The organism is Rossellomorea sp. NRS-1567 (genome assembly GCF_050467885.1).
Taxonomy (GTDB): domain Bacteria; phylum Bacillota; class Bacilli; order Bacillales; family Bacillaceae_B; genus Rossellomorea; species Rossellomorea aquimaris_C.
In genome coordinates, this window is sequence record NZ_JBITPL010000015.1 from 115,344 (window position 1) to 173,014 (window position 57,671).

59 protein-coding genes (2 of these 59 cut by a window edge) are annotated in these 57,671 nt (G+C 40.9%); all 59 read left to right on the forward strand.

Going from position 1 to position 57,671, the window contains the following annotated elements:
* Nucleotides 1-435, forward strand: partial view of a flagellar export protein FliJ gene (gene fliJ / locus ACIFOD_RS10010; protein ID WP_397551706.1) — the 3' portion only. It extends 12 nt beyond the left edge of the window; 435 of the gene's 447 nt are visible here — the last part of the coding sequence; its start codon lies beyond the left edge, outside the window; its stop codon occupies nucleotides 433-435.
* 4 nt (nucleotides 436-439) lie between these two features.
* Nucleotides 440-1,033 (forward strand): MotE family protein, encoded by a 594-nt coding sequence (locus tag ACIFOD_RS10015; RefSeq protein ID WP_430314481.1) that lies wholly within the window; start codon nucleotides 440-442, stop codon nucleotides 1,031-1,033.
* Between the two features lie 26 nt (nucleotides 1,034-1,059).
* On the forward strand, nucleotides 1,060-2,304 hold the full coding sequence (locus tag ACIFOD_RS10020) for a flagellar hook-length control protein FliK (RefSeq protein WP_430314482.1): 1,245 nt from the start codon (nucleotides 1,060-1,062) through the stop codon (nucleotides 2,302-2,304).
* An 8-nt stretch (nucleotides 2,305-2,312) separates the two neighbouring features.
* Complete coding sequence (gene flgD / locus ACIFOD_RS10025) at nucleotides 2,313-2,945, forward strand: flagellar hook assembly protein FlgD (RefSeq protein ID WP_430314483.1); 633 nt, start codon at nucleotides 2,313-2,315, stop codon at nucleotides 2,943-2,945.
* 12 nt (nucleotides 2,946-2,957) lie between these two features.
* Nucleotides 2,958-3,341, forward strand: coding sequence for a TIGR02530 family flagellar biosynthesis protein (locus ACIFOD_RS10030; protein WP_324748095.1), 384 nt, complete (start codon nucleotides 2,958-2,960; stop codon nucleotides 3,339-3,341).
* A gap of 69 nt (nucleotides 3,342-3,410) precedes the next feature.
* Nucleotides 3,411-4,640, forward strand: coding sequence for a flagellar basal-body rod protein FlgF (gene flgF, locus ACIFOD_RS10035; RefSeq protein ID WP_430314484.1), 1,230 nt, complete (start codon nucleotides 3,411-3,413; stop codon nucleotides 4,638-4,640).
* Between the two features lie 84 nt (nucleotides 4,641-4,724).
* The gene (locus tag ACIFOD_RS10040; RefSeq protein WP_430314485.1) at nucleotides 4,725-4,940 is read left to right on the forward strand and encodes a flagellar FlbD family protein; all 216 of its coding nucleotides are present in this window, start codon (nucleotides 4,725-4,727) and stop codon (nucleotides 4,938-4,940) included.
* Nucleotides 4,937-5,362, forward strand: a complete 426-nt coding sequence (fliL, locus tag ACIFOD_RS10045; RefSeq protein ID WP_428973880.1) for a flagellar basal body-associated protein FliL — start codon at nucleotides 4,937-4,939, stop codon at nucleotides 5,360-5,362. The genes ACIFOD_RS10040 and fliL overlap by 4 nt, the downstream gene beginning before the upstream one ends.
* 32 nt (nucleotides 5,363-5,394) lie before the next feature.
* Nucleotides 5,395-6,393: a flagellar motor switch protein FliM gene (fliM, locus tag ACIFOD_RS10050; protein ID WP_113968215.1), complete on the forward strand. Its 999-nt coding sequence runs from the start codon at nucleotides 5,395-5,397 to the stop codon at nucleotides 6,391-6,393.
* Nucleotides 6,383-7,552, forward strand: coding sequence for a flagellar motor switch phosphatase FliY (gene fliY / locus ACIFOD_RS10055; RefSeq protein ID WP_430314486.1), 1,170 nt, complete (start codon nucleotides 6,383-6,385; stop codon nucleotides 7,550-7,552). The genes fliM and fliY overlap by 11 nt, the downstream gene beginning before the upstream one ends.
* Before the next feature lie 27 nt (nucleotides 7,553-7,579).
* Entirely contained in the window at nucleotides 7,580-7,942 is a 363-nt protein-coding gene (locus ACIFOD_RS10060) for a response regulator (RefSeq protein ID WP_113968213.1), read from the forward strand.
* A 24-nt stretch (nucleotides 7,943-7,966) separates the two neighbouring features.
* Nucleotides 7,967-8,599 carry a flagellar biosynthetic protein FliO gene (locus ACIFOD_RS10065; RefSeq protein WP_430314487.1) on the forward strand — a complete coding sequence of 211 codons (633 nt, stop codon included), beginning with the start codon at nucleotides 7,967-7,969 and terminating at the stop codon, nucleotides 8,597-8,599.
* On the forward strand, nucleotides 8,592-9,257 hold the full coding sequence (fliP, locus tag ACIFOD_RS10070) for a flagellar type III secretion system pore protein FliP (protein ID WP_044337390.1): 666 nt from the start codon (nucleotides 8,592-8,594) through the stop codon (nucleotides 9,255-9,257). Before ACIFOD_RS10065 ends, fliP begins: the two co-directional genes overlap by 8 nt.
* A gap of 14 nt (nucleotides 9,258-9,271) precedes the next feature.
* Entirely contained in the window at nucleotides 9,272-9,541 is a 270-nt protein-coding gene (gene fliQ, locus ACIFOD_RS10075) for a flagellar biosynthesis protein FliQ (RefSeq protein ID WP_113968210.1), read from the forward strand.
* A gap of 4 nt (nucleotides 9,542-9,545) precedes the next feature.
* Nucleotides 9,546-10,322, forward strand: a complete 777-nt coding sequence (fliR, locus tag ACIFOD_RS10080) for a flagellar biosynthetic protein FliR (protein WP_324748101.1) — start codon at nucleotides 9,546-9,548, stop codon at nucleotides 10,320-10,322.
* 1 nt (nucleotide 10,323) lies between these two features.
* Nucleotides 10,324-11,406: a flagellar biosynthesis protein FlhB gene (gene flhB, locus ACIFOD_RS10085; protein WP_397551697.1), complete on the forward strand. Its 1,083-nt coding sequence runs from the start codon at nucleotides 10,324-10,326 to the stop codon at nucleotides 11,404-11,406.
* 18 nt (nucleotides 11,407-11,424) lie between these two features.
* Entirely contained in the window at nucleotides 11,425-13,461 is a 2,037-nt protein-coding gene (gene flhA, locus ACIFOD_RS10090) for a flagellar biosynthesis protein FlhA (RefSeq protein WP_430314488.1), read from the forward strand.
* Nucleotides 13,458-14,615: a flagellar biosynthesis protein FlhF gene (gene flhF, locus ACIFOD_RS10095; RefSeq protein WP_430314489.1), complete on the forward strand. Its 1,158-nt coding sequence runs from the start codon at nucleotides 13,458-13,460 to the stop codon at nucleotides 14,613-14,615. The genes flhA and flhF overlap by 4 nt, the downstream gene beginning before the upstream one ends.
* Nucleotides 14,596-15,456 carry a MinD/ParA family protein gene (locus tag ACIFOD_RS10100; protein ID WP_430314490.1) on the forward strand — a complete coding sequence of 287 codons (861 nt, stop codon included), beginning with the start codon at nucleotides 14,596-14,598 and terminating at the stop codon, nucleotides 15,454-15,456. The genes flhF and ACIFOD_RS10100 overlap by 20 nt, the downstream gene beginning before the upstream one ends.
* Before the next feature lie 9 nt (nucleotides 15,457-15,465).
* Nucleotides 15,466-16,548 carry a protein-glutamate methylesterase/protein-glutamine glutaminase gene (locus tag ACIFOD_RS10105; protein ID WP_430314491.1) on the forward strand — a complete coding sequence of 361 codons (1,083 nt, stop codon included), beginning with the start codon at nucleotides 15,466-15,468 and terminating at the stop codon, nucleotides 16,546-16,548.
* A 15-nt stretch (nucleotides 16,549-16,563) separates the two neighbouring features.
* Nucleotides 16,564-18,588, forward strand: a complete 2,025-nt coding sequence (locus ACIFOD_RS10110; protein ID WP_430314492.1) for a chemotaxis protein CheW — start codon at nucleotides 16,564-16,566, stop codon at nucleotides 18,586-18,588.
* A gap of 33 nt (nucleotides 18,589-18,621) precedes the next feature.
* On the forward strand, nucleotides 18,622-19,047 hold the full coding sequence (locus ACIFOD_RS10115) for a chemotaxis protein CheW (RefSeq protein ID WP_430314697.1): 426 nt from the start codon (nucleotides 18,622-18,624) through the stop codon (nucleotides 19,045-19,047).
* A 15-nt stretch (nucleotides 19,048-19,062) separates the two neighbouring features.
* Entirely contained in the window at nucleotides 19,063-19,698 is a 636-nt protein-coding gene (locus ACIFOD_RS10120) for a chemotaxis protein CheC (protein WP_430314493.1), read from the forward strand.
* Nucleotides 19,695-20,192 carry a chemotaxis protein CheD gene (locus ACIFOD_RS10125; RefSeq protein ID WP_430314494.1) on the forward strand — a complete coding sequence of 166 codons (498 nt, stop codon included), beginning with the start codon at nucleotides 19,695-19,697 and terminating at the stop codon, nucleotides 20,190-20,192. Before ACIFOD_RS10120 ends, ACIFOD_RS10125 begins: the two co-directional genes overlap by 4 nt.
* Nucleotides 20,193-20,313: 121 nt before the next feature.
* Nucleotides 20,314-21,072: a FliA/WhiG family RNA polymerase sigma factor gene (locus ACIFOD_RS10130; protein WP_430314495.1), complete on the forward strand. Its 759-nt coding sequence runs from the start codon at nucleotides 20,314-20,316 to the stop codon at nucleotides 21,070-21,072.
* Nucleotides 21,073-21,308: 236 nt separating this feature from the next.
* Nucleotides 21,309-21,737: a hypothetical protein gene (locus tag ACIFOD_RS10135; protein ID WP_430314496.1), complete on the forward strand. Its 429-nt coding sequence runs from the start codon at nucleotides 21,309-21,311 to the stop codon at nucleotides 21,735-21,737.
* 158 nt (nucleotides 21,738-21,895) lie between these two features.
* Nucleotides 21,896-22,603, forward strand: a complete 708-nt coding sequence (gene rpsB, locus ACIFOD_RS10140) for a 30S ribosomal protein S2 (RefSeq protein ID WP_034760179.1) — start codon at nucleotides 21,896-21,898, stop codon at nucleotides 22,601-22,603.
* Nucleotides 22,604-22,754: 151 nt separating this feature from the next.
* Nucleotides 22,755-23,636: a translation elongation factor Ts gene (gene tsf, locus ACIFOD_RS10145; RefSeq protein ID WP_430314497.1), complete on the forward strand. Its 882-nt coding sequence runs from the start codon at nucleotides 22,755-22,757 to the stop codon at nucleotides 23,634-23,636.
* A gap of 82 nt (nucleotides 23,637-23,718) precedes the next feature.
* Nucleotides 23,719-24,444 carry a UMP kinase gene (gene pyrH / locus ACIFOD_RS10150; RefSeq protein WP_113968196.1) on the forward strand — a complete coding sequence of 242 codons (726 nt, stop codon included), beginning with the start codon at nucleotides 23,719-23,721 and terminating at the stop codon, nucleotides 24,442-24,444.
* Entirely contained in the window at nucleotides 24,444-25,001 is a 558-nt protein-coding gene (frr, locus tag ACIFOD_RS10155; RefSeq protein ID WP_430314498.1) for a ribosome recycling factor, read from the forward strand. The genes pyrH and frr overlap by 1 nt, the downstream gene beginning before the upstream one ends.
* 274 nt (nucleotides 25,002-25,275) lie before the next feature.
* Complete coding sequence (locus tag ACIFOD_RS10160) at nucleotides 25,276-26,067, forward strand: isoprenyl transferase (protein WP_430314499.1); 792 nt, start codon at nucleotides 25,276-25,278, stop codon at nucleotides 26,065-26,067.
* Nucleotides 26,067-26,852, forward strand: coding sequence for a phosphatidate cytidylyltransferase (locus ACIFOD_RS10165; RefSeq protein WP_397551685.1), 786 nt, complete (start codon nucleotides 26,067-26,069; stop codon nucleotides 26,850-26,852). The genes ACIFOD_RS10160 and ACIFOD_RS10165 overlap by 1 nt, the downstream gene beginning before the upstream one ends.
* A gap of 34 nt (nucleotides 26,853-26,886) precedes the next feature.
* The gene (dxr, locus tag ACIFOD_RS10170; RefSeq protein ID WP_430314500.1) at nucleotides 26,887-28,026 is read left to right on the forward strand and encodes a 1-deoxy-D-xylulose-5-phosphate reductoisomerase; all 1,140 of its coding nucleotides are present in this window, start codon (nucleotides 26,887-26,889) and stop codon (nucleotides 28,024-28,026) included.
* A gap of 117 nt (nucleotides 28,027-28,143) precedes the next feature.
* Entirely contained in the window at nucleotides 28,144-29,400 is a 1,257-nt protein-coding gene (gene rseP, locus ACIFOD_RS10175) for an RIP metalloprotease RseP (protein WP_397551684.1), read from the forward strand.
* A gap of 147 nt (nucleotides 29,401-29,547) precedes the next feature.
* On the forward strand, nucleotides 29,548-31,257 hold the full coding sequence (locus tag ACIFOD_RS10180; protein WP_430314501.1) for a proline--tRNA ligase: 1,710 nt from the start codon (nucleotides 29,548-29,550) through the stop codon (nucleotides 31,255-31,257).
* Between the two features lie 93 nt (nucleotides 31,258-31,350).
* Nucleotides 31,351-35,670, forward strand: a complete 4,320-nt coding sequence (locus tag ACIFOD_RS10185) for a PolC-type DNA polymerase III (RefSeq protein ID WP_430314502.1) — start codon at nucleotides 31,351-31,353, stop codon at nucleotides 35,668-35,670.
* 186 nt (nucleotides 35,671-35,856) lie between these two features.
* Entirely contained in the window at nucleotides 35,857-36,327 is a 471-nt protein-coding gene (rimP, locus tag ACIFOD_RS10190) for a ribosome maturation factor RimP (protein ID WP_428973896.1), read from the forward strand.
* A gap of 35 nt (nucleotides 36,328-36,362) precedes the next feature.
* Nucleotides 36,363-37,496 (forward strand): transcription termination factor NusA, encoded by a 1,134-nt coding sequence (gene nusA, locus ACIFOD_RS10195; RefSeq protein WP_113968188.1) that lies wholly within the window; start codon nucleotides 36,363-36,365, stop codon nucleotides 37,494-37,496.
* 12 nt (nucleotides 37,497-37,508) lie between these two features.
* Nucleotides 37,509-37,778 carry an RNase P modulator RnpM gene (gene rnpM, locus ACIFOD_RS10200; RefSeq protein ID WP_113968187.1) on the forward strand — a complete coding sequence of 90 codons (270 nt, stop codon included), beginning with the start codon at nucleotides 37,509-37,511 and terminating at the stop codon, nucleotides 37,776-37,778.
* A gap of 10 nt (nucleotides 37,779-37,788) precedes the next feature.
* Nucleotides 37,789-38,106, forward strand: a complete 318-nt coding sequence (locus ACIFOD_RS10205; RefSeq protein WP_113968186.1) for a YlxQ family RNA-binding protein — start codon at nucleotides 37,789-37,791, stop codon at nucleotides 38,104-38,106.
* A 4-nt stretch (nucleotides 38,107-38,110) separates the two neighbouring features.
* Nucleotides 38,111-40,282, forward strand: coding sequence for a translation initiation factor IF-2 (gene infB / locus ACIFOD_RS10210; RefSeq protein WP_397551680.1), 2,172 nt, complete (start codon nucleotides 38,111-38,113; stop codon nucleotides 40,280-40,282).
* On the forward strand, nucleotides 40,279-40,557 hold the full coding sequence (locus ACIFOD_RS10215; protein ID WP_149155542.1) for a DUF503 domain-containing protein: 279 nt from the start codon (nucleotides 40,279-40,281) through the stop codon (nucleotides 40,555-40,557). Before infB ends, ACIFOD_RS10215 begins: the two co-directional genes overlap by 4 nt.
* Before the next feature lie 55 nt (nucleotides 40,558-40,612).
* On the forward strand, nucleotides 40,613-40,981 hold the full coding sequence (gene rbfA, locus ACIFOD_RS10220) for a 30S ribosome-binding factor RbfA (RefSeq protein ID WP_113968183.1): 369 nt from the start codon (nucleotides 40,613-40,615) through the stop codon (nucleotides 40,979-40,981).
* A gap of 100 nt (nucleotides 40,982-41,081) precedes the next feature.
* Nucleotides 41,082-41,990, forward strand: a complete 909-nt coding sequence (truB, locus tag ACIFOD_RS10225) for a tRNA pseudouridine(55) synthase TruB (protein ID WP_430314503.1) — start codon at nucleotides 41,082-41,084, stop codon at nucleotides 41,988-41,990.
* A 19-nt stretch (nucleotides 41,991-42,009) separates the two neighbouring features.
* Complete coding sequence (gene ribF / locus ACIFOD_RS10230; RefSeq protein WP_397551678.1) at nucleotides 42,010-42,954, forward strand: bifunctional riboflavin kinase/FAD synthetase; 945 nt, start codon at nucleotides 42,010-42,012, stop codon at nucleotides 42,952-42,954.
* A gap of 135 nt (nucleotides 42,955-43,089) precedes the next feature.
* Nucleotides 43,090-43,359, forward strand: coding sequence for a 30S ribosomal protein S15 (gene rpsO / locus ACIFOD_RS10235; protein ID WP_034760125.1), 270 nt, complete (start codon nucleotides 43,090-43,092; stop codon nucleotides 43,357-43,359).
* Nucleotides 43,360-43,712: 353 nt separating this feature from the next.
* Nucleotides 43,713-45,836 carry a polyribonucleotide nucleotidyltransferase gene (pnp, locus tag ACIFOD_RS10240; protein ID WP_430314504.1) on the forward strand — a complete coding sequence of 708 codons (2,124 nt, stop codon included), beginning with the start codon at nucleotides 43,713-43,715 and terminating at the stop codon, nucleotides 45,834-45,836.
* 288 nt (nucleotides 45,837-46,124) lie between these two features.
* A complete protein-coding gene (locus ACIFOD_RS10245; RefSeq protein ID WP_430314505.1) occupies nucleotides 46,125-47,129 on the forward strand; it encodes a polysaccharide deacetylase family protein in 1,005 nt (334 codons plus the stop codon).
* Between the two features lie 28 nt (nucleotides 47,130-47,157).
* Nucleotides 47,158-48,399 (forward strand): M16 family metallopeptidase, encoded by a 1,242-nt coding sequence (locus ACIFOD_RS10250; protein WP_324748126.1) that lies wholly within the window; start codon nucleotides 47,158-47,160, stop codon nucleotides 48,397-48,399.
* 138 nt (nucleotides 48,400-48,537) lie between these two features.
* Nucleotides 48,538-48,771, forward strand: a complete 234-nt coding sequence (locus tag ACIFOD_RS10255; protein WP_430314506.1) for a YlmC/YmxH family sporulation protein — start codon at nucleotides 48,538-48,540, stop codon at nucleotides 48,769-48,771.
* Between the two features lie 315 nt (nucleotides 48,772-49,086).
* Complete coding sequence (dpaA, locus tag ACIFOD_RS10260) at nucleotides 49,087-49,989, forward strand: dipicolinic acid synthetase subunit A (protein ID WP_113968176.1); 903 nt, start codon at nucleotides 49,087-49,089, stop codon at nucleotides 49,987-49,989.
* On the forward strand, nucleotides 49,986-50,579 hold the full coding sequence (locus ACIFOD_RS10265) for a dipicolinate synthase subunit B (RefSeq protein WP_113968175.1): 594 nt from the start codon (nucleotides 49,986-49,988) through the stop codon (nucleotides 50,577-50,579). Before dpaA ends, ACIFOD_RS10265 begins: the two co-directional genes overlap by 4 nt.
* Before the next feature lie 214 nt (nucleotides 50,580-50,793).
* Nucleotides 50,794-51,831, forward strand: coding sequence for an aspartate-semialdehyde dehydrogenase (gene asd / locus ACIFOD_RS10270; protein ID WP_430314698.1), 1,038 nt, complete (start codon nucleotides 50,794-50,796; stop codon nucleotides 51,829-51,831).
* A gap of 88 nt (nucleotides 51,832-51,919) precedes the next feature.
* Nucleotides 51,920-53,158: an aspartate kinase gene (gene dapG, locus ACIFOD_RS10275; protein WP_430314507.1), complete on the forward strand. Its 1,239-nt coding sequence runs from the start codon at nucleotides 51,920-51,922 to the stop codon at nucleotides 53,156-53,158.
* Nucleotides 53,159-53,180: 22 nt separating this feature from the next.
* Nucleotides 53,181-54,053: a 4-hydroxy-tetrahydrodipicolinate synthase gene (gene dapA, locus ACIFOD_RS10280; protein ID WP_430314700.1), complete on the forward strand. Its 873-nt coding sequence runs from the start codon at nucleotides 53,181-53,183 to the stop codon at nucleotides 54,051-54,053.
* Between the two features lie 265 nt (nucleotides 54,054-54,318).
* A complete protein-coding gene (locus ACIFOD_RS10285; RefSeq protein WP_430314508.1) occupies nucleotides 54,319-55,986 on the forward strand; it encodes a ribonuclease J in 1,668 nt (555 codons plus the stop codon).
* 145 nt (nucleotides 55,987-56,131) lie between these two features.
* On the forward strand, nucleotides 56,132-56,866 hold the full coding sequence (locus ACIFOD_RS10290) for a ClpP family protease (protein ID WP_430314701.1): 735 nt from the start codon (nucleotides 56,132-56,134) through the stop codon (nucleotides 56,864-56,866).
* On the forward strand, nucleotides 56,863-57,069 hold the full coding sequence (locus ACIFOD_RS10295; protein WP_113968171.1) for a YlzJ-like family protein: 207 nt from the start codon (nucleotides 56,863-56,865) through the stop codon (nucleotides 57,067-57,069). The genes ACIFOD_RS10290 and ACIFOD_RS10295 overlap by 4 nt, the downstream gene beginning before the upstream one ends.
* Before the next feature lie 190 nt (nucleotides 57,070-57,259).
* Nucleotides 57,260-57,671, forward strand: the 5' end (the start) of a protein-coding gene (locus tag ACIFOD_RS10300; protein WP_430314509.1) for a DNA translocase FtsK. 1,952 nt of this gene lie beyond the right edge of the window; 412 of the gene's 2,364 nt are visible here — the first part of the coding sequence; the start codon lies at nucleotides 57,260-57,262; its stop codon lies beyond the right edge, outside the window.

Sequence of the window (57,671 nt, forward strand, 5' to 3'; positions counted from 1 at the left end):
TACAGGTTTCAACGTATTTTAACGTTAAAGGAAAAAGAAAAAGATGAAGTGCAGGAAATGTACAGGGGTTCCATTGAAAAGTTTGAAAAAGTTGCCGAGAAGCTTTATGAGTTTCTGAAAAAGAAAGAAAATCTCGAACAGCATCAAGAAACCAAGTTGCAAAATGGTTTATCTGTACAACATATTCGTCATCATCAACAGTTCATCACCAATCTTGAAAGAACCATTTCTTATTACCAGGACCTGGTGATACAAGCAAGGAACCGCATGAACTGGTGTGAAGAAAAGCTTGTAGATATGAACGTAGAAGTAAAGAAATACGAAAAGATGAAGGAGAACGATCTCCATCGCTTTTTGCAAACGAATCAACAAGTGGAAAATAAACAATTAGATGAAGTATCAGTCGTTCAATATATGAAACGGGGAGTTAGGTGATTTCATGGCAAAGGTGATCGAAGAGGAAAACAAAGAGCAGTCCAGTCGTTTCCAAAGAGTTGTGTTTATCATCTTCATTCCTCTCTTGTTTACTATAACCTTCGCTCTCGTAATCATGACAGTTGCAGGAATCAATGTATTTGAAAAAGCGCAATCATTCAGCTCGGATATCCCTTTTCTGGCTAACATCCTTCCTTCAAACGAAGCCCGGGAAGCAGACGATTTACATGAGAGAATGGTCTCTCTTCAAGCTTCAATCGAAGATCAAGAGGCGAAAATTGCTCAGCTTCAAAATGAAGTAGATAAAAAAGATAGTGATAATGAACAACTGCAAGCAACCATACAGCAGCAAAAAGAAGAGCTTGAAGAGTTACGGCAGATTGGTGAAGAAAACAAACGGGCCTTTAAAGAGGTAGTCAATACATTTGAATCCATGTCAGCAAAGAGTGCTGCCCCTGTTCTGATGAAAATGGATGATGATGAGGCAATGAAGATTCTATCAAATATCAAACCTGATATTCTAGCAGATATTTTAGAAAAAATGCCCCCGGAAGATGCCGCCAGATACACGGAGCTGCTCTCGACGGTGGAAAGATAGGCTAGGTCATGAGAGGAGGTGAAAAAGTGGAAATCGGAATAGGTACCCAAGCTCCCAACTCTCCCATGGGGATGAGAAAGGAATCAACGCTTTCTAAGAAAGAAATGGATGGATTTTCAAAACTTTTAGGATTTGTATCGAATCATGTGGTTGAAAGGGAAGAAGTAAAACAGCCCGAGACACTATCTCTTCTGGTTAGCCTGCAAGGCATCTTTCTTGCAACAGAGCTTGATGAAGTTGGACTATCAAGCGCACAATTAGAAGACTTATCCCGATTAAAGGAATTTGACTTTGACCAAATCGCTGAAATAGTTGGTGTGGATAAAGAAACGGTCAATACACTTTTCTCTGAGCTTCAATCCGCTCTAATTGAGACTGAGCAATCTTCGTCTTCATCAGGTGATAATGTAGAGGATCTTCATGAAATCCTGTTGGGAACGATGCAGTTGCTGCAATCCGCATTAAAAAATGAGGTGGGGAGCATAAGCGGAAAAGGGCCAATAGAAGAAGTGACCAGACTTGTAAAGGTCATTGAACTTTTGGCAGCTAACCGTGACTTACTTGTGGTGGAAGCATCAAAAGCGTCCGAGCTGAAAGAGATGATGAAGATGGTTCAAGCGGGTGTAGATCAATCCCTGCCCAGAGAGTTTAATCAGGCGAAGGATTGGTCCCGGCTATTAAAAGATGCTTTTCAACGCCAAGCCCCTGTGCAACCAATGGAAAAGCAGTCCTCAACAGAAGGGGTCACCGTGGAGAAGAAAAGTATTCAACCGATACAGGCAAGCCACATACACTTTGTTCTTCCGAAAACAGAATCCGTTTCCATGAGTCTCTCATCAGGAAATCGCTCCCTTCAATATGAACAATTTGTGAAAGAATTTCAGAATATCCTAAGTAAATCTCAAATGCTGTCACAGCCGAACATGAGTAAGCTACTAATCAAGCTGTATCCAGAGCAACTGGGCTCACTAAGGATTGAACTTCTACAACAAAACGGAGTGATGACCGCAAAAATATTAGCTTCAACGGCAACTGCGAAAGAAATGCTTGATTCTCAAATTCAAGGATTAAAACATGCATTTACATCACAGAACCTCCAGGTAGAGAAGATTGAAATCTCACAGGCGTTAACAGATGCTGAGCGGCAATCCAAAGGGCAGTCACAGCAACAGTCCTCACAACAGCAAAAGCAGAATCAGCCACATGGAGGAAGCCAGGAAGAAGAAAGAACTCAATCCTTTAAGGATTATCTCGTAAATACCGAAATATAGGTGATAATATGACGAAAATCGATCCGAGCTTACTATATTCCACCATCCAAACAAAACAGCGTGAAGGTGGAAAGGATATTATGGGAAAAGATGACTTCCTGAAAATCCTGATGACACAATTACAGAATCAAGACCCGTTGAATCCGATGCAGGACAAAGACTTCATCGCACAAATGGCTACCTTTTCATCACTAGAGCAGATGACGAACCTGACGAAAACAATGGAGAAATTTGTGGATAACCAAAGTCAATCACAATTGATCTCTTACAATCAATTTGTTGGTAAACAAGTGACATGGCATAAAATCATAGAATCAGAAGCGGGCGATGCACCCGAAATACAAGAAGGACAGGGATTCGTAAAAGGAGTCCGCTTTAAAGGAGACTCTGTTGAATTCATCATGGAGGACGGAACAATCCTGACTCCCGGGAATATTTCACAAGTGAATACGACGGATACCCCGGAAGCTTCTCTCGTTAATGCATCTTTATTAATAGGAAAGAACGTAACATGGCACGGCGAAGATGGAGAGATGAGCGGAATTGTTCAATCCGTTTCAAAGAAAGATTCACTTATTTGGTTTCATACAGAAGCAGGTGACAAAATTTCCAGTGATAAATTAATTAAAATCGAATCTTAGGGAGTGGATTGTATGGAAAAGACATTCTTTCATCGTTCACCACAACCTATTGCACCAAATAAGACGAAAGCTATTACTAAACCTTCAAGTGCTTCATCATTTGCTGCCCAATTAGACAAGGCAATTCAACATGTACCCCACATACAGATTAGCAAACATGCAATGGTAAGGATGGAGCAACGGGGAATTTCTATTTCTCCACATACATGGGAGAAGATAGGGGCGAAAATAAACGAGGCAAAATCGAAGGGTGTCGGGGATTCGCTGGTGATTCTGAAAGATGCCGCGTTAATCGTAAGCGCTAAAAACAAAACGGTGATCACAGCTTTGGACCGTGACGAAGCACATTCTCAGATTTTCACCAACATTAATGGAACGATATTAATAGATTCATAGGCTGGACCTTTTATGGAGGCCTGTAGCTGTGGACTGATTGAAGCAGCTAATAAGAAAGGGGAAAAATTCATGCTACGTTCAATGTATTCGGGTATCAGTGGAATGAAAAACTTTCAAACAAAACTGGATGTAATCGGAAATAATATTGCAAATGTAAATACGTACGGGTACAAAAAAGGGCGTGTCACATTCCAGGACTTAATGAACCAAACCGTTTCTGGTGCGAGTAGAGCAACTGAAAACCGTGGAGGTCAAAATGCAAAGCAAGTAGGTCTTGGGGCATCTCTGTCGTCCATTGATACGATTCAAACTCAAGGAAGTCTGCAGACAACAGGCAGATCCTTGGATGTAGCCATCTCGGGTGACGGATTTTTTGTTGTAAGACAAGGAAATAACGAAATGTTCACCCGTGCCGGGAACTTTTATTTAGATTCAAACGGTAATCTTGTGACTGGTCAGGGGAATTTGGTGCAAGGATATCCTGTTGATGCAAGTGGTGTTGTCAATAAGAGTGGTACGGCTGATATTAAGATTGATACGAATACGACTATGGCACCTCAAGCAACAAGTGTGGCTACTTATAATGGTAATTTGAAGTCCAGTGCACCGAATAATACCCAAGTAGAATTAGAGACAAAAGTGAAAGATTCATTGGGGAAGGACATCAGTTTGAAAATTGTGATGGAGAAGACAGGCTTAAATCAATGGAAGGCTACTGTATCTAGTTTGACTCCAGGTGTAACCGTTAATGCAAATACAACAATTACTTTTGACAATGCCGGGAAGGTGCAGTCACCAGCTACAGGATATGTTCCTTTCGCTATCACATTAAACAATTCAACTGGAGCAAGTCCAAGTCAAGATATAGATCTGGATTTCTCCAAGATCACTCAGTTCGATAGCTCATCCTCCGCTAATGTAGATACTGTTGACGGAAACTCAGAAGGGTACCTTGAAAGCTTCAACATAGGTTCTTCCGGTGAAGTGAATGGAGTATTTTCCAATGGTGAAGTGAGAGTTTTAAGTCAACTGGCATTAGCTACTTTTTCCAATCCGGGTGGGTTGACGAAAGCCGGCAATAATCTGTTCCAGGCTTCAAACAACTCAGGCCTTCCGAACCAGGGGCTAGCTGGAGAGGGAAGAGGGGCACTTCAGTCTGGTGCCCTTGAAATGTCCAACGTGGACCTATCCGAAGAATTCACTGAAATGATCACGGCTCAGCGTGGTTTCCAGGCAAATACACGTATCATCACAACGTCGGATGAAATCCTGCAAGAGCTTATAAACTTGAAACGTTAATTCGTTAAAAAGGGAGGAAGGGACTGACATCTAACAGGTTTTACCTTAGGTTGAATCGGGGGATGGATGTCAGTTCTGAAATTTATGATCACGTTAACCAGACTGAATGGAAAGTCATTTACGTTGAATGCTTTATACATAGAAACAGTAGAAGCGTTTCCGGACACTACGATTCTATTAACAAATGGCAGACGATATGTTGTGAAAGAAACAGTGGATGAGGTTGACTCCCTTACACTTTCTTTCTTTCAAAAAGCAAATTTACTCAGCGTGCCCCATGAGGGAGGGAGTATCAGTTGAAGAGTAAAGCCCTGACAATCATGATGATCCTGTTGGTTACGATTACACTTGTCGGTGTGATTGCGTTAGTTGTTATTCTGAAGTTTTCAGGTGATGAAGAAGCGAAAGAGCCTTCCATAGAAGAAGTGATTGAAAACTCGGTGGACATACCTGAGACGACAACCAATTTAATGAGTAATGATTTCATTCGTATTTCCTTTAAGATTCAAACGGATAGTAAAAAAGCAAAAAGTGAGTTGGAAAAGAGAGATTTTCAAGTGAATAACATCATCATAGAAGAGCTTTCAGAATTGAAAGCAGAAGAACTGCAAGGGAAAAAAGGGAAAGAAATGATCGAAACGAAGGTTAAAGACAAGGTAAACTCCCTTATGCAAGAAGGAATGGTAGAAAAAGTCTATATCACCTCTATGATGATTCAATAAGAAAGCTATTATGAGTGTTTGGAGGTGAAGTGGTGGCGAGTGAAATTTTATCTCAAAGTGAAATCGATGCTCTCTTGTCAGCTCTCAATACAGGAGAGATGAGTGCAGATGATTTCAAAAAAGAAGAAGAAGAGAAAAAAGTGAAAGTGTATGATTTTAAGAGAGCTTTACGGTTTTCTAAAGATCAAATCCGAAGTTTAACGAGAATACATGAAAACTTCGCCCGGATCTTGACTACATATTTCTCTGCTCAATTAAGAACTTATGTTCAAATAAATGTTGCTTCTGCTGACCAGATCCCATACGAAGAATTTATCCGTTCCGTTCCGAAAATGACCATCTTAAACGTATATGAATTACCACCATTGGATGGAAGGATCCTTATGGAAATCAACCCCAATATTGCTTATTCGATGATGGATCGGGTGATGGGTGGAAGGGGAGTCAGCGTTAATAAAGTAGAGAATTTAACCGAAATTGAAACGAGAATTATGAGTCAGCTCTTTGAAAAGGCTTTTGAGAATTTAAGGGAAGCCTGGAGCACTGTGGCTGATGTAGATCCGCTTTTTGCGGAATTTGAAGTGAATCCGCAATTTCTTCAGATGGTATCACCAAATGAAACGGTTGTGGTTATTTCATTAAACACAACGATTGGTGAAACAAGTGGAATGATTAACATCTGCATTCCACACGTTGTACTCGAGCCGATCCTTCCGAAATTATCAGGAAGCTATTGGATGGAAAGCAAACGTAAAGAGAGCAAGCCGGAAGAAACGGCACATCTAGAAAGAAGAATCAAGAAAGCCCAAGTGCCGATAGTAGCTGAATTAGGACGTTCTGATATTTCAATTGAAGAGTTCCTTATGCTGGATATTGGTGATGTAATCGAAATGAACACCCGAATCGATGATCCATTAACGATCAGAGTGGGTGAAATTCCTAAATTTACAGCTCAGCCAGGAAAGTCAAATAAGAAACTGGCCGTACAAATTTTAGATTCGTTGAAGGGGGGAGACGACGATGATGAGTGATGATATGTTATCACAAGATGAAATTGATGCGTTGCTTCGTGGGTCTGCAGAGCCTGAAGAGGAAACAGAAGAACGCAAAGAGATAAATAGCAATGATTACATTAGTTCTATGGAAGAGGATGCTTTAGGTGAAATCGGGAACATCTCCTTTGGGAGTTCTGCAACGGCTTTATCCACGTTGCTCAATCAGAAGGTTGAGATAACGACCCCTAAAGTAACGATCATTGATAAAAATTATTTAGAAGAGGAATTTCCTCATCCGTATGTCGCCATTCAAGTTCAATATACTGAAGGATTTTCAGGAGTGAACCTGCTGGTGATCAAACAATCAGATGCATCCATCATCGCTGACTTGATGCTTGGTGGAGATGGAAGGAACCCATCCGGTGATTTGGGGGAAATCCAGCTTAGTGCCGTTCAAGAGGCAATGAATCAAATGATGGGTTCTGCTGCAACTTCCATGTCTACGGTTTTTAGTAAGAAAGTGGATATTTCACCACCTTCCATCGATTTGATGTACATACCTCAAGGAGAGGGAGAAGAAAACCTTCCTAATCAAGATCTATTAGTAAAAGTATCTTTTTCATTGAAAATCGGAGATCTCATTGATTCGAGCATCATGCAGCTCTTGCCCTTAAGTTTTGCCAAGAGTCTGGTGGATGAATTAATGAATGGTGGAGCTACTGACGAAGTTGCAGCAGCGGTTACACCGACCGTGGAACCTCCTGCTGCTCCACAAGCAGAGCCATATAGCGGTATGTATGAGGAACCTGTCCATGTTTCAAATCCGCAAGCGTCTCCTCAGCATTTGGGGGGGCAAGGGGTGCATGGAGAAACCGTAAATGTACAACCGGCTACATTTAGTCATTTTGAACCGACAACATTGGGACAACAGGAAACAAAAAATTTGAATATGCTACTAGACATTCCCTTGCAGGTTACGGTAGAGCTCGGAAGGACGAACCGATCTGTCAGGGACATACTCGAGTTATCGTCTGGTTCCATAATAGAGCTTGATAAATTAGCGGGAGAACCGGTTGATATCCTTGTAAACAGTCAGTTGATGGCTAAAGGGGAAGTAGTAGTGATAGATGAGAACTTTGGTGTCAGAATTACGGACATTGTAAGTCAAAGTGATCGTATAAAAAAACTTAAATAACTTAGACGATGATGGAGGATGACAATAATGGCTAATAAAATTCTAATTGTAGATGATGCGGCTTTTATGAGAATGATGATTAAAGATATTTTGACGAAAAATGGGTTTGATGTAGTAGGAGAGGCAGCCGATGGAAGTCAAGCTGTTGATAAATACAAGGAACTGAAACCTGACCTTGTCACCATGGATATTACTATGCCGGAAAAAGATGGTATTGCAGCTCTGAAGGAAATCAAAGCAGTCGACGCCGGTGCGAAAATCATCATGTGCTCTGCAATGGGTCAACAAGCAATGGTGATTGATGCCATACAAGCGGGTGCAAAGGATTTTATCGTTAAACCATTCCAGGCCGATCGTGTAATCGAAGCCATTCAGAAAGCTCTAAGCTAACAGATTAGTAAGAAGGTGCATGTATTGAAGAAGATTCAAATTCTAGTGAGTCTTATTGTTTTTATCATTACTGCAAATGCTGTGGATGTAACAGCATTTGCAGAAGTGAATAATGTCAAGGACTGCATAGAACATCCAGAGAAATGCAATGAGCAGCAAAATAATGAGGCTGACACCTCAGCCGCAGCTACCTCGGTTACTTTTTTGGATTATCTTAAAATGATCGTTGCTCTTATCTTTGTAGTTGCTCTCATATATTTTTTATTGAAATTTATCAATCAAAAAGGAAGATCCTTTCAACAAACGAAATTAATCAATCATTTAGGTGGAACGCCCCTCGGGGGAAATCGTTCTGTCCAAATTGTTAAGGTAGGCAAACAAGTACTCGTACTCGGTGTAGGAGAAGATATTCAGCTATTGAAAGAGATTCAGGATGAAAAAGAAAAAGAAGAGATACTATCCTTTTATCAGGACGCTCAATATCCTGATGCCAAAACAGCCGTTTCCAGTTGGTTAACAAAGGTAAAAGGTCCTTCTCAATCCTCTGACACAAGCTCATTTCAATCACATTTGAAATCACAACTGGAGGAAATGAAAAAGGGAAGAAAAAAGATGTTCAAGGATTTAAAGAAAGAGGAGAATCATTCCGATGAATGAATTCATGGAGTTTTTTAATAGTAGTTCTGCAGATAATGTATCGACAAGTGTTAAGCTGCTATTACTATTTACCGTCCTTTCACTGGCACCCAGTATTCTGATTTTAATGACATCTTTTACCCGGATCATGATTGTCCTATCTTTTGTCAGGACATCTCTTGCCACACAACAAATGCCGCCGAATCAGGTATTGATTGGAATTTCTTTATTTCTTACATTTTTTATCATGGCTCCAACTTTCCAAGAGGTAAACGATGAAGCATTGACCCCTCTTTTTAATGAAGAGATTAATCTTGAAGAAGCTTACGACAAGGCTTCGATCCCGTTTAAAGAATTTATGAGTAAGCACACAAGACAAAAGGATTTAGAGTTGTTCTTACAATATTCCGGGGCTGAACGACCCGAATCTGTGGAAGACATTCCTCTTACATCCTTGGTACCGGCATTCGCGTTAAGTGAAATTAAGACGGCTTTTCAAATAGGATTTATGATATTTATTCCTTTCTTAGTCATCGACATGGTGGTAGCGAGTGTCTTGATGTCCATGGGGATGATGATGCTCCCTCCTGTTATGATTTCATTGCCTTTCAAGATTTTACTGTTTGTGTTAGTGGATGGCTGGTATTTAGTAATAAAATCTCTTTTACAAAGTTTTTAAGTAGGTGAGTTTCAATGAATGCTGAATCTGTTATCGCGATCGCGGAGCGTGGAATATATGTAACCCTCATCGTTTCCGCTCCATTACTGCTGTTAGCCCTTATAGTAGGGTTGATCGTCAGTATATTTCAAGCAACAACACAAATACAGGAACAAACTCTTGCGTTTATTCCTAAAATCGTGGCGGTCTTGGTCGGGATTGTTTTCTTTGGACCTTGGATGTTAACGAAGCTTGTGACGTATACCTCACAAATCTTCTCAGATTTAACAAGGTTCGTAGGGTAAGAGAATGGAAGAGCTTGTACCCATTCTATCGGTTTACTTACTAGTGTTTGTTAGGGTTTCGGCTTTTTTTGTTACGATGCCCCTGTTTTCATACCGTAACATACCTGCACAACATCGGATCGCTTTTTCGGTGGTACTCTCCTGGGTCATGTATTATACGATTGAATCTACGGCATTTGAAATCAACGGTCACTATTTTTTGTTGATCATGAAAGAAGCCATGATCGGACTTCTCATCGGTTTTGTTGCCTATATGATTGTTACGGCCATCCAGATAGCCGGAGGGTTTATAGACTTTCAAATGGGGTTTGCCATTGCCAATGTAATCGATCCCCAGACAGGAGCACAAAGCCCCTTGATGGGTCAATATTTATATACATTTGCGCTTCTATTATTGCTTGCTCTTGATGGTCATCACCTGCTCCTGGATGGAATTTTTTATAGTTATCAGCTGATCCCGATTGATAGCCCGTGGATACCTTTTGGAGATGAGAGACTAATTGACTATGTTATGACATCTTTTAACTCAATGTTCATCATTGCTTTTCAAATGTCGATTCCTGTTGTTGCAACGCTGTTCCTTGTAGATGTGGCCTTGGGGATTGTGGCTCGTACTGTACCGCAGTTAAACGTCTTCGTCGTAGGGTTTCCTATCAAGATTGCCGTTGCATTTATCGTGCTGTTCATTGTAATGGGAGTGATGTTTGCTGTCATGCAGCAGCTTTTTGAAATGATGTTCGTGACCATGAGAGATTTAATGAAAATTATTGGAGGCACATAATTTGAAGTGGCTATCATTAGACCTACAGTTTTTCAGTGGGGAAAAGACGGAGAAAGCGACTCCGAAAAAAAGGGATGACGCGAGGAAAAAAGGACAAACAGCAAAAAGCCAGGATGTGAATACAGCAATCATCCTTCTTGCCGTTTTTTTATTCCTTACGTTCAGTGCTTCATATATTGGGAATATTGTGTTCGATCTTTTTAATCAAACCTTTCAGGAATACATGCTGATGGAACTGACAGAGAATACAGTTCAAGTCATAACCATGGATATTATGAAAGAACTTGCATTGCTTCTCGGTCCTATTATGTTAGTGGCCTTACTTGCCGGATTGGTTTCGAATTATATACAAGTAGGGGTCATGTTTACGACTAAACCGCTTGAGCCGAAGCTTGAAAAGATTGATCCGATTAAAGGGTTTAAGCGTATCTTCTCTTTAAGAGCAATCGTTGAACTATTAAAATCCATTCTGAAAATTTCCTTCGTAGGTGCGATCACGTTTGTCATTCTCTGGAAGAATATTGATCAAGTGTTAAGCTTATCGTTTAAATCAGTGGGGGATTCATTAGCGACGATGGCGAGCTTAACTGTACAAATGGGAATCGCTGCTTCACTAGCGCTACTATTCTTATCACTATTCGATTTTCTTTATCAGAAATATGATTTTGAAAAAAATATTCGAATGTCAAAGCAGGATCTAAAAGATGAACATAAAAACATCGAGGGTGATCCGCTGATTAAATCCAAAATTAAGCAGAGACAGCGTGAAATGGCCATGAGACGCATGATGCAGGAAGTTCCGGAAGCGGATGTGGTGATTACAAACCCTACTCACTTTGCCATTGCACTTAAATACGATGAGAATAAAATGGATGCGCCTTATGTAGTGGCGAAAGGCGTTGATTATCTAGCACAGAAGATTAAATATATCGCCACTGAAAACGACGTGGTGATGGTGGAAAATCGTCCTTTAGCCCGGTCCCTTTATGACTCGGCTGAAATAGGCGATGCCGTTCCGGAAGAATTTTTCAAAGCAGTTGCAGAAATTTTAGCTTATGTTTACCGAATAAAAAATCAAATGTAAGCAGTTAGGAGAGAAACAATGTCAGCAAGAGATTTATCCGTACTAGCCAGTGTCATATTAATCGTTGCCATGCTTATCATCCCGTTCCCATCCTGGTTATTAAGCTTATTGATCATCGTTAATATTTCACTTGCACTCCTTGTACTCCTAACCACGATGAATATGAATGAACCATTGCAATTTTCTATATTTCCTTCCTTATTATTATTGTTAACACTTTTTCGATTAGGTCTAAATGTTTCCACAACGAGATCGATCCTTAGTAAAGGTGAAGCAGGGGACGTTGTGGAAACCTTTGGAACATTCGTTGTAGGAGGAAATATTCTCGTCGGTCTCGTAGTATTCATTATCCTCATCGTGATCCAATTTATTGTCATAACAAAAGGATCTGAGCGTGTGTCCGAGGTTGCGGCAAGATTTACACTTGACGCAATGCCCGGTAAGCAGATGAGTATAGATGCCGATTTGAATGCCGGGATGATTTCAGAGCATGATGCCAGAAATCGTCGGGAGAAAGTAGGTCGGGAAGCAGATTTCTATGGTGCCATGGACGGGGCATCTAAGTTTGTTAAGGGAGATGCCATAGCCGGAATTGTCATTGTCATGATCAATTTAATCTTCGGTATTATTATTGGCATGACACAACAAGGGCTGCCTATCGCCGAAGCGGCAACCCGATATTCCTTACTTACAGTCGGAGACGGAATCGTCAGCCAGATTCCTGCCCTATTGATTTCAACAGCCACAGGCATCGTGGTAACCAGAGCCGCATCTGAAGGGAATCTGGGACAGGATATCATGAATCAGCTACTGGCTTATCCTGCGATGCTGTACGTAGCCGCCTTCACGATCTTCATGCTGGGTGTAGCAACTCCTATTAATGATATCTTAACTATTCCAGTGGCAGCCCTTATGGGGGTAGGAGCCTTCATGCTTTCACGGTCACCTAAGGAAACTGAATCTGACATGATGGAAATGGAAGAAGAAGTAGAGCAGGACGAAATGAAAAGTCCGGAGAGCGTCGTGAACTTACTGAATGTCGATCCCATCGAATTTGAGTTCGGATATGGTCTGATTCCCCTTGCTGATACGAATCAGGGAGGAGATCTCCTTGACCGGATTGTAATGATACGACGTCAATTAGCGATAGAGCTGGGGCTGGTCATACCTGTAGTGAGGATCCGGGACAATATACAACTTCAACCGAATGAATACCGCTTGAAAATTAAAGGCAATGAGATGGCTCGAGGAGAGCTTTTGCTTGATCATTATTTAGCCATGAGTCCGGGTGTGGAGGATGATTCCATTGAGGGAATTGATACAATCGAGCCATCATTCGGTCTTCCGGCTAAATGGATTTCAGAAGAAATGAAAGAGCAGGCAGAAATATTCGGATATACGGTTGTGGATCCGCCGTCAGTGGTGTCAACCCACATAACCGAAATGATTAAAACCAATGCTCATGAGCTACTGGGCAGGCAGGAGACGAAACAGCTCATTGATCACCTGCAGGAATCCTACCCGATATTAGTGGAAGAAGTGACACCGAATCCTTTAACAGTAGGTGAAGTACAAAAAGTATTAGCCAAGTTGTTAAAGGAAAATGTGTCTATCAGAAACTTGCCGATTATTTTTGAAACACTTGCTGACTATGCCAAAATGAGTTCAGATACAGATCTTTTAGCTGAATATGTCAGGCAATCGTTGGCTAGACAAATTACCAGTCAATATGTTCAAGGAGATGCTTCCTTAAAGGTTGTGACTATGGCAGGAAAGGTTGAAAAATTGATTGCCGACGCCATTCAACAAACGGAACATGGAAATTATTTATCCATGGATCCAAATGATTCTCAAGGAATCCTGGAGGCAGTCGCATCTCAAGTGGAACAGTTGTCTCTTATGGAGGAGTCACCGATTATTCTGTGTTCCCCTGCTGTGAGAATGTACGTAAGACAATTAACAGAAAGGTATTTTCCGCAAGTACCGATCATTTCATATAACGAATTGGAAGCAAATGTAGAAGTACAAAGTTTAGGGGTGGTGAATCTCGGATGAAAGTAAAGAAATATGCAGCACCTTCCATGAATGAGGCAATGAAAAAGGTCAGAGCAGAATTAGGGGATGATGCCGTCATACTAAACTCTAAAGTAGCATATACGGGTGGTTTCATGGGGTTATTCAAAAAGAAAATGATTGAAGTCATTGCGGCCATTGATCCAGAGGTTGAAAGTGAAAAGATAGAGATGAGTAGAATGAATGCGAAATCTGCACCATTCGCTCATCCTTCTCCACCCGAAAAAAAATACGAAGTTCCTAATAATTCGGTAGAGTCAGAATTAAAAGAACTAAAACAAATGATTTCTACTATTAAATCAAAAAATCAATTCGAGAAATTCGATGAAGATGTTCAAGAAATCTTGTTATTTCTAAAAGATCATGACATTAGTGATACTACTCTTTTCCGGTTGGGGGACTATCTAGAAGAGAGAATCAAGAGTGGATTTCTTCCAGGGAACAATCGAAATGAATGGGCTAAACAGGAAGTCAAACATTTTCTGGAGGGTCTTCTGAAAGGAATCGCTTTGGGTGGTATGAGTTACAAGAAGAAATACATTAACGTGATAGGCCCAACCGGTGTGGGGAAAACAACTACTCTAGCGAAAATGGCGGCTGAAGCAGTCATAGAGAAACGGATGAAAATAGCTTTCATCACGACGGATACGTATCGTATTGCAGCGATCGAGCAACTAAAGACATATGCAGGTCTGTTGAATGTTCCAGTAGAAGTAGTCTATAAAATAGAAGACTTTAAAAAAGCAATCGATAAATTTCAGGACTACGACCATGTTTTCATTGATACTGCAGGCAGGAATTTCAGAGAAAAGAAATATGTAGAGGATTTGCGGGGAATTATTGACTTTGACCACCAGATGGAGACGTTTCTGGTTCTTTCCCTGACCAGCAAGGAGAGGGATATGGAGGAAATCATTTCACAGTTTTCTTCTATTGACATTGATCGGTTCATTTTCACGAAACTAGATGAAACATCCAGTTACGGCTCTATGATCAATATGATGACAGAGGTCAAGATAGGTGCATCTTATGTTACGGTCGGTCAGGGTGTACCGGAGGATATTACCGAGGTGAATGTTGAAGAAATAGGTCATTTACTAATGAAAGGATTTCGATATGAGAGATCAAGCATATAACCTAAGGCGGAAAATGGTCAATGGCGACTCTTCCCCCGCTAAAACGATTGCAGTAGTAAGCGGAAAGGGTGGGGTTGGTAAATCGAATATCTCCACTAACCTTTCTGTTTTGCTTGGTAAAGAAGATAAGAAAGTATTATTAGTTGACCTGGATATCGGCATGGGAAATATTCATATTTTACTAGGAAGTCATCATTCTTACTCAATCATGGATTATATTGAGGAAAAAGAACTAGATATCGACACAATTATATGTGAAAATGTTCATGGTATCTCTTACATAAGTGGGGGGAATGGTCTTAAGAATATCGTGGAGTGGCAAGAGAAGCAGATAGAACGGTTCTTTGAAGTAATGGAGCATATAGTTCAAAAGTATGATTACATTCTTTTTGATATGGGTGCAGGAGCTACGAAAGAAACGTTGGAATTTCTCTTGGCGATGGATGAAATCATTGTTGTCACGACACCTGAACCTACCTCGATTACAGATGCTTACTCGATGATGAAATATATTTATATGAGGGATCAAGAGAAACCGTTCTATCTGATATGTAATCGGGCGGAATTCAAGAAGGAAGGTCTTGAAACGATTACGAGATTACAAGAAACGGTGAGGAAATTCCTTCATAAGGAGATCGTTTCTTTAGGGGTCTTACCTGAAGATTCAACGGTAAGGAAGGCGGTCATTCATCAAAGACCCATAGTCGTCGGATACCCTGCTTCAGCCATGACCTTAAGTCTTCGTACGATGTTGCATCAAATTGTCGGGGGACCTTTTCGACCAGTGAGTAATCAGACAGGTTTTTTAAAGAGTATGAGAAATTTATTTTTTGGGAGGTAAAATTCCTGAATGAAAAAAGTTCTAGTTGTAGATGATTCAGCATTTATGAGAAAACTTATTGGTGATTTTCTAACAGCCTCCAAACAGCTAGAAGTGATAGGAATTGCCAGAAATGGTGAAGATGCGATCTCAAAAATTAAAAAACTCCGTCCCGACGTCGTGACCCTTGACGTGGAAATGCCAAAGATGAATGGAATAGAAGCCTTAAGGAGAATCATGGGGGAATGTCCGTTGCCTGTTGTGATGCTCTCATCTACAACCAAAGAGGGGGCGGAGGAGACCGTCAAAGCCATGGAGCTTGGAGCTGTTGATTTTATCGCGAAACCTTCAGGAACCATTTCCTTGGACCTTCATAAAGTTCAAGATGAAATGGTTGAAAAAGTAATATCGGCAAGCAAGGTGAACATGACGAAAATAACCAGCGCTTTTCGAAAAAGGACAGAGTCGGTAGATTCAAGTAAACCTGCTAAAGGAGCTGTACCAACGTTACCTTCTGACCTTAAATGGACCAGGGATTCACCGAAATTGATCCTTATAGGAACATCAACAGGAGGTCCGCGTGCTTTACAGCAGGTGCTGACAGAATTATCTCCTCAACTGGATGCCCCAGTGGTAGTGGTACAGCACATGCCACCGGGCTTTACCAACTCACTGGCCATTCGGTTAGATGGTCAATCCGCCATTAAAGTGAAGGAAGCGGAGCATGAAGAAATCCTTCAAAAAGGAACAGCATATATAGCACCGGGTGGTTTTCATACAAAGGTGGTCGAGCATGGAGCACATTTAGCCTTTGAATTATCAAAGGAAGAAGCACCACGAAATGGTCACAGACCTTCCGTAGACGTATTGTTCGAATCCGCAAGCCTGCTTCGAAATTATGGGAAAATAGCTGTCATAATGACAGGGATGGGCTCCGATGGCTCTGAAGGATTAATCAAGCTGAAAGAAACGGGCGAAGTGAGGGCCATTGCGGAATCAAAAGAGACTTGTATTGTGTTTGGAATGCCGAAATCGGCTATCGCTACAAATTTAGTAGACAGCGTGGAACATATCGAGGATATTTCTCAATCTATTATGAAGTACATGTTGTAGAGAGGTGTGGAGCACATGGAATTGAGTCAATATTTAGAAGTTTTTATAGAAGAGAGTAAGGAAAACCTACAAACCTGTAATGAGCAATTACTGGAATTGGAGAAAAACCCTGAAAACCTTGCGATTGTTAATGAAATTTTTCGTTCAGCTCACACGTTAAAAGGAATGTCTGCAACGATGGGGTACGAAGATTTAGCAAACCTTACCCATAAAATGGAGAATGTTCTGGATGCTATACGTAATGAAAAAATTAAAGTGACACCAGAGATATTGGATGTAGTGTTTAAATCTGTTGACGACCTGGAAGCAATGGTCTTTTCTATCGCGGACGGGGGAGATGGGAAACGGGACGTGACAGAAGTAGTCACCCTCCTCCAAGCAATTGAAAAAGGTGAAAGTTTACAATCAGTAAGCAATGAAGCTGCCGCAACCATAGCGCCTGAAATACATACATTGTCCATGAAGTACGAAGCATTTGAACAAACCGTTATTCAGCAATCCTACGAGCAGGGTTTCCGATGCTTTGAAATTACCGTTTCCTTGCGGGATGACTGTCTGTTAAAAGCAGCAAGAGTATATATGGTTTTCGAAGTGCTGGAAAAACTCGGAGAAGTCATCAAGTCTTTCCCTACTGTCGATCAGCTGGAAGAAGAACAGTTCGATCAATCCTTTGTTATAGCTGTTGTATCAAAAGAGGATGCATGTGACATAGAAAAGAATATACGTAACGTCTCTGAGGTTGAAGAAGTCACGTTAATGGAACTGACCTCACAACATATTCACAATAAAGAAATGAATGCAATGGAGGAACAGTCACCAGTAGCAGTTGTAAGAGAACAGGAAGACATGATACCTAAAGAAACAAATAAAACATCAAAACAATCGAATCCATCGAGCAAAACGATACGTGTAAACATTGAGCGACTGGATGTACTGATGAACCTTTTTGAAGAACTTGTCATAGATAGAGGCAGATTGGAACAAATCTCAAAAGATTTAAATAATCCGGAATTAAATGAAACGGTTGAAAGAATGACACGGATTTCCGGAGACTTACAAAGCATCATCCTCACTATGCGGATGGTTCCTGTCGAAACGGTATTTAACCGCTTTCCCCGCATGGTAAGACAGCTTGCAAGAGATTTAAATAAGAAAATTGAATTAGAAATCATAGGGGCAGAAACAGAACTTGATCGGACGGTGATCGATGAAATCGGAGATCCACTCGTCCACTTAATTCGTAATGCCCTGGATCACGGAATTGAAATGCCTGAGATTCGCTCGAAAAATGGTAAGCCTGAGCAAGGGACAGTCAAGCTGAAAGCCTATCATAGCGGAAATCATGTATTTATTGAACTTGAAGATGATGGTGCAGGTATTAATAAACAGCGAGTGATGGAGAAAGCGATTCAAAAAGGAATTGTATCAGAAGAAGTGGCGCAAACCTTATCCGATCGACAAATCTATGAACTTATCCTGGCGTCAGGTTTTTCAACAGCTGACCAAATCTCAGACATCTCTGGTAGAGGTGTTGGATTGGATGTAGTTAAAGCGACGATCGAGTCATTAGGTGGTGCCATTACAATCGACTCCAGTGCTGGTCAAGGATCATTGTTTTCTATTCAATTGCCATTAACCTTATCGATTATTTCTGTCATGCTTGTTGAGATTGAAGCTGAGAAATACGCAATCCCCCTTTCTTCCATTATCGAGACGGCCATAGTCAAAAAAGAAGAGATCATGAATGCACATAATCAAAGAGTGATAGATTTCAGAGGCAAGGTGGTTCCTTTGTTATTCCTGGAGGATGTATTCGAAGTTCCTAAAGATTCAAAGGATGAAGAGTATTATTCTGTCGTAGTTGTCCGCAAAGGAGAAAAAATGGCAGGTTTGGTAGTGGATTCATTCATTGGTCAACAGGAAATCGTGCTGAAATCTTTAGGGAATTATCTTAATGATGTATTCGCCATTTCAGGTGCAACCATATTGGGTGATGGGCAGGTAGCACTGATTGTTGATTGCAATGCATTGATTAAATAGGAGGTAAGGGAAATGAGTGTAGTGTCAGAGACGATGGAAGACCTAAAGTTGATCGTATTCCAATTGGTGGATAAGGAATATGCCATTCCTGTCGATCAGGTCAGATCAATTGAGAAGCCACAGCATATAACGAGAGTGCCTAGAACGCCTGCCTATGTTAAAGGTGTAATAAATTTACGTGGTGTCGTAACCCCCATCATCGATTTAAGAAGCCGGTTCGATTTACCCTCTTCTGTGCCAACCGAGAGCACCCGTGTGATTATCGTAGGTTTAGATGATAAAGAAGTAGGATTGATCGTCGATGCGGCAAATGATGTGTTGGATGTAGATAGAGAAACGATTGAACCTTCACCGGAAGTTGTCGGGGTAGTAGAAGCAGAGTACATTGGTGGAGTAGTAAAGCAAAATAAACGATTATTGATTCTACTTCATTTAGACAAAATACTGCAATCCATCTAAGGAGAACAGATACGAATGGGTTATGAGAAGAAAATATCGTCAATGCACCTAGATATTTTGAAAGAAATCGGAAATATTGGAGCGGGGCATGCAGCAACTGCCCTCTCTACTCTTCTGGATAAGAAAATTGACATGAAGGTACCCAGTGTCCAGGTTGTTACATTCGATGAAATGATGGACATGGCAGGAGGACCGGATAATGTTGTCGTAAGTGTGTTCTTAAGAATTGAAGGGGATGCACCGGGAAGTATGTTTTTTTTATTGCCTCTTGAACAAGCTTCTACTTATATTCGAACAATGATACAGGATCGATCGTTTTCCTTTAGTGAACCACCGTATTCAGAATTAGGTTTATCTGCCATGCAAGAGTTGGGGAATATTCTCTCAGGTTCTTATTTGTCTTCCTTATCCGACTTTACGAGTCTTAAGCTGTTACCTTCTGTTCCCGCTTTATCTGTAGATATGGCTGGTGCCATTATCGGTTTCGGTTTACTGGAAATTTCTCAGGTAAGTGATTATGCGATTGTTATAGATACAGCCTTAAAAGAAGAAGAATTTGAGGAATCGGAAAGTGTGAAAGGCCACTTCTTCCTCTTACCGGATCCCGATTCATTTGAAATCATCTTCCAATCCCTCGGTGTGAGGCTATGATTGAAGTGAACACAGTGGTAAGGGTGGGGATTGCAGATATGAATATCGTTAGTAAGGGAAGTTCAATTCGTACATCGGGCTTAGGTTCTTGCATTGGGGTGGTATTATACGATGAGATTATCAAATTGGCTGGTATGGTCCACGTCATGCTCCCTCATTCATCGTTAGGGAAAGAGCCTTCCATGAAATTAGCTAAATATGCAGACACTGGAATAGATGAACTAATCCGACAACTGGGAGAACGGGGTGCGAAAGTTGAAAGACTTAAGTGCAAAATGGCTGGCGGTGCACAAATGTTTCAATTCAAATCAAAAAGCGATGTGATGAGAATTGGCCCAAGGAATGCTGAAGCGGTCAAAGAGGCTCTCTTGAAGCATCGAGTGCCAATTGTTGCAGAGGATTTGGGTGGTAATAAAGGGAGAACCATCGAATTCTTCACGTCAACCGGGATCCTTCATGTTCGCACGGTAAATGAAGGAACGAGAGAATTATGAGTCAATGAAAAGTTTCAAGGAGTAGATTTAACAGGGAAGATCCATTCGTTTTCTCATACCATGGAGTTCTATACCTTAATGCAAATTTCAAGGAAGAAAATAGTAAGCAAGGAGGATTCTTATGTCTCAGCAACCCCCTCGAACAGATGAACAACTATATTGGGAGAAATGGATTAACAGTCGTGATACCCAGGCAGGTGACATGCTAGTGAAGAAATACATGCCCCTTGTGTCGTATCATGTTCAGAGAATTTCCGTTGGGCTGCCAAGAAACGTCTCGAGAGAAGATATAAAGAGTCTTGGGTTGATGGGTTTACTGGATGCACTTCAGAAGTTTGATCCAACAAGAGATCTGAAGTTCGATACATATGCTTCGTTCAGAGTCCGGGGAGCCATTCTCGACGGACTGAGAAAAGAAGACTGGCTACCAAGATCAACAAGAGACAGGGCGAAAAAAATCGAAGCCAAAACAGTAGAGCTGGAACAAATTCTATTACGCCACGTGACCGCAGAGGAAGTAGCAGCCTCATTAGAGATGGCTCCTGAGGAAGTATATCAAACCACCAATGAACATTTCTTTGCCAATGTCCTTTCCATGGATGAGCAACTAACCGATGAAGATCATGACTCTCAAAGCTATTCTATTAAAGATGATAAGACGATCACACCTGAGGAAGAAGTGCTGAAAGGTGAAAGGGTAACAGAGTTAGAGAAAACGATTCTGACGCTTTCTGATAAAGAACAGCTTGTGTTAAGTTTATTTTATAAAGAGGAATTAACTTTGACGGAAATCGGGGAAGTCATGAAACTGTCAACCTCACGAATTTCACAAATACATTCCAAGGCCATTTTTAAACTGCGCACTTTATTAGGCTCTTGAACCAACGCTATTGATTATCGGTGCACACAATGAGCCCAAACCATAGATATTGATGGACTGTTCCCACGAAAAACGGTTAATGGAGCAGTCCTTTTATATAATTAGGAAATACTAAAATCAAACTAAATTAAGGTGATGACATGGTAACATTCCTGCTTTTTATATCTTTTCTTCTTAATATCGTCTCCTTGCTTGCAATCGTCATTTTATACTCAAGGCAAAATCGTTTTCTTAACATGGAAAAAGAACAAAAGAAAATGATCATGGAACTCGAAGAAGTCATTTCTACATATTTAATAGAAATGAAAGAAGAGAATGAAGAGTTCATTAGGACTTTTAATCATCATGCTAAAAGTCAAACAAGTATCACTGACAAAAAGGAAGATGAAAATGGAAACAGTTCCCCGCTTCAAACCACTCCCAAATGGTCAGGAGCAGGATATAAGCAAGCTTCAAAGGCCTATCAGCAAACACCAACACCACAAAGGGGAGCTGTCGAAAAAAAGTTGGAAGTGAAACCAACAGTAAAAACCAACGACGATCCCCTTATCCAAGAGGTTCTCTCACTTAAAAAGGAAGGGAAGACCATCGAGGAAATAGCTCAAACTGTCGGAAAAGGGAAAACGGAAATTGAGCTCCTTCTAAAATTCCGTCAAATTATGTAGGAATGTCTTGATTGGTTGGAATAGGTATGCTATAGTATTCATGGTGTTATTACACACGTTTCTCGATTGAGGTGGATGGTGCTATTCAACCGAATAGTTTCTACTACAAGATGACGGAAACGGAGGAGAAAACAAAAACCATTTAGGAGGAAACACACATGTCAGTAATTTCTATGAAACAATTGCTAGAAGCTGGTGTACATTTCGGACACCAAACTCGCCGTTGGAACCCAAAAATGAAGAGATACATCTTCACTGAGCGTAACGGCATCTACATCATCGACCTTCAAAAAACAGTTAAAAAGGTTGAAGAAGCTTATAACTTCGTGAAAGAATTAGCTGGTAACGGCGGTAAAGTTCTTTTCGTTGGAACAAAGAAACAAGCACAAGAGTCTGTTAAAGAAGAAGCAGAACGTGCTGGTATGTACTACATCAACCAACGTTGGTTAGGTGGAACACTTACGAACTTCGAAACGATCCAAAAACGTATTACACGTCTTAAAAACATCGAGAAGATGGAAGAAGACGGAACGTTTGAAGTACTTCCAAAGAAAGAAGTAGTACAACTTAAAAAAGAACATGAACGCTTAGTTAAATTCCTAGGCGGAATCAAAGATATGAACACGCTACCTGATGCATTATTCATCATCGACCCTCGTAAAGAGCGTATCGCTGTAGCAGAAGCACGTAAACTTCATATCCCTATCGTGGGTATTGTTGATACTAACTGTGATCCGGATGAAATCGATGTTGTCATTCCTGCGAATGACGATGCAATCCGTGCGGTTAAGCTTCTTACAGGTAAAATGGCTGACGCTATTTTAGAAGCTAAGCAAGGTGAAGAAGCAGCTGTAGCAGCTGAGTAATGAATGAAAGGTGATAAGAGGGCTTACCCTTATCACCTTTTTTTAAAGAGTATTCACATCTACTGTACTCTACTATAGAGGCAGTACATTTTATGACTTTCGCCAAACGGTGATAAAAGTCTACATAGTCAAACTAAGGAGGAAACCCACTATGGCAATTACTGCACAAATGGTTAAAGAACTTCGTGAAAAAACTGGCGCTGGAATGATGGATTGTAAAAAAGCGTTAACAGAAACTGACGGAGATATGGACAAAGCAATTGACTTCCTACGTGAAAAAGGAATTGCGAAAGCAGCTAAGAAAGCTGATCGTATTGCAGCTGAAGGTACTACTTACATTGCAAGCGAAGGGAATACTGCTATCATTTTCGAAGTGAATGCAGAAACTGATTTCGTTGCGAAAAACGAAAACTTCCAAAGCCTTGTTAAAGAATTAGCTGATCACTTACTAGCTAACAAACCGGCTTCTGTTGAAGATGCTCTAGATCAAAAAATGGCAAATGGTTCAACTGTAAGTGAATTCATCAATGCCGCTATCGCTAAAATCGGAGAAAAAATTACTCTGCGTCGATTTGAAATCCGTACTAAAGGTAATAACGCTGCATTCGGTGAATACCTGCACATGGGTGGCCGTATTGCTGTTCTGACTGTAGTAGAAGGTACGACTGATGCTAATGTAGCGAAAGATGTTGCTATGCATGCTGCAGCATTAAATCCTAAGTATGTATCCCGTGACCAGGTTTCTGCTGAAGAAGTAGAACGTGAGCGTGAAGTACTTAAGCAACAAGCATTAAATGAAGGAAAGCCTGAAAACATCGTAGAAAAAATGGTTGAAGGCCGCCTTGGGAAATACTTCGAAGATATCTGTATCCTGGATCAGACATTCGTTAAGAATCCAGATCAAAAGGTACGTCAATACCTTGAAGCGAATAAAGCTACTTTAACTGATTTCATCCGTTACGAAGTAGGGGAAGGTCTTGAAAAACGTCAAGACAACTTTGCTGAAGAGGTAATGAGTCAAGTTAAGAAATAATAAAAGCTAAACAATTCTTAGTAGGGAACACTTAGCGTGTTCCCTATTTTTCAAGAAAAATTCTATTTTTATGGAGGTTCCCATGAGCGTTCCAAAATACAAACGTGTCGTTCTAAAACTTAGTGGAGAAGCATTAGCAGGTGATGATGGCTTCGGAATAAACCCTTCTGTCATTAAAAATGTAGCAGAAGAAGTAAAAGAAATTGCTGAACTTGATGTTGAAGTTGCAGTTGTCGTTGGCGGAGGTAATATCTGGCGTGGTAAGATAGGTAGTGAGATGGGAATGGACCGTGCATCTGCTGATTATATGGGGATGCTGGCTACCGTTATGAATTCTTTGGCTCTTCAAGACAGCCTTGAGCAAATTGGCATCGAAACCAGAGTTCAAACTTCAATTGATATGCGTCAAGTGGCAGAGCCATATATCAGACGCAGAGCCATCCGTCACTTAGAGAAGAAACGTGTTGTGATTTTTGCAGCAGGTACCGGAAATCCTTACTTCTCAACTGACACTACTGCGGCACTTCGAGCAGCTGAAATCGAAGCAGAGGTCATCCTGATGGCTAAAAACAACGTAGATGGTGTATATTCAGCAGATCCTAAGAAGGACGAGACGGCTGTTAAATATGAAGAACTTTCCTATTTAGATGTTCTGAAAGAAGGTTTGGCTGTAATGGATTCAACAGCTTCTTCTCTTTGTATGGACAATGATATTCCACTTATTGTATTCTCTATTATGGAGGATGGGAATATTAAGAGAGCCATCACAGGTGAGAATATAGGTACAATCGTTAGGGGGAGAGAATAATGCCAAATACGATCATAACAAACGCAAAAGAAAGAATGACAAAAGCTATTCAAACATTTTCTCGTGAGTTAGCAAGCATCCGTGCAGGAAGAGCAAACGCATCTCTACTTGATAAGATTACCGTTGATTACTATGGTGCACCGACACCTGTTAACCAATTAGCAGGTATTTCAATTCCGGAGGCTCGTATGTTAGTCATCCAGCCTTATGATAAATCAGCTTTAGGTGATATTGAAAAGGCGATATTGAAATCAGACTTGGGAATTACACCTACAAGTGACGGGAACATTATCCGGATCGTTGTTCCAGCATTAACGGAAGAACGTCGTAAAGAACTTGTGAAGCTTGTGAAAAGAGAAGCTGAAGATGCAAAAGTGGCGATCCGCAATATTCGTCGTGATGCAAATGATAATCTTAAGAAAAAAGAGAAAAGCGGGGACATTACAGAAGATGACCTTCGTGGATATTCTGATGATGTTCAGAAAGCAACAGATGAAAGCATTGTCAAGATTGATGCTATTGCAAAAGATAAAGAACAAGAAATGTTAGAAGTATAATTAATCATATTCTAATCCTAAGGGGCTGACCTATAAGTGAACTCATATTCCTTATGGGCCGGTCCCTTTGTTTTATGCTTGTTTAGAGTGTCTATGATGAGAGCAGGCTTCTCCATTTCTCATTGCATGATTTTATCGTTTTGAGAGAAGACATCGTTTAACGTTCAAAATACATATATGAATGTACATAATCTATTTTCTTAAAGATATCTTCCTTGTTTTTTGATATGATAGTAAAGGTAAATATTTTTTGGATTGTTGGTGGAGGATTTTTATGCTAAACAAGCTTAAGCAATGGAAAAGACAGCAAACTTCCGAAGAAGTGGATGATCGATTTCAAGAATTAGTCAAACACCCGATTCCGGGTCATATAGCTATCATTATGGATGGGAATGGACGGTGGGCAAAAAAAAGAGCCTTGCCTAGAGTCGCTGGACATCATGAAGGCATGAAATGTATCAGAAGAATAACCAAATTGGCAAACGAATTAGGTGTAGAAGCTTTAACTCTATATGCTTTCTCAACTGAGAATTGGAAACGTCCAAAAATGGAAGTTGAGTTTCTTATGAAGTTGCCAGAAGAATTTTTAGGTACCTTTCTGCCTGAATTAGTAGAAGAAAACGTTCAGGTGAAAATGATGGGTTCTCATGATGCCTTGCCGACCCACACTAAGAGAGCCGTTACTAAGGCGATGGAAGCCACGGAGAATAATGACGGTCTGATATTAAACTTTGCTTTAAATTATGGCAGCCGCTCTGAGATTATTGATTCTATGAAGCATGTCTTAAAAGATGTTCAGAATGGAATACTAGATGAGAACGAATTGAATGAAGAAGTGTTTTCAAGTTACTTGATGACGAAAGATTTAAAAGATCCAGACCTGCTTATTCGAACGAGTGGAGAAATCCGCTTAAGTAACTTTATGCTTTGGCAATTAGCTTATACAGAGTTCTTTTTTACAGACGTACTGTGGCCGGATTTTGGCAAGGAACATTTAATAGAAGCAATTGAAGCATATCAAGGTCGTTCAAGAAGATTTGGTGGGTTACAAAGCGAGGAATCCTAATGAAACAAAGAATTATTACAGCAGTGATAGCTGCAGCGATATTTTTACCAATCATCATTTTTGGTGAAACACCATTTATTATTTTAATGTATCTTATTGCTTCCATCAGTTTATACGAAGCATTAAAGATGAGAGGGCAATGGATTTTTACCATTCCCGGGTTATTATCTTTGGCCCTTTTGTGGGTATTTTTGATCCCAACCGATGCTATCGGGATCTTAGCAGACTTTGGCTATTCCAAGATCGAAATGGCTTTTCTTGCCGTGCTGCTCTTCTTAACATATACAGTAGCAACTAAGAATCGTTATACATTCGATGATGTGTCATTTGCTCTGTTAAGCATTTTATATGTAGGAATTGGTTTCTATTACTTCATGGAGATCCGTTTGGATGAAGGGGTACAGTTTGTTTTCTACGCTTTATTTATCATATGGGCAACAGACTCAGGAGCTTATTTCATCGGAAGAGCAATGGGGAAAAAGAAGCTATGGCCTCAAATCAGTCCGAACAAAACCATCGAAGGTTTTGTTGGCGGGATTATTTGTGCCATCGTAGTTGGAGTTATCATGACGTTTTTCACAGACCTTGATATGTCCATTCCTAAACTTATGATCGTGACGGCTATTCTATCTGTCTTTGGACAAGTTGGAGACCTGGTCGAATCAGCTTTGAAAAGACATTATAAAGTAAAAGATTCCGGGCACTTATTACCGGGACATGGTGGAATGCTGGATCGTTTTGATAGTTTATTATTTGTGTTTCCCCTTCTTCACTTTCTTTTATAAAGGTAGAAGGTTTCTAGCGGGAGGAGTGTAGTTGTTGAAAAATATTAGCTTATTGGGAGCTACCGGTTCTATAGGGACACAAACCCTTGATGTAATCCGTGAGAATCCTGAGGAATTCAAACTGACAGCTATGTCTGTTGGCAGAAATATAGAAGAAGCCAGAAAAATGATTCTGGAATTCAGTCCTCAATTGATTTCTGTTCAACGCAAAGAGGATGCTGAATTACTAAAGAAAGAATTGTCTTCCGTAAAGGTTCTTTATGGGGAAGAAGGCTTGGTGGAAGTGGCTTGCCATCAGGATGCGAACGTACTCGTTAACGCAGTGCTGGGAAGCGTGGGGCTTCACCCCACATTACAAGCCATCGAGGCAGGGAAAATGATTGCCATTGCCAATAAGGAAACGCTTGTAACGGCTGGACATCTGGTGATGGAGGCTGCCCGGAAAAAGAATACTACTTTACTGCCGGTTGATAGTGAGCATTCTGCCATATTCCAAGCGCTGCAGGGAGAACAAGAAAAGAATATTGAAAAACTGATCATTACAGCATCCGGAGGCAGCTTCAGGGACCGGACAAGAGAAGATTTAGTGGGTGTCACAGTAACAGAAGCCTTGAATCATCCTAATTGGTCAATGGGAGCAAAGATTACCATCGACTCCGCTTCAATGATGAACAAAGGGTTAGAGGTCATCGAAGCACATTGGTTATTTGATATTCCTTATGACCAAATTGAGGTGGTGCAGCATAGAGAGAGCATTATCCACTCCATGATTCAATTCCACGATTCATCTGTGATGGCTCAATTAGGTACGCCTGATATGCGTGTTCCGATTCAATATGCTTTAACCTATCCGGACAGACTTATTAGACCAGGTAAGAGATTGGATTTAGTCGAAATGGGTAAGCTTCATTTTGAAGAGATGGATGTAAATCGTTTCCGCTGCCTTGCTTTTGCCTATGAAGCAGGAAGGATCGGCGGCAGTATGACGACGGTACTTAATGCTGCAAATGAAGCAGCAGTTTCCATGTTCCTGGAAAACAAGATATCTTTCCTGGATATTGAAGCGTATATTGAGAAGGCTATGTCTACTCATCAAGTGATACATAGACCAGGTCTTGAAACCATACATGAGATTGATCAACAGACTCGACAACTTGTTTCAAGCTGGTTGTAGCGTACTTGGGCATGTTTCCATGTTCTATAACGTAGTATGATAGTGGACATGTTTCTTACGCTTACTTCAAACATTTAGATCTGTTACCAACAGGTTATAAAAAAGGTGGTTTTTTATTTGCAAACGGTGATTGCCTTTGTTGTTATTTTTGGAGCTTTAGTATTTTTTCATGAGCTTGGACATTTAATTTTCGCGAAGCGTGCAGGCATTTTATGCCGTGAATTCGCAATAGGGTTTGGTCCTAAAGTGTTTTCATATAAAAAGGATGAAACAACCTATACGATTCGCTTATTGCCTCTTGGGGGCTTTGTCCGAATGGCCGGGGAAGATCCGGAAATGGTTGAGCTCAAGGCCGGGCATCGGGTTGGTCTTGTACTCGATCAGGATGAAAAAATTAAAAAAATTGTCTTAAATAACAAAGATCGCTATCCGAACATTCGTGTCATTGAGGTAGAAGAAGCGGATTTAGAGCACAGACTGCATATTCGTGGATACGAAGAAGACGGGGAGGAACTGAAAACCTTTTTGATCTCCAGGGACGCTGTATTCATTGAAGATGGTGTCGAGACACAAATCGCTCCCTGGGATCGACAATTTGCATCTAAGTCACTACCCCAACGGGCTATGGCCATTTTTGCCGGGCCTCTATTTAACTTTATTTTAGCCTTCTTCATTTTCATACTTGTAGGTTTATTGCAAGGGGTTCCTACGAATGATCCTGTTCTTGGTGAACTCACAGAAGATGGGGCGGCAAAAGAAGCCGGCCTTCAGAAAAATGACGTGATTTTAAGTATAGACGGTAAAGAGATTTCGACCTGGGATGATATTGTCACCATCATACAGAAGCACCCAGGGGATGAGCTGAGGTTTAATGTTGATCGTAATGGCTCAAACACAGAGATTCCAGTCACCCCAAAACCTCAAGAAATAGAAGGGGAAGAAATAGGGATCATTGGTGTTCATAGTCCTGTTGAAAAGTCGCCTCTCAAAGTGGTGACCAATAGTGCACAGCAAACGTATGAATGGACCAAAATGATTTTTGTTCTATTAGGAAAGCTTGTGTCCGGTGAGTTCTCGATCGATGCGTTATCAGGACCGGTCGGAATCTATCAGTCAACGGATGTTGTGGCTAAATCAGGTATATTCTACCTGATGAGATGGGCAGCCATCTTAAGTATCAACCTGGGAATTATGAACCTTCTGCCAATTCCTGCCCTTGACGGAGGCAGACTCCTGTTCTTCGCAGTTGAAGCGGTAAGAGGAAAACCGGTGGATCGCCAAATGGAAGGAATGGTCCATTTTGTCGGGTTTGCCCTTCTCATGGTTCTCATGCTCGTTGTTACATGGAACGACATTCAACGATTTTTCTTATAAAATATAATGCATGAATCATGAACAGGCAGTTTCTCCCTCCATAATCAAAAAATGAGGGTGTCACTGCCTGTTGATTTAAGATAAAATAGTGAGAAGGAAATTCACACACTACATAAATAATATATATGGTAACTGAGGTGCTAATAGATGAAGCAGCGTAATACATTCATCCCTACTTTAAGAGAAACACCAGCTGATGCAGAAATTAAGAGTCATCAGCTTCTCTTGAGGGCAGGATTCATAAGACAAAATGCAAGTGGTATTTATAGCTTTTTGCCATTAGGAAATAAAGTATTAAAAAAAGTGGAAGAGATTGTTCGTGAAGAATTAGATGCGGCAGGTGCTGTTGAAATGCTCATGCCTGCCCTGCAACCTTCCGAGCTCTGGAAAGAATCGGGACGCTGGGGAACGTATGGCCCTGAATTAATGAGAATGCATGATCGCCATGATCGTGAATTTGCCCTTGGAGCAACACACGAGGAAGTGATTACAAGTTTAGTAAGGGACGAAATTAAATCATATAAACGTCTACCCCTCACGATGTATCAAATTCAAACTAAATACCGTGATGAAAAGCGTCCACGTTTTGGACTCCTTAGAGGAAGGGAATTCATTATGAAGGATGCCTATTCATTCCATTCTTCTTCTGAAAGTCTGGACGAAACATACAATGCATTATTTGAGGCGTATTCAAATATATTCAACCGATGCGGGCTGAATTTTAGAGCAGTTATCGCTGACTCTGGAGCGATGGGTGGTAAGGATACACATGAATTCATGGCATTATCTGAGGTCGGCGAAGATACGATTGCATACTCCGATCATTCCGGTTATGCAGCGAATATCGAAATGGCTGAAGTAGTGGATTCCTATACTCAGTCGGCTGAAGATATGCTCAAATTAGAAAAGGTATCAACACCAGAGAGTAAATCGATAGAAGAAGTTTCCTCTTTTCTATCTATCGAGAAAGCTCAATGTGTGAAGTCCCTACTATTTAAGGTAGATGATGATTATGTACTGGTACTATCCCGTGGTGATCACGATATTAACGATATCAAAGTGAAGAACCTTCTAAATGCTAGTGTAGTTGAATTGGCATCAGCCGAAGAAACGAAAGAAATCATCGGATGTGAAATCGGATCAATTGGCCCTTGTTCATTAGATAAAGACGTGAAAATCGTTGCTGATCAAGCAGTTAAATACATTCGAAACGGTGTATCAGGAGCTAACGAAGCAGGCTACCATTTCACAAACGTGAACCCTGAACGTGATTTTGAGGTTTCTCAATACGCAGATCTTCGCTTCATTCAAGAAGGTGACCCTTCTCCTGACGGAAATGGTACGATAGTTTTCGCAAAAGGAATTGAAGTCGGACATGTATTCAAACTGGGGACAAGATATTCAGATGCATTAGGCAGCTCATTCTTGGATGAAAATGGCCGATCTCAGTCGATCATCATGGGTTGTTACGGAATAGGTGTCTCTCGTACCCTTGCAGCAGTTGCAGAGCAATTTAATGATGACAATGGTCTGGTTTGGCCAACGAATCTTTCACCATATGACCTTCATTTAATTCCGATTAATATGAAGGATGAATCACAGGCTATACTTGCTAACGAACTATATGACACATTTATAGAAAATCGTTATGATGTATTAATGGATGATCGGGCTGAGCGTCCAGGCGTTAAATTCGCTGACTCTGATCTGATTGGACTTCCGATTCGTATAACGGTCGGAAAGAAAGCAGGGGAAGGCATCGTTGAAGTGAAAGTAAGAAGAACAGGTGAGATGCTGGAAGTTCATAAAGACGAGCTTCTACCAAAGCTCCAAGAACTATACAAGACTCTTTCTTAAAAAGAAAAGGGCTCGACTTTAAAGGAGGCAATCCTTAGCTGTCAGCCCTTTTTCTACTGTAAATAACACGATTAGAAATGGGGGAGAAGGATCATGGAAGAAAAGCCCCTGGGCAAAAGAGAGAGGTTTCAGCTGTTGCTAAAGCAATTAGGGTTAACAGAGGATGCCTTTGTAAAGTACTTTCCAAACGCTGAAATTGAAAAATTAGCGGTGTTTCGCAAGGAGAAGAAATGGCATTTTTACTTTACATTCGAAGAAATCATTCCTTGTAACGTGTGGAGTAAATTTTCAATCGCACTGCAGACATCCTTTAAACATATTGCAAACGTAGGATTTACGATAAAAGTGGTGAATACCCAGATTTCAGATCAGCACATTTTAGACTATTGGCAGGAGTGTGTGAAAGAAATTCAAGGTATATCACCGCCTTTATTAAAATTATTAAATACTCAAAAGCCGAAAATCAATGGAAATAAAATTATTGTGGTTGCTTCCAATGATACAGAAGCAACACAGTTAAAAAGAAAATACGGTGAAATGATCACTTCTACTTTCGAGAACTTTGGTTTTCCTAAACTAGTATTGGATGCAGAGGTAAGTCAAGTAGAGGAACAAAGCAATGAGTATGAGAAATTTTTAGAAGAAAAGCTTAAAGAAGATCAAGAGAGAGCCAAACAAGCCCTTATTGAAATGGAAAAGGCTGAAAAAGAGGAAGCAAGTGGTGCACCCAGCGGTCCATTCATGCTTGGTCTTACGATTAAAGACGATGCTGACTTCCGGAAGATCGAAGAGATTTATGACGAAGAAAGACGGATCGCGATTGAAGGATATGTTTTCGATTGTGAAACACGTGAATTACGTAGTGGTCGTACTTTATTAACATTTAAAGTAACAGACTACTCAAGTTCGATCCTGGTCAAAATGTTCTCGAGGGACAAAGAGGACGCAGCTATCATGAACAATATGAAAAAAGGTATGTGGGTCCGCTGTCGTGGAAGTATTCAAAATGATACATTCGTGCGTGACCTGGTGATGATCGCCAACGATGTGAATGAAATCAAACCGGTTCTGAGGTTGGATACTGCTCCCGCTGATGAAAAAAGGGTGGAGCTTCACATGCATACTCCAATGAGTCAGATGGATGCCGTTTCTTCAGTGGCAAGCCTTGTTGCCCAAGCAAAAAAATGGGGGCATAAAGCGGTTGCGATAACGGACCATGCCGTTGCACAATCCTTCCCGGAAGCTTATAGCGCAAGCAAGAAGAATGATATTAAACTTCTCTATGGTGTGGAAGCCAATCTTGTTGATGATGGGGTTCCAATTGCCTATAACGACCGGGATCTTCCTTTAGAAGATAGTACTTTTATTGTATTTGATGTTGAAACAACCGGACTTTCGGCCGTTTACGACACCATCATTGAACTCGCTGCGGTGAAAATCAAAGATGGTGAGGTCATCGATAAATTTGAATCGTTTGCCAACCCTCATCATCCTTTATCCGCTACAACCATTGAATTAACGGGTATTACCGATGATATGGTGCAAACGGCACCTGAAATAAACGATGTTCTTCTCGACTATCATAAATGGGCAGGAGAAGATATATTAGTTGCACATAATGCTTCCTTTGATATGGGTTTCTTGAATGCAGGGTATCAAAAAGCAGGACTGCCTAAAGCGACTAATCCTGTCATCGATACGCTGGAACTTGCCAGACTACTGTATCCTCAATTCAAGAATCATCGTTTAAATACGTTAGCCAAGAAATTTGATATTGAACTGACCCAGCATCACCGAGCGATCTATGATGCTGAAACAACTGGATATTTGTTATTGAAAATGCTGAAGGATGCCGTTGAAAAAGGTATCACCAATCATAATCAATTCAATGATTACATGGGGAAAGGTGATGCATACAAGCGGTCAAGACCCTATCACTGCACGCTGATTGCCCAAACGGAAGAAGGTTTAAAGAACCTTTATAAACTAGTATCCATTTCTCATATGAATTATTTTTTCCGTGTTCCGCGAATTCCCCGCTCCCAGCTTCAAAAGTATCGAACGGGAATTCTCGTAGGTTCAGGCTGTGACAAAGGCGAAGTGTTTGAAGGGATGATGCAAAAAGGGAAAGAAGAAGTTGAGGAAAAGGCTCAATTTTATGATTACCTGGAAGTTCATCCAAAAGAAGTCTATCAACATTTAATCGAGTTGGATTTGGTACAAAGTCAGAAAAACCTTGAAGATATCATAAAAAACATTGTGGATCTTGGTAAGAAATTGGATAAACCGGTAGTGGCTACCGGTAACGTGCATTACTTAAATGAAAACGACAAGATTTACCGGAAGATTCTCGTTGGCTCTCAAGGCGGGGCGAATCCGTTGAACCGACACGAACTTCCTGATGTTCATTTTAGAACAACGAATGAAATGCAGGATGCATTCTCTTTCTTAGGGAAAGAAACAGCGAAAGAAATTGTTGTGGATAACTCCAACAAAATAGCCGATCTTGTAGATGTAATTAAACCAATCAGAGATGATCTATATACGCCTAAAATTGAAGGCGCTGATGAAGAAATGCGTCGCATGAGTTATGCCATGGCGAAAAGCATTTACGGAGAGAACCTTCCTGAAATTGTAGAAGCAAGGCTCGAAAAGGAATTAAAGAGTATTATCGGTCATGGATTCGCAGTCATCTATTTAATTTCACATAAACTCGTGAAAAAGTCATTGGATGATGGTTACCTGGTAGGATCCCGTGGATCAGTAGGGTCTTCTTTTGTTGCAACAATGACAGAAATAACGGAAGTGAATCCTTTATCCCCCCACTATGTATGTCCATCTTGTAAGAAATCCGAGTTCTTTGATGATGGATCGGTAGGATCCGGGTTTGATTTGCCCAATAAAGATTGTCCTGATTGTGGAATTCCATACAAGAAGGATGGTCATGATATTCCGTTTGAAACATTCCTTGGATTTAAAGGAGACAAAGTTCCTGATATCGATTTGAACTTCTCGGGTGAATATCAGCCTAACGCCCATAACTATACGAAGGTTCTGTTCGGTGAAGATAATGTATATCGGGCAGGTACAATCGGTACTGTGGCGGAAAAGACCGCCTACGGGTATGTAAAAGGATACGCCAATGATCATCAGCTGCAAATCCGCGGAGCAGAAATCGATCGATTGGTAAGTGGATGTACCGGAGTGAAAAGAACAACCGGACAGCATCCTGGAGGGATCATAGTAGTACCTGATTATATGGATATCTACGATTTCTCACCCATTCAATTTCCTGCTGATGATTCAAGCTCGGAATGGAAAACAACGCACTTTGATTTCCATTCCATTCATGATAATCTTTTGAAGCTTGATATTCTTGGTCATGATGATCCAACCGTTATTCGTATGCTTCAGGATTTATCAGGTGTCGATCCGAAGACGATTCCGACAGATGACCCTGAAGTGATGAAAATCTTCAGTGGAACGGAACCGCTCGGAGTGACAGCAGAACAAATCATGTGTAAGACCGGTACACTCGGAATCCCGGAATTCGGTACACGATTTGTTCGTCAAATGCTTGAGGATACAAAACCGACGACATTTTCAGAGCTTGTTCAAATTTCAGGCCTTTCACATGGTACTGATGTATGGCTTGGCAATGCACAAGAGCTTATTCATAATAACATTTGTAATCTGAGCGAAGTAATCGGTTGTCGTGATGATATTATGGTTTATCTCATCTATCAAGGACTCGAGCCTTCACTTGCCTTTAAAATAATGGAATTTGTACGTAAAGGGAAGGGACTGCAGGATGAATGGGTAGAAGAGATGAAAAAGAATGGGGTACCGGACTGGTATATTGATTCTTGTCTGAAGATCAAATATATGTTCCCGAAAGCCCATGCTGCTGCCTATGTATTAATGGCTGTTCGTATTGCTTACTTTAAAGTGCATCATGCTCTTCTTTACTATGCTGCTTACTTCACCGTCCGTGCAGAGGATTTCGATATTGAAGCAATGGTGAGGGGATCTCAAGCAGTCAGGGCTAAGATAGAAGAAATCAACAGCAAAGGCCTGGATGCATCTCCGAAAGAAAAGAACACGTTAACAGTACTGGAGTTGGCCCTTGAAATGTGTGAGCGGGGTTACAAGTTCCAAAAGGTAGATCTGTATCGTTCACACGCGGCTGAATTTGTGATTGATGGAGATTCATTGATTCCTCCGTTCAACTCGATTCCCGGCCTTGGGACGAATGCGGCAATCAATATTGTGAATGCAAGACAGAATGGGGAGTTTCTCTCTAAAGAAGATCTTCAACAAAGAGGTCGCGTCTCCAAGACAATCATTGAGTACCTGGACAATCACGGCTGCTTGGAAGCCTTGCCGGATAAGAACCAATTATCCCTGTTCTAAGCTGATACCATGGGAATTGTTTGCATAAAAATGTTGATTATGGTATATTTTTATTGGAAATACTAAAGATAGCTCTAAAGGTAGAAGAGTGGGGTCGCACCCCACTCTTTCGTTATTACATGGAGATTTTTTGAACTATCATTTCTAGTCTTGGTGCAAGATTTTCATATAGACCAGGAGGTAAGTATGAGCAAAATAACAACACTTGTAGAAGAACTTGTTACACCAATCTTAGACGACATGTCATTAGAACTCATCGATATGGAATATGTGAAAGAGGGATCCAATTGGTTTCTTCGTGTATTTATCGACAAAGATTCAGGTGTTGACATTGAAGAATGCGGAATAGTAAGTGAAAGACTTAGTGAAAAGTTAGATGAAATTGACCCAATTACTCATAATTACTTTTTAGAAGTTTCTTCACCGGGAGCTGAACGTCCTTTAAAGAAAGAAAAGGACTTTGAGAAAGCCATCGGCAAAAACGTTTATGTGAAAACATATGAGCCGTTGAACGGTGAAAAGGCCTTCGAAGGCACACTTCTTTCCTATACTTCAGACCAATTAGCATTAGAAGTAACCATTAAGACTCGAAAAAAGAAGGTTGAAATTCCAACAGATAAGATAGCGATCGCACGATTAGCTGTTACATTTTCATAGGAACTAACCGCACTATAAAGGGGGATGAAACCACCATGAGCACTCAGTTATTAGATGCTCTTACTGTTTTAGAGAAAGAGAAAGGCATTGCAAGAGATGTCATCATTGAAGCAATTGAAGCTGCACTTGTGTCGGCTTACAAACGAAATTTCAACCAAGCACAAAATGTCCGTGTAGACCTTAACCTTGAAACGGGTACGATGAGAGTTTTCGCTCGTAAAGAAGTTGTAGACGAAGTATTTGATTCCCGCCTTGAGATTTCTGTCGAAGACGCCGGGGAAATTAACCCTAGCTATGAGGTTGGAGACGTAGTTGAGTTGGAAGTTACACCAAAGGACTTTGGCCGTATCGCTGCACAAACAGCTAAACAGGTTGTTACCCAACGAGTAAGAGAAGCTGAAAGAGGAATTATCTATTCCGAATTTGTGGATCGCGAAGAAGATATCATGACAGGTATCGTTCAACGTCAGGACAATCGCTTTATCTATGTGGCACTAGGCAAGATTGAGGCGCTTTTACCAGTGAGCGAGCAGATGCCAAATGAAACATATAAACCTCATGATCGTATTAAAGTGTTTATTACAAAGGTTGAGAAGACGACAAAAGGTCCTCAAATCTTTGTTTCAAGAACACACCCCGGATTACTGAAGCGGTTATTTGAAATCGAAGTTCCTGAAATCTTTGATGGAACGGTAGAAATCAAATCTGTTGCACGTGAAGCCGGAGATCGCTCTAAAATCTCTGTTCACGCAGAAAATTCCGAGGTAGATCCCGTTGGAGCTTGCGTGGGAACCAAGGGTGCACGTGTACAGGCAATTGTAAACGAATTAAAAGGTGAAAAAATTGACATCGTTCAATGGTCAGAAGATCCTGTAACATTCGTAGCCAATGCTTTAAGTCCATCGAAAGTGCTGGATGTACAGGTGAATGAAGTTGATAAAGCGACAAGAGTAGTTGTTCCGGATTATCAACTTTCACTTGCAATAGGTAAACGTGGCCAAAATGCCCGTCTTGCAGCCAAATTGACAAACTGGAAGATTGATATCAAGAGTGAAACAGACGCTCGTGACCAGGGATTATATCCTCGAGAAGAGTCATTCCTTCCTCAAGATGAAGAGGAAGAGTATGATAACGAGCCTTTAAATATTGATTTTGATAATCAAGATTAAGAGGTGAGTCAGATGAGTGTAAATAAGAAGATCCCATTGCGCAAATGTGTGGCAACGGGTGAAATGAAACCGAAGAAAGAAATGATACGGATTGTCCGCTCGAAAGAAGGGGAGGTTTCCATCGATCCCACGGGTAAGAAGTCAGGGCGTGGAGCTTATCTTTCCAAGGATAAAGACATCATTTTACAAGCAAAAAAGAAAAATACATTAGCCAATCAATTACAAGCGAAAATAGATGAATCTCTTTACGATGAATTGATTAGCCTTGTGGAGAAGGAGTAACGTTTAGCGTATGAATCAAAATCGTTGGATGTCACTTTTAGGATTGGCGAATCGGGCACGTAAGATTATTTCAGGTGAAGAGCTTGTTATTAAAGAAGTTCGTAGTGGACGAGCAAAACTTGTGATTCTTTCCAAAGATGCTTCTGCTAATACATACAAGAAAATCACGGACAAATGTAAATCCTACAATGTCCCGGTTAGCTTGGTGGAAAGCAGAAACGATTTAGGTCAGGCCATTGGAAAAGAAGCCAGGGTAGTGGTGGCTATAATGGATGCAGGCTTTGCCGGGAAATTATCCGAACTGCTCGATGAATCTCAGTGGGGGTGAACATATGAGCAAGATGCGTGTTTATGAATATGCAAAAAAATACAATGTTTCAAGCAAAGATGTTATCGGAAAATTAAAGCAACTGAATATTGAGGTATCAAACCATATGGCAACTATAGAAGACGACGCAGTAACTAAATTAGACGCGATGTACAAAGGGGATTCAGGCAGTCAGAAACCTAGCCAGAAGGATTCCAAGGCAAATGCATCAAAGACAGAAGAAGCTCCGAACAAGGAAAAAGTAAAATCAGCACCGAAAAGTCGTGAAGGAAAAAAACACGAACAACAGCACCAATCAAAGGAGAAGAAGGTCTTCAATAATAATAATAACAACAACAAAAACAAAAATAACAAACAAAACAGGCAAAATAAAAATTTCAAACAGGCTCCACAGCAACAGCCGCCTGCCAAGAAAAAAGAACTTCCTTCAAAAATTACGTTCTCAGAGTCATTGACAGTTTCAGAGCTCGCGAAAAAGCTTCACAAAGAGCCATCTGAAATCATTAAAAAGCTATTCATGCTTGGTGTCATGGCAACAATAAACCAAGAACTAGATAAAGAATCAATTGAGCTAATTGCAGGAGAATATGGAGTCGAAGTAGAGGAAGAGATCAAAGTAGATGCCACTGATCTTGAAGTATACTTCACTGAAGACACACAAGAACAAGTAGTAGAGCGTCCATCTGTTGTGACAATCATGGGTCACGTTGACCACGGTAAAACAACTCTGCTTGATTCCATCCGTAACACGAAAGTAACGGCAGGAGAAGCTGGAGGAATCACTCAGCATATCGGTGCTTATCAAGTAGAAGTGGATGAAAAGAAGATCACCTTCCTTGATACTCCTGGACATGCTGCCTTCACAACGATGCGTGCCCGCGGTGCTCAAGTAACCGACATTGCGATCATTGTTGTTGCTGCTGATGATGGGGTCATGCCTCAAACAGTCGAAGCAATCAACCATGCCAAAGCTGCTGAAGTTCCAATTATCATTGCCGTTAATAAAATGGACAAAGAAGCTGCGAATCCGGATCGTGTAATGCAAGAACTCACGGAATACGAACTGGTTCCTGAAGCTTGGGGTGGAGACACAATCTTCGTACCACTATCTGCATTATCAGGAGAAGGGATCGATAATTTACTTGAAATGATCGTACTTGTCAGTGAAGTGGAAGAGCTTAAAGCAAATCCGAATCGCCTTGCTCAAGGTACGGTAATTGAAGCACAATTAGACAAAGGCCGGGGATCTGTAGCGACTTTACTTGTTCAAAACGGGACATTAAAAGTTGGAGACCCTATCGTAGTAGGGAATACATTCGGACGTGTTCGTGCAATGGTCAATGACCTTGGTCGCCGTGTGAAAGAAGCGGGTCCATCTGCTCCTGTTGAAATCACAGGTTTAAATGATGTTCCTCAAGCAGGGGATCGTTTCGTTGTATTTGAAGATGAGAAAACGGCTCGTTCCGTTGGTGAATCTCGTGCTTCTCAAGCTCTGCAAGCTCAGAGGGGAGAGAAGTCCAAAGTAAGCCTTGAGAACCTGTTTGAACAAATGAAACAAGGTGAAATGAAGGATCTCAACCTTGTTCTTAAAGCGGACGTTCAAGGTTCGGTAGAAGCTCTTGCCGCTTCATTGCTGAAAATTGAAGTTGAAGGTGTAAATATTCGTATCATCCACACTGGTGTGGGAGCGATTAACGAATCAGATATTACACTGGCAGCAGCGTCCAACGCCATTGTTATAGGCTTTAATGTTCGCCCTGATGTAAATGCGAAACGTACGGCTGATGCTGAAGGAGTAGAAATTCGATTACACCGTATTATCTATAAGGTAATGGAGGAAATTGAAGCTGCTATGAAAGGTATGCTGGACCCTGAATTCGAAGAAAAAATCATTGGTCAAGCAGAAGTTCGTCAAACATTTAAAGTGTCTAAAGTAGGTACTATTGCGGGAAGCTATGTAACAGAAGGTAAAATTTCTCGCGACAGCGGCGTTCGTCTAATTCGTGATGGAATTGTTATCTTTGAAGGTGAACTGGATGCCCTTAAACGTTTTAAGGATGACGCTAAAGACGTAGCCAAAGGTTACGAATGTGGTATTACGATTAAGAACTTTAACGATGTGAAAGAGGGCGACGTAATCGAAGCCTTCATCATGGAGGAAATTACACGTAAATGATCACATATGTTGAATGTGAGTGCATGATTTATGATTCTCACTCTTTAAAAGAAAAGCGGGCGGTCCTGCAGAGGGTCTTGTCACGCCTCAAACAAAAATTTAATGTATCTGTCTCTGAAATCGGACACCAGGATGTATGGCAACGAACCAGGATTGCCATCGTCACCGTCGCTTCTTCCAAAGGAGCCAGTGAAAGAGAAATTGAGCATGCATTGAAATTCATTGATTCTTTTCCGGAGTGGGAGAGACTGGAGACCCAAATCGAGTCGTTATAGAGAGTTGCTTATGTTCCAACATATAACCATTAACGATATATAAGAGGTGATATTGATGAGCCATCGTGCGAATCGTGTTAGCGAGCAAATGAAGAAAGAGCTCAGCGATATTATCGGACGAAAAATAAAGGACCCGCGCATTGGCTTTGTGACAGTTACAGACGTGCAGGTAACTGGTGATTTACAACAGGCAAAAGTGTATATTACCGTTCTAGGTGGAGAAGACCAAAGAGAAAACACGCTTAAAGGTCTGGCAAAGGCAAAAGGCTTCATCCGTTCTGAAGTAGGACAACGAATCCGTCTGCGCAAAACACCTGAAATTATTTTTGAGTTTGATGAATCGATTGATTATGGTAATCATATTGAAACTTTATTAAGAAAAGTTCAAGATGAACCAGAAGAGTCTAAAGACACAGATGAGTAACTAGAAAGGGCTGATCCGGAAGGAATGACAATTCCAATGGATTAGTCCTTTTGTTTTCTAATTGTTGTATTAAAGAAGAAATAATAGTGGAGGTATTAACATGAATGGAATCCTGCCCCTATGGAAGCCCCGTGGCATGACGTCACATGATTGTGTATTTAAATTAAGGAAGCTCCTTAGAACGAAAAAGGTGGGCCATACAGGCACGCTTGATCCGGAAGTATCTGGTGTACTTCCGATTTGTATAGGAAGAGCTACGAAGATAGCAGAGTACATTACAGCATCGGGAAAAACCTATGAAGGGGAAGTCACTCTCGGTTTCTCTACTACGACAGAAGATGCTTGGGGTGAACCTGTTGTAGAGAAGGCGTTGGACCGTACGATTACCAGAGCAGAGGTTGATGAGATTCTCAGAAGTTTAACCGGCGATATTACGCAAACCCCTCCAATGTATTCAGCGGTAAAGGTAAACGGTAAACGGTTATATGAGTATGCAAGACAGGGGATTGAAGTGGATAGACCATCAAGAACCGTTCGTATCCATAAGCTTCAATTACTGGAGGATTGGGATGAGTTAGACAGCAAAAATCCCGCTTTCTCATTCGAAGTGTCTTGTGGCAAAGGGACTTATGTGAGAACCCTTGCTGTTGAAATTGGAAATAGACTTGGATATCCAGCTCATATGTCAGCCCTTACCCGTACACAATCAGCCTGTTTTAGGAAAGAGGACTGTTTTACCTTAGAAGATGTGAAAGAGTTCGTTGATAATGGGAATCCACAAGGACTTCTTCTCCCACTGGAAATGGGGCTTTCTCATTTGCCGAAAATGGCAATTAATGATACATTAGCAGAGAAAGTGAAGAACGGAGCACGCTTGGAAGAGCCTGAGGATTGGCCGGAAACGAGTGAAGTAGTGATGGAGTATCATGGCAAGGTTATTGCCATTTATCGCCGTCACCCGGACAAAACAGGGGTTATCAAGCCTGTCAAAGTGCTTTTCAACGACTAGTGAAAAAAGGTGAAATACTGTGAAAGTAATAACTGTACATCATCCACATTCAATTAGTAAGAATGATTTTCCATCCCTTGTGTTGGCTCTAGGGTACTTCGATGGGGTCCATAGAGGACATCAGAGGGTGATCAGGGCAGCAGTAGAAAAAGCGAAGGAGCTCAAAGCTTGTAGTGCGGTGATGACATTTGATCCTCATCCTTCAGTTGTATTAGGTCATAAGCACAAGCATATACACTACATAACACCTCTGGAAGACAAGAAAGAAATTATAGAGGAATTGGGTGTGGATTATTTATTTATTGTCCGATTCACATCAGAATTTGCAAGTCTGATCCCTCAGGACTTCGTTGATCAATACATCATTGGACTCAATGCACTGCATGTAGTAGCAGGCTTCGATTACTCATATGGACGTTTAGGAAAAGGGACGATGGAAACACTTCCATTCCATTCACGCGATATGTTTACTTCTACTATAATTTCGAAGCTTACAGACGATGACTCCAAAGTAAGTTCGACGTTCATAAGAGAATGCCTTAAAGAAGGCGACGTAAAGAAGGTTCGTCAGCTCCTGGGCAGGCCGTTTAAGATGAAAGGGACAGTCATACACGGGGATAAGAGAGGCAGAAAAATTGGCTTTCCCACTGCCAATATTGAGTTGGCTTACGACTATCTTACTCCTAAAGTGGGAGTATATGCTGTTAGAATGAAAATTCATGATAAATGGTTCGATGGTGTATGCAATATCGGTTATAAGCCTACTTTTAAAAATCCTGATGAATATTCTCTATCAATCGAAGTTCACATTTTTGATTTTCATGCATCAATATATGGCGAAGAAGTGTATATCGAATGGTATGAAAGAATTAGAGATGAACAGAAGTTTTCGGGGATAGAGGAATTAATCTCGCAAATTCAGAAAGATAAAGACAAAGCAATCCACTACTTTTCGGAAATTTGAGGTTTATACTTGATTTTTGTTGAAAAGAGTAGTATTCTAAATAGCGTATGAAATGAACCTTTGCTTGGCATCACGATTCACCAACGGCTGCTCAGTAACAGGGGATTTGAAAGAAATTATTAGGAGGTGAAAAGGATGGCTATCACTAAAGAGCGTAAAAACGAACTTATCAGTGAATACAAAGTACATGAGAACGATACTGGATCTCCAGAAGTTCAAATTGCTGTCCTAACTGAAGAAATTAACAATCTGAACGATCACTTACGCGTTCACAAGAAAGACCACCACTCTCGTCGCGGTCTTCTAAAAATGGTAGGTCACCGTCGTAATCTATTATCTTACCTACGTAAGAAAGATGTACAACGCTACCGTGAGTTAATCAACAAATTAGGTTTACGTCGATAAACAGACAAAGGAAGCGGGATTATGTCCCGCTTTTTCTTTAGTTTTGATAAGTGGAAATCTTTGTATGATCCCCCACTTGTTTTTAAAAATTTTTATCACGAAAAGTATTCAATTATATAGTTTTTGTCTAAAATACATAATATGTACATAAGAGTTAATTCGAGTCCTTAATGCGAGTATATAGAACTTTCCATTGAGAGAACATGCTATATTTACATAGTTCCTTATGTTATTCATCCAAACGAATATAACGGCACAAATGTGCATGATATAGAATAGTTTATTTACAATATTTATCCGGGTTTGGTACAGGCCGAACCCTTTAGTGATATATAAAGAGAGGGGCACACTTTATGGAACAAACTAAACAAATCTTTTCCATTGAATGGGCAGGAAGAGAATTAACGGTCGAAGTAGGCCAATTTGCCAAACAAGCCAATGGAGCGGTAATGGTACGCTACGGAGATACTGCGGTATTAAGTAGTGCAACAGCTTCAAAAGAGCCAAAACCACTGGATTTCTTCCCACTGACTGTGAATTATGAAGAAAGATTATATGCTGTTGGTAAAATCCCAGGAGGATTTATTAAACGTGAAGGGCGTCCAAGTGAAAAAGCGATCCTGGCAAGCCGTTTAATCGACCGCCCTATCCGTCCATTGTTCGCAGATGGATTCCGTAATGAAGTACAAGTAATCAGTATAGTGATGAGTGTAGACCAAAACTGTTCATCTGAAATGGCAGCTATGTTCGGATCTTCACTGGCACTTTCTGTTTCTGATATCCCATTTGAGGGTCCGATTGCTGGAGTTATAGTTGGTCTGATTGATGGTGAATTTATTATTAATCCATCAGTGGAACAGCTGGAGAAAAGTGAGATTCATTTATCTGTAGCCGGTACGAAAGATGCCATCAACATGGTTGAAGCAGGTGCAGATGAAGTACCGGAAGAGACAATGCTTGAGGCAATCATGTTTGGTCATGAAGAAATAAAGCGCTTAGTCTCTTTCCAAGAGGAAATTGTTGCTAAAGTCGGTAAAGAAAAATCAGAAATTCAACTTGTTGAACTTGATCAAGCCGTTGAAGCGGAGGTTCGTTCAATATGTGAAACCGAACTGATCCCTGCGATTCAAGTTCAGGAAAAACATGCTCGTGAAGAAGCAATTAAAGCAGTTAAGAAAAAAGTGATGGCTGTTTATGAAGAAGAGAAGGAAGCTGATGAAGCTACACTGAAGCAAGTGAAAAAGGTATTAGACAAGCTTGTGAAAAATGAAGTTCGTCGCTTGATTACGGAAGATAAAGTCCGTCCTGATGGCCGTAAAGTCGACGAGATTCGTCCACTTTCTTCCGAGGTTGGTTTATTACCAAGAACACATGGTTCAGGACTGTTCACACGTGGACAAACTCAAGCACTAAGCATTTGTACATTAGGTGCTTTAGGAGATGTACAAGTTCTTGATGGTCTAGGAATTGAAGAATCAAAACGATTCATGCATCATTACAATTTCCCTCAATTCAGTGTAGGGGAAACGGGCCCGATCAGAGGACCAGGTCGTCGTGAAATCGGACATGGTGCACTAGGGGAAAAAGCATTGGATCCGATTATTCCAAACGAGAAAGACTTCCCGTATACAATCCGCCTTGTTTCCGAAGTACTTGAATCAAATGGTTCAACTTCCCAAGCAAGTATCTGTGCAAGTACATTAGCGATGATGGACGCCGGTGTTCCTATTAAAGCACCTGTAGCAGGAATCGCCATGGGTCTGATCAAATCTGGTGAAAACTATTCCATTTTAACGGATATTCAAGGGATGGAAGATCACCTGGGTGACATGGACTTTAAAGTAGCTGGGACTTCTAAGGGTGTAACCGCTCTTCAAATGGATATCAAAATTGATGGGCTATCCCGAGAAATTCTTGAAGAAGCACTTCAACAAGCGAAAAAAGGAAGAATGCAGATCCTTGATAGCATGTTAGCAACAATCGGTGAAGCAAGAACCAGCCTTTCTCAATATGCACCGAAAATTTTAACCATGCATATTAACCCTGATAAAATCCGTGATGTTATTGGACCAAGTGGTAAACAAATCAATAAAATCATCGACGAAACAGGCGTTAAGATTGATATTGAGCAAGACGGTACGATCTTCATTTCATCTACTGATGAAGAGATGAACAAAGTTGCTAAGAAAACAATTGAAGATATAGTAAGAGAAGTTGAAGCTGGACAAATGTACCTGGGGAAAGTAAAACGAATTGAAAAATTCGGTGCATTCGTAGAAATCTTCAGTGGTAAAGATGGACTGGTACACATTTCTGAAATTGCAGAAGAGCGTATTCGCAAAGTAGAAGATGTAGTAGCGATCGGCGATGAGATCCTTGTTAAGGTTCTTGACATCGATAACCAGGGTAGAGTCAACTTGTCCAGAAAAGCAGTTCTTAAAGAGCAGCGTGAAAAAGAAGAACAAAACCAGGCATAATCTTTTGAGATTGGCAGGCTGTCCTGTAAGGAGCAAACTCTCCTCCGGGGCGGCTTTTTTTATCTGTGGAATTTTCATTCATGCCTGTAGGAGTAGCCTCCGCTTTTGTATCATCCAGCTACGTCGGCTAGCCCCTCGAGGTCATAAGGCAAAGATATCAGAAAGGAAAGAGTGCCTTTCCGATATCTTCGCCTTATGCTTGGCGCCTCTGGAGCGTTGCCCCCTCCGCTTATGTTCTACAAGCTCCTTTTCCTTCATATGTTTTTAGGAGAAGGAAGGTGGACAGGTATGGATAGAAAATACTTGATTGGAATTAGTCTAATTGCTATTCTGACTTTAGTTGTCGTTGAAAATCCATTATCAGATCAGTATGTGACAGGACTAAAACAAGAATCGTTAGAAGTGAATGGAGTAAGCGAACCAAATGATCTAACCCGAAAAATAAAAGAAGAAGCAAAATTGAGGGAAGTCCCAGCTCAAGATGCTGTAATAGATACAGTTTGGAAAGCTACACCAGGATATAATGGTTTGAAAGTGGATGTAGAAGCGTCTCTTCAAAATATGAAAAAAGAAAAATCTTTCGATGAAGATAAACTGATCTACAAGCAAATCCCTCCTGAAACGCACTTACCTGATTTACCTGCTTCCCCTGTTTACCGAGGGAATCCGGATAAACCAATGGTCTCCTTTATTATCAATGTAGCATGGGGAAATGAATATATCCCGGATATGCTTGCAACTTTGAAAAAACACCAAGTATATGCTACGTTCTTTTTAGAGGGGAGATGGGTGAAAAATAACCCGGACTTAGCGAAGATGATCGTAGATGCAGGACATGAAGTGGGAAATCATTCATATTCTCACCCTGATATGAAATCATTGGAGTCAGCCAAAGTAAGAGAAGAATTGAAAAAGACGAATGAAATAATTGAAGTGACCACAGGGGAGAAAGTGAAGTGGTTTGCTCCACCAAGCGGCAGCTACCGGGAGGAAGTCATAAATATTGCAGACGAAATGCACTTGAGAACGATCATGTGGAGTGTGGATACGATTGATTGGCAAAAACCACAACCAAGCGTGTTAATCGAGCGTGTAATGAGAAAGATGCACAAGGGAGCTATTGTACTGATGCACCCGACAGCTTCTACGGCCAATTCGTTAAACATGTTGATTCTTCAAATAAAAGAAAAAAATTTAAGGCTTGGTACGATCTCAAGCTTGATTAAAGAAGAGAGAATCGTGGAAGACGTCGATAATTCGTCAGAACAGGGAAATAGTAATAAGAAGCAGTAAGTTTGCATCATGAATAGGAGGAAATTTCTTGATAAAGAAATATACATGCCAAAATGGACTAAGAATCGTGCTGGAGGAAATACCTCACGTTCGTTCTGTAGCGATTGGGGTCTGGATTGGAACCGGCTCACGCAATGAAACGGAACAAAACAACGGCATATCCCACTTTTTGGAACATATGTTTTTCAAAGGCACAAAAACGAAAACGGCCCGTGAAATAGCAGAGTCATTTGACAGCATCGGCGGACAGGTCAATGCATTTACTTCAAAGGAATACACCTGCTATTATGCAAAAGTATTGGACAATCATGCGGATTATGCATTACATACACTTTCTGATATGTTCTTTAACTCTACCTATGTAGAAGAGGAATTGAATAAAGAAAAAAATGTAGTGTATGAAGAGATAAAAATGTATGAAGATACCCCGGATGATATCGTTCATGACTTACTAAGCAAGGCGATCTATGAAGAGCATCCACTTGGCTATCCGATTCTAGGAACGGAAGAAACACTGAACTCATTCAATCAAGCTAAATTGAAAGAGTACATGCATGACATGTACACCCCTGATCAAGTAGTGGTGTCTGTAGCAGGAAATGTGGATGAAACATTCATCAAAGAAGTCGAGAAGCTATTCGGATCTTATGAAGGTGGTAAAGGACCTGAGGACCGTGTGAAGCCCGCCTTTCACAACAATAAGCTTGCCCGGAAAAAAGATACAGAACAAGCCCATTTATGCTTAGGATTTGACGGTCTGCAAATCGGGCATCCGGACATCTATAACTTGATCGTATTAAACAACGTGTTAGGTGGCAGTATGTCATCCCGTCTGTTTCAAGAGGTTCGCGAACAAAGAGGACTTGCGTATTCCGTGTTTTCTTATCATTCTGCATATGAAGATAGCGGAATGGTTACCATTTATGGAGGGACAGGAGCCAATCAGTTAGATCAATTATTTGATACGATCGACAGCACCCTGCAAGCCCTGAAAGATGATGGTATAACCTCTAAAGAATTACTAAACAGCAAAGAGCAATTAAAGGGTAACCTTATGCTGAGTTTAGAAAGCACGAATAGCCGGATGAGTCGTAACGGGAAAAATGAGCTGCTACTAAAACGCCACCGTACGCTGGATGAGATTGTCGAAGAAATCGACGGCGTTACGATGGACAAGGTAAATCAGTTAGCTCTTGATATCTTTAAAGATGATTATGCTATATCCCTCATCAGTCCGGATGGGAATCTCCCTCAAAATATGAGGAAATAACAGGAAAAAGCAGACTGCTTAAGTCTGCTTTTTTTTGAATGAATCATCACATTGGATGGAAATAACGAAGAATTTCTTCTAAAAAAAGTGGACAGTGTATACATTGTAATACAGAGCTTTTTTAGGGAGGAAACCTTCATGAGATTAAGCGAGTTAAGCGGAAAAGAAATAGTCGATTATAAAAAAGCAGAACGTCTTGGAATTCTTGGGCAAACCGATCTTGAATTCAATGATAAGTCTGGAAGCATAAATGCGCTTATCATCCCGACCGGTAAATGGCTGCGAAAGCAAGGCGGGGAAATCCGGGTACCTTGGCAGCAAATCAGAACAATCGGAGCGGATATGATCATTCTGGAAGTATCGAATGAATAACGAAATAGATAATCTATTGAAACGGGGCCTCCCCGTTTTTTTATTTGGCCTTGCAATAAAATAAGATGTCCCTCTCCAAAACGTTGGAAGGAGTCAGTGTAATAGGAAGATACATATAGTAACACCTGAATGAAATTTGTCTACGACTACTATCCTTTCCTGACCTCTTACATCCGCTCCCTTACAAAAACAATCCTACATTCTAAACAGTCTCTACCTGCTTTTCTTCTCACCCATTAGGTATGTGCAACATACACTGTTGAAGTGAAAAGGGATTTAGAATAGCGATTATGTAAAAAGTAGGTGAAATCAGTGATGCTGACCGGAATGCAGATCGCAGTTCTAGGCGGAGATGCTCGTCAACTTGAGATTATTCGGAAGCTTACTGAGTTGGATGCAAAAATCTCACTCGTAGGTTTTGAACAACTAGATCATGCCTTTACAGGGGCTACGAAAGAAAAGCTGAGTGAAGTGGACTTCTCAATTATTGATGCCATAATCTTACCTGTACCCGGCACGAATCTACAAGGAGAAATTGATACGATTTTTTCCAATGAGAAAATCGTTTTAACAGAAGAAGTTGTGTCTCAGACGCCAGAGCACTGTACGATCTATTCAGGAATTAGTAATAAGTATTTGGATGAAATAATGTCTTCAACGAATCGGGAACTTGTTCAGTTGTTTGAGAGAGACGATGTTGCCATTTATAATTCTATTCCTACAGTAGAGGGAACGATTATGATGGCTATTCAACATACAGACTTTACGATTCATGGATCTACGATTGTCATATTGGGTCTGGGTAGGGTAGGTATGAGTGTAGCTAGAACGTTTCATCATTTAGGCGGAAAGGTCAAGGTTGGTGCCCGGAAAAGTGAGCATCTGGCCAGGGTGACTGAAATGGGCTTAGAGCCATTCCACTTAGATAACTTAGAAAAAGAGGTTGAGAATTGTGATATATGTATTAACACAATTCCAGTGCATATAGTGAAGGCTGCTGTGATAGCCAAAATGCCGGCTCATACATTAATCATCGATTTGGCTTCAAAGCCTGGAGGTACAGATTTTCGTTATGCAGAAAAACGGGGAATTAAAGCATTGTTAGCCCCGGGATTGCCAGGGATCGTGGCACCTAAGACAGCTGGCCAGATACTCGCGAATGTACTTTGTCAATTGTTAGAGGAAGATCTTGATTTAGGAAAGGAGAGTTCATCATGAGTGTGAAAGGAAAACGAATCGGGTTTGGTCTGACAGGTTCTCATTGTACGTATGATGCCGTATTCCCGGAAATCGAACGATTAGTGAATAACGGAGCAGAAGTGATGCCGATTGTGACTTCAACTGTTATGAATACAGAAACGAGATTCGGTAAAGGAGAAGACTGGATTAAGCGAATTGAGGACGTTACGGGTCATAGGGTGATCGATTCAATCGTAAAGGCAGAACCACTCGGTCCTAAAATTCCATTGGATTGTATGGTGATCGCTCCACTTACAGGAAATTCAATGAGCAAATTCGCAAATGCAATGACAGATTCTCCAGTGTTGATGGCTGCTAAAGCGACTCTTCGTAATCACCGTCCTGTAGTACTGGGGATTTCGACAAATGATGCTCTTGGTTTAAACGGTGTAAACCTAATGAGATTAATTTCAACCAAAGATATTTATTTTATCCCATTTGGGCAGGATGCACCTGAAAGCAAACCGAAATCAATGGTAGCCAGAATGACGCTGATTCAGGAAACGATAGAAGCGGCTATTGAAGGAAGACAGCTTCAGCCTGTTGTAATCGAAAGATATTTAGATTAATAGATGGAGAAGGCTATCAACTTGCACCGTTAAGATGGCCTTCTTTTCATGTATAAATATTTAAAGTTTTATAAATAATCCAGGCACAAATATAAAATTCCCTATTGTCGAATAATTGTTTATGTTAAAATATTCTTTATTATAGTAATAGACTAAAAGGTATACCTACTATGAGAATACTGAATGGTTGGAAGGAGAGAAGATTTTGAATACAATGGGATTACATGTAGCGGTTGTCGGTGCCACAGGTGCAGTTGGACAACAGATGCTACAAACACTAGAAAAAAGGGACTTTCCAATAAAACAATTGACATTATTGTCTTCGGCCCGTTCAGCCGGGTCCACCGTTACCTTTAAAGGGAAAGAATGGACGGTTGAAGAAGCTAAGCCCGAAAGTTTTGAAGGGGTAGATATTGCTTTATTTAGTGCAGGGGGTAGTGTATCCAAACTTCTTGCTCCTGAAGCCGTTAAACGTGGAGCTATCGTCGTCGACAATACAAGTGCATACCGAATGGATCCAGATGTTCCTCTTGTAGTTCCAGAGGTGAATGAAGAAGATATCAAACTTCATAATGGAATCATTGCGAATCCTAACTGTTCTACGATCCAGATGGTGGCAGCACTTGAACCGATTCGTAAACAATATGGTTTATCGAAAGTAATCGTGTCTACCTATCAAGCCGTTTCAGGGGCAGGTGCAGTGGCCATAGATGAGCTTCACGCGCAATCACAAGCCATATTGTCCGGTGAATCATTTGAGCCAAGTGTGCTACCTGTAAAAGGGGATAAAAAGCATTATCAGATAGCTTATAACGCCATTCCTCAAATTGATAAATTCCAGGAAAATGGCTTTACTTTTGAAGAAATGAAAATGATCAATGAAACAAAAAAAATTATGCATATGCCGTCATTAAAGGTATCGGCAACATGCGTAAGATTACCTGTTGTAACAGGTCACTCAGAAAGTGTATATATTGAAATTGAGAAGGGTTCTGTAACAGTGAATGATATCCACTCACTGTTAAAAGATGCTCCTGGAGTAACTTTGGAAGACGTCCCGGAAGAACAGGTTTATCCGATGCCTGCACATGCAGTAGGAAAGCCGGATGTATTTGTCGGCAGGGTGCGTAAAGATCTTGATGAAGACAAGGGCTTCCATATGTGGGTTGTGTCTGACAACTTACTTAAGGGAGCGGCTTGGAACTCAGTTCAAATCGCAGAAAGTCTAATGAAACTTGGTATAATTAAATAACGAAGAGGGACCATTTCAGCTATAGATCTCCTTATTTCCACTAATCGTTCTCACATACCTCTTGAACATATGACAATGAGGTGTAGTCATGAAAGTGATCGTTCAAAAATTTGGTGGAACGTCTGTACGTGATGAGGCAAGTCGCTCAAAGGCGCTTGCCCACACAAAGCAAGCGATTGATAAGGGTTATAAAGTGGTGGTAGTCGTTTCAGCTATGGGAAGAAAAGGTGAACCTTACGCTACTGACTCCCTATTATCCCTTATCGGTGGCAGGAATACTTCAATAAGTAAGAGAGAGCAAGACTTATTATTATCTTGTGGAGAAATCATTTCCAGCCTGGTCTTTTCTAACATGCTTCTTGAGCATGGAATCCGGTCAACCGCTTTAACTGGGGCTCAGGCGGGATTCCGGACTAATAATGATTTTAACAATGCGAAAATTTTGGAAATGAGATGCAGCCGTTTGGTCAAAGAGCTTGAAGAACACGATGCAGTGGTGGTAGCCGGCTTTCAAGGTGCAACGAAAGATGGTGATGTCACCACGATAGGCAGAGGGGGAAGTGATACTTCGGCTTCTGCATTAGGAGTGGCATTAAAAGCTGAATTCATCGATATTTTCACCGATGTTGAAGGGGTCATGACTGCCGATCCCCGCATATCATCGAAAGCAAGACCTATTACGGTTGTTTCTTATAATGAAGTATGTAATATGGCATATCAGGGAGCAAAGGTGATTCATCCAAGAGCAGTTGAAATTGCGATGAATTCAAATGTTCCAATCCGGATTCGTTCTACTTATTCAAATGGTGAAGGGACGCTTGTGACTACACTTGAAAATACAAAAGCACACAAAGAATTCCGGAGTCATCCCGTAACAGGAATAGCCCATGTACCGAACCTTACGCAAATAAAAGTATTCGCGAAGGAAGACCAATACAATCTTCAAGCTGAAGTCTTTAAAGCGATGGCTAAAGAAGGAATCAGTGTTGACTTCATTAACATCTCGCCACGGGGAGTTGTTTACACTGTTGCATCATCCCTGGCAGAAGGTGCGATATCGGTTCTAAATAAAATAGGTCATAAACCTATTGTCGAGTCAGAATGTGCTAAGATTTCAGTAGTGGGAGCCGGGATGACGGGTGTTCCAGGTGTGACTTCAGCCATCGTATCTTCTCTGTCCAACGAAGGAATTCGAATCCTCCAGTCAGCAGATAGTCATACGACTATTTGGGTTCTGGTGAAAGAGATGGACCTGATTAATGCGATAAATGCACTTCATGATACGTTTCAACTACAAGAGAGAACCGCTACATTCAGGATAGGATAAACTAAAGAGGAGAGTGACAAGATTGAATTTTGGCCGCGTTTCTACGGCGATGGTTACCCCATTTGACCGCAAAGGAAATATCGATTTCACCAAGACGACCCAATTAATTCAATATCTGATTGAAAATGGATCAGATTCGTTAGTAGTAGCCGGGACCACAGGTGAGTCTCCGACTTTGACAAAAGAAGAGAAGATTGCTTTATTTCGACATGTTGTAAAAGTAGTAAACGGAAGAGTACCTGTTATTGCCGGGACGGGAAGCAATAACACCCACGCCTCAATCGAGCTTACCAAAAAGGCAGTGGAGGCAGGCGTAGATGCCATCATGCTGGTGGCTCCATACTATAATAAGCCGAGTCAGGAAGGGCTATTCCAGCATTTCAAGGCGATTGCTGAATCAACAACCTTACCTGTCATGCTGTATAATATCCCTGGCCGTTCAAGCGTCAATGTTTCTCCGGATACCATCATTCGATTATCAGAGATTGAAAACATTGTAGCTGTTAAAGAAGCAAGCGGTGACTTGGATAGCATGACTGAAATCATTTCACATACATCAGACGACTTTATGCTATACAGTGGTGATGACGGACTTACTCTCCCTGTGTTGTCAATAGGTGGAAATGGAATCGTGTCTGTTGCCTCTCATATCATCGGAAACGAAATGCAAGAGATGGTTGCTGCGTTTACAAGTGGAAATCATTTAAAGGCAGCCGGTATGCATCAATTGCTTCTTCCGGTCATGAAAGGGTTATTTGCCAGCCCGAACCCAACTCCGGTTAAAACTGCCCTGCAGATGAAGGGTCTGGACGTTGGATCTGTCCGCTTACCATTAATTCCACTGACAGAAGTGGAAAGAGCAAAGCTGTCTCAATTATTACAAGTATTATCTTAAGTAAAAGACTGTGAAGGCCATCCTTCACAGTCTTTTACTATAGACAGGAAAGAAGGCACTAAAATCAGTAATAGATTAATTTATTTTTAAAGAAGAAGGATTTAGTCATGTAGTATCGAAATAGTAATGTAGTAAAATTGAATGCAGTCTTTTTCCTAATTTTATTATAGGTAGGATAAAATTGGTTGTACTCCCAAAAAATTATCAAGTATAATAAACGTAACTGATTAAAGATCGGGAAAGGCACAGCATAGGAGGACATAATGTGAGTAAGACAAAGAATGAAAGTATAAAGATCATACCGCTCGGAGGAGTAGGAGAAATCGGTAAGAACATGTACGTGATCGAAGTGGATCATGAGATTTTCGTGGTTGACGCGGGGCTGATGTTCCCTGAAAATGAGATGCTCGGAATTGATATCGTCATTCCTGACATTCAATACTTGATCGAAAATAAAGAACGTGTGAAAGGGATCTTTTTGACTCATGGACATGAGGATAGTATTGGAGGGATTTCATACGTACTCAATAAGATTAAAGCTCCTGTTTACGGCACCCGTTTAACGAATGCTCTTGTAAAGGCACGATTGAAGGATGAAAATGTCAGGGAAGATGTGAAATTCTATACGATTCACTCTGATAGCCACCTGACTTTCGATGGAGTGAATGTAACGTTCTTTAAAACCACACATAGTATTCCGGATTCAGTTGGTGTATGTATACATACATCTGAAGGAGTCATCGTACATACCGGGGAATTCAAATTTGATCAATCTGCCAAACACCTTTATCGACCGGATTTAGGCAAAATGGCTCAAATCGGTGAAAAAGGAGTGCTATGTTTGTTGTCTGACAGCAAAGAAGCGGAGAGACCCGGCTACACAACCTCCGAGGCCGTCATTGAACAACATATAACAGACGCTTTACGAATGGCATCCGGTAGAGTGATTGTAGCTTGCTTTGCATCTAATTTAATTCGACTACAGCAAGTTTTTGATGCTGCAGATCAAAATAAACGTAAAGTGGTCGTAGTGGGTAAGAGTTTGAAGAGAGTATATGATATAGCATTGAAATTAGGCTATCTTCACGTACGGGATGAGATGATCATCGGAATGGATGAGATTGGTGATTATCCTAAAGATGAAGTCGTCATTATCGCCACCGGAACACAAGGAGAACCGTTTGAAGCCTTGCAGCGGATGTCAAAACGCTCTCATCGTCTTGTGAATATCGAAGAGGGAGATACAGTCCTTATTACGGCTTCACCTTCGCCTGGCATGGAAGTCATTGCAGGAAAGACAATTGACATGCTTTATAGAGCAGGAGCGAACGTCTTGACCGCTAATAAGAAGGTTCATGTATCAGGGCATGGGAGTCAGGAAGATCTAAAGTTCATGTTGAATATCATGAAGCCGAAGTATTTCATTCCTATACAAGGGGAATATAAAATGCTGGTGGCGCATAGCCAGATCGCTCACGACATCGGTCTTCCGTATAAGCAAATTTTCATTTTGGATAAAGGTGATGTGCTTCAATACAAGGACGGTAAGATGAGAATGAGCGGCCGGGTGCAGGCCGGGAATGTGTTAATCGATGGAATCGGTGTAGGGGACGTTGGGAATATCGTCCTTCGCGACCGTAAACTATTATCTGAAGACGGTGTCTTTACGGTCGTTGTGACGATCAACCGCAGATCCAAATCGATTGTGTCCGGTCCTGAAATTATCTCACGCGGCTTTGTTTATGTGAGGGAATCAGAAGAATTGCTTGAAGGAGCTGGAGGCATCGTAACGGATGTAGTACATTCCTATCTGCAAAAAGGTTCATTTGAATGGACAACCATTAAACAAGATATCAGAGATCAGCTCAATTACTATTTATTCAATAAAACACGAAGAAGACCAATGATTTTACCGATCATCATGGAAGTTTAATGCGTGAGGCTATTTGTTTCTAACAGATAGCCTCCGTTTTTTATTTGATTCCAAAGTATAAAGTATGAAAACACTCCCTTATTAAAATAATAACAAGAGAATGGAATGAAAAGGAGATGTTTTCATGGAACTAAATCATGGGCGTATGCAGGATCAGCCAAATAAAGGCCAGGATGATAATAAAGATAAACCTTCAGGATTAATGGAAAAGATACAACAATTAGGGCAAACGAATGTCCCGCAACTCTCTCAGGATTCCAATATCCATTGCTTGACGATTGTAGGACAAATAGAAGGGCATATGCAGCTTCCTCCACAAAATAAAACAACGAAGTATGAACATGTTATTCCTCAGCTCGTAGCCATTGAGCAAAATCCTAAGATAGAGGGCTTGGTGGTCATATTAAATACGGTAGGTGGAGACGTGGAAGCGGGACTCGCCATTTCTGAGATGATTGCTTCACTTTCTAAACCTACAGTATCTGTTGTGTTGGGTGGAGGACATAGTATTGGTGTGCCGATTGCCGTATCATGCGATTTCTCGTACATTGCGAGCACCGCTACAATGACAATCCACCCGGTCCGGTTGACGGGATTGGTGATCGGCGTACCACAGACTTTTGAGTACTTGGATAAAATGCAGGATCGGGTAGTTAGTTTCGTAACGAAGCACAGCAATATATCAGAAGAACATTTTAAAGATCTGATGTTTGCAAAAGGTAACCTTACACGGGATATCGGTACGAATGTAGTCGGTGACGATGCCGTCGAATACGGCCTGATAGATGGAATCGGGGGCATTGGGACAGCCATTAAAAAGATTAACGAGTTAATTGAGATGAAAAAGCAATCGGATCAACAAGAGGGGTTAGTACAATGATCCTTTATACAGTGGTTCCCAATGATCTTGTATTTCCAACGGATGCAAATGAATTCAGTGGTCAAATGATGATGGAATATCAGGGTGTTCCTATCCTTGTTCAGCAGGAGGAGAACCGGTATCGAATTGTCAGGGTCATGAGTAGTGACCCTGCGCATTATCTCGATAATCAGATTTGCCCAGGTGAATTTATAAACAATTAAGGACGAAAGAGGATTTTCCCGAAATAGTGGTTATGCTATAATATTACTGGAAGAGACAAACATAATGATACTTTAAGTTAACGGGAAGGGTCTGACACCTTAGGCACATATATTGCCCCAAAGGATCAGCCCTTTCTTCATCTTTATGTACATATGAAGAAAGACTTCAATAGAATTTAGGTGAATTGGATTGGCAAAACGAAAAAGAAGAAAAAAACGATCTGCAACGAGTTCAACTTTAAAACAAACCATTAAATATGAAATTACAGGAATGATCCTCGCTGCCCTCAGTTTGATTTCAATCATTGAGCTTGGAGCTGTAGGGAAAGCAGTGGTGTACTTCTATCGATTCTTTCTGGGTGAATGGTATATGGTTGCCCTCCTGTGGATGTTGTATGTGGCAGGATACCTCATGGTTAAACGAGAGATTCCTATGTTATTTAGTCGCAGACTTATTGGGGTTTACATCATCATTGCCAGCTTCTTGCTATTGAGTCATGTGAAATTATTTGATTTGCTCTCAAATGATGGTTCTTTCGATAATCCAAGTGTCATCATGAATACGTGGGATTTGTATTGGATGGATGTAAGTGGTGAGACGA

Coding starts and splice junctions, on each gene's coding strand:
- ACIFOD_RS10180 (WP_430314501.1), top strand. CDS start 29,548: ATGAAGCAGCGTAATACATTCATCCCTACTTTAAGAGAAACACCAGCT.
- ACIFOD_RS10060 (WP_113968213.1), top strand. CDS start 7,580: ATGGCTAATAAAATTCTAATTGTAGATGATGCGGCTTTTATGAGAATG.
- ACIFOD_RS10120 (WP_430314493.1), top strand. CDS start 19,063: ATGGGTTATGAGAAGAAAATATCGTCAATGCACCTAGATATTTTGAAA.
- asd (WP_430314698.1), top strand. CDS start 50,794: ATGGGATTACATGTAGCGGTTGTCGGTGCCACAGGTGCAGTTGGACAA.
- ACIFOD_RS10125 (WP_430314494.1), top strand. CDS start 19,695: ATGATTGAAGTGAACACAGTGGTAAGGGTGGGGATTGCAGATATGAAT.
- flhA (WP_430314488.1), top strand. CDS start 11,425: ATGTCAGCAAGAGATTTATCCGTACTAGCCAGTGTCATATTAATCGTT.
- ACIFOD_RS10115 (WP_430314697.1), top strand. CDS start 18,622: ATGGAAGACCTAAAGTTGATCGTATTCCAATTGGTGGATAAGGAATAT.
- tsf (WP_430314497.1), top strand. CDS start 22,755: ATGGCAATTACTGCACAAATGGTTAAAGAACTTCGTGAAAAAACTGGC.
- ACIFOD_RS10290 (WP_430314701.1), top strand. CDS start 56,132: ATGCAGGATCAGCCAAATAAAGGCCAGGATGATAATAAAGATAAACCT.
- flgD (WP_430314483.1), top strand. CDS start 2,313: ATGACGAAAATCGATCCGAGCTTACTATATTCCACCATCCAAACAAAA.
- flhF (WP_430314489.1), top strand. CDS start 13,458: ATGAAAGTAAAGAAATATGCAGCACCTTCCATGAATGAGGCAATGAAA.
- ACIFOD_RS10185 (WP_430314502.1), top strand. CDS start 31,351: ATGGAAGAAAAGCCCCTGGGCAAAAGAGAGAGGTTTCAGCTGTTGCTA.
- ACIFOD_RS10110 (WP_430314492.1), top strand. CDS start 16,564: ATGGAATTGAGTCAATATTTAGAAGTTTTTATAGAAGAGAGTAAGGAA.
- fliQ (WP_113968210.1), top strand. CDS start 9,272: ATGAATGCTGAATCTGTTATCGCGATCGCGGAGCGTGGAATATATGTA.
- fliR (WP_324748101.1), top strand. CDS start 9,546: ATGGAAGAGCTTGTACCCATTCTATCGGTTTACTTACTAGTGTTTGTT.
- pnp (WP_430314504.1), top strand. CDS start 43,713: ATGGAACAAACTAAACAAATCTTTTCCATTGAATGGGCAGGAAGAGAA.
- ACIFOD_RS10015 (WP_430314481.1), top strand. CDS start 440: ATGGCAAAGGTGATCGAAGAGGAAAACAAAGAGCAGTCCAGTCGTTTC.
- fliY (WP_430314486.1), top strand. CDS start 6,383: ATGATGAGTGATGATATGTTATCACAAGATGAAATTGATGCGTTGCTT.
- dpaA (WP_113968176.1), top strand. CDS start 49,087: ATGCTGACCGGAATGCAGATCGCAGTTCTAGGCGGAGATGCTCGTCAA.
- nusA (WP_113968188.1), top strand. CDS start 36,363: ATGAGCACTCAGTTATTAGATGCTCTTACTGTTTTAGAGAAAGAGAAA.
- ACIFOD_RS10040 (WP_430314485.1), top strand. CDS start 4,725: ATGATCACGTTAACCAGACTGAATGGAAAGTCATTTACGTTGAATGCT.
- rbfA (WP_113968183.1), top strand. CDS start 40,613: ATGAGCCATCGTGCGAATCGTGTTAGCGAGCAAATGAAGAAAGAGCTC.
- fliP (WP_044337390.1), top strand. CDS start 8,592: ATGAATGAATTCATGGAGTTTTTTAATAGTAGTTCTGCAGATAATGTA.
- ACIFOD_RS10160 (WP_430314499.1), top strand. CDS start 25,276: ATGCTAAACAAGCTTAAGCAATGGAAAAGACAGCAAACTTCCGAAGAA.
- truB (WP_430314503.1), top strand. CDS start 41,082: ATGAATGGAATCCTGCCCCTATGGAAGCCCCGTGGCATGACGTCACAT.
- ACIFOD_RS10135 (WP_430314496.1), top strand. CDS start 21,309: ATGGAAAAAGAACAAAAGAAAATGATCATGGAACTCGAAGAAGTCATT.
- ACIFOD_RS10205 (WP_113968186.1), top strand. CDS start 37,789: ATGAATCAAAATCGTTGGATGTCACTTTTAGGATTGGCGAATCGGGCA.
- ACIFOD_RS10245 (WP_430314505.1), top strand. CDS start 46,125: ATGGATAGAAAATACTTGATTGGAATTAGTCTAATTGCTATTCTGACT.
- ACIFOD_RS10215 (WP_149155542.1), top strand. CDS start 40,279: ATGATCACATATGTTGAATGTGAGTGCATGATTTATGATTCTCACTCT.
- ACIFOD_RS10255 (WP_430314506.1), top strand. CDS start 48,538: ATGAGATTAAGCGAGTTAAGCGGAAAAGAAATAGTCGATTATAAAAAA.
- pyrH (WP_113968196.1), top strand. CDS start 23,719: ATGAGCGTTCCAAAATACAAACGTGTCGTTCTAAAACTTAGTGGAGAA.
- ACIFOD_RS10295 (WP_113968171.1), top strand. CDS start 56,863: ATGATCCTTTATACAGTGGTTCCCAATGATCTTGTATTTCCAACGGAT.
- rpsO (WP_034760125.1), top strand. CDS start 43,090: ATGGCTATCACTAAAGAGCGTAAAAACGAACTTATCAGTGAATACAAA.
- infB (WP_397551680.1), top strand. CDS start 38,111: ATGAGCAAGATGCGTGTTTATGAATATGCAAAAAAATACAATGTTTCA.
- ACIFOD_RS10030 (WP_324748095.1), top strand. CDS start 2,958: ATGGAAAAGACATTCTTTCATCGTTCACCACAACCTATTGCACCAAAT.
- rnpM (WP_113968187.1), top strand. CDS start 37,509: ATGAGTGTAAATAAGAAGATCCCATTGCGCAAATGTGTGGCAACGGGT.
- ACIFOD_RS10265 (WP_113968175.1), top strand. CDS start 49,986: ATGAGTGTGAAAGGAAAACGAATCGGGTTTGGTCTGACAGGTTCTCAT.
- frr (WP_430314498.1), top strand. CDS start 24,444: ATGCCAAATACGATCATAACAAACGCAAAAGAAAGAATGACAAAAGCT.
- ACIFOD_RS10165 (WP_397551685.1), top strand. CDS start 26,067: ATGAAACAAAGAATTATTACAGCAGTGATAGCTGCAGCGATATTTTTA.
- ACIFOD_RS10130 (WP_430314495.1), top strand. CDS start 20,314: ATGTCTCAGCAACCCCCTCGAACAGATGAACAACTATATTGGGAGAAA.
- flgF (WP_430314484.1), top strand. CDS start 3,411: ATGCTACGTTCAATGTATTCGGGTATCAGTGGAATGAAAAACTTTCAA.
- dapG (WP_430314507.1), top strand. CDS start 51,920: ATGAAAGTGATCGTTCAAAAATTTGGTGGAACGTCTGTACGTGATGAG.
- rimP (WP_428973896.1), top strand. CDS start 35,857: ATGAGCAAAATAACAACACTTGTAGAAGAACTTGTTACACCAATCTTA.
- ACIFOD_RS10100 (WP_430314490.1), top strand. CDS start 14,596: ATGAGAGATCAAGCATATAACCTAAGGCGGAAAATGGTCAATGGCGAC.
- rpsB (WP_034760179.1), top strand. CDS start 21,896: ATGTCAGTAATTTCTATGAAACAATTGCTAGAAGCTGGTGTACATTTC.
- ACIFOD_RS10105 (WP_430314491.1), top strand. CDS start 15,466: ATGAAAAAAGTTCTAGTTGTAGATGATTCAGCATTTATGAGAAAACTT.